Raw genomic sequence first — 57,671 nt, forward strand, 5'->3', positions numbered from 1 at the left:
AGAAACATATCCGCGCCCGTCATATCGGCGCGCACCGCTCGGTCTACAAGGGGCGGGGGATGGATTTCGCCGAATCACGCATATACCAGCCCGGCGACGACATCCGCACCATCGACTGGCGGGTGACGGCGCGCAGCGGGCGCGTCCACACCAAGGTGTTTGAGGAGGAGCGCGAAAAGCCGGTGCTGCTGTGGCTGGATTTACGCCCGTCAATGTTCTTCGCCACCCGTGGCCGCTTCAAATCGGTGGTGGCGGCAGAAATCGCCGCTTTGCTGCTGTGGAAAACCCTCAAGGACGGCGACCGGATCGGCGGTATCCTGCAAAATGGCGAGCATGTGGAGCTGAAACCTTCCCGCAGCCGTTCCGCCGCCTTGCATTTCCTGCGCCAGTTGAGCGATATGACCCGCGCCCAGCCACTGGGCAAAAACGGCGTGGCCCGTAAAAATGAGGATTTGCAGGCCAGTTGGACCCGCTTGCGCCGGGTCGCCCAACCGGGTAGCCAAGTGTTCGTGGTGAGCGATTTCCGTCAGGTCACGCCCGCCGCCCTGCGCCAGTTGGCGATGATTGCGCGTCACTCCCAACTGGCGTTGTTCTCCATCCATGACCCGTTTGAGGAAAAACTGCCACAGCAGGGCAATCTGCGCCTGACGGACGGCAAACGCAACCTGTTGCTCAATCTGGGGCAAAAACTCTGGCGGGACCGCTATACGCAACGGGTGACGCAGGCGGCCAAAGCCTTGCAGGACTTCACCCGCAGCCACCGTATCCCACTGGTGCAGATTTCCACCGCCGACAATGACAACGAGCGCTTGCTGAAACTGTCGCGGGGGTTGCGATGAACCCGGAAGACTTGCCGCTGCGCGACATCCATTTGCCCATGCCGGTCGATTGGTGGCCGCCTGCGCCGGGTTGGTGGCTGCTGGCTGTGCTGATGCTGGCTGTGGTCGGTTTTCTGGTTTGGCGCTGGCGGCGGCAACAGCATGCTGAACTGGCGTTGGATCTGGCCTTGCATGAACTGGAGCGTTTGCAGGGTCAGTATGGCGCGAACAGCAAGGATTTGTTGCGGGAGTTGTCCGTGCTGTTGCGCCGCGCCGCCATCAGCCAATACGGGCGGGAACAGGTTTCCGGCCTCACCGGCGCAGCCTGGGTGCGTTTTCTGGATGAAAAGGCAGGCCGGACGCTGTTTGGCGACAAGCTTGCGCACTTGCTGACGGAGTTGCCGTATCGCCCGGAGACCCAGGCGGAAACCGCCGCGTTGCTACAGGCGGTGCGTCTGTGGCTCAAATTGCAGCGGGGAACCAGCCATGTATGAGTTCCTTTGGTGGTGGGCGTTCCTGTTGCTGCCAGCGCCGCTGCTGGCACGTTGGTGGTTGCGTCCGGCTGGGCAGATGGCTTCAGGCGTCGCGTTGAAAGTGCCGTTTCTGGAGGATTTCCAGCAAGGCGGCAAGCTGTTGGGGCGCTCCTGGCAAGGTTTGTTGGCGTTGCTGCTGGGTATCGTGGCGTGGATGCTGTTGGTGGCGGCGGCGGCGCGTCCGGTCTGGATCGGCGATACCGTGGCGGTGCCGGTTTCCGGGCGTGACCTGATGTTGGCGGTTGACTTGTCCGGCAGTATGCAGGAGCAGGATTTCATCCTTAACGGCCAAGTGGTTGACCGGCTGGTGGCAGTCAAGGCGGTGGCGGGGGATTTCATCCGCAAACGTTCCGGCGACCGCATCGGGCTGGTGCTGTTTGGCGATCAGGCGTACTTGCAGGCTCCGTTGACCTTTGACCGCCAGACCGTGCTGCAATTGCTGAATGAATCGGCAATCGGGCTGGCAGGGGAGCGCACCGCCATTGGTGATGCCATTGGCCTTGCCCTCAAGCGTTTGCAGGGCAGCCCGGAAAAGAACCGGGTGTTGATTTTGATGACGGACGGGGCCAACACCGCTGGCAGTGTCAGCCCGCTGGAAGCTGCGGATATGGCGGCGGCGGCTGGCCTGAAAATCTATACTGTGGGTATTGGTTCGGAAAGCGACCAGATGCGCAGCATGTTTGGTTTTCAATTGATGAACCCGAGCGCCGATCTGGATGAACGCACCCTCAAGTCCATTGCGGACAAAACGAAAGGCGAATATTTCCGCGCCCGTGACACCGAGGAGTTCCAGAAGATTTACGCCGAGCTTGACCGGCTGGAACCTGTCGAAAAAGAGGCGGAACATTGGCGTCCGCAACAGGAGCTGTTCCGCTGGCCATTGCTGGCGGCTTTTGTGTTGACCTTGCTGACCGCTGTAGTGCGGCTTGAACAGGAGTAAGAAGTGGGCGACCTGCATTTCCTGCATCCTGGATGGTTATGGCTGCTGCTGGCGATCCCGGCGGTGTGGGGCATGCGTTGGCTAAGTTCCCGGCGGCGGGGGGATTGGGAGCGCATTGTCGACAAGCACCTGATGCCGTTCGTGCTCAGTGGCAAGGCGGACAAACTGGGGTGGCTGCCGCTGGCGGTGCTGTCCCTGGCTTTGCTGGCGGCGGTGCTGGCGATGGCGGGGCCTGCTTGGGAAAAGCGTGAAGTGCCGGTGTTCCGCAGCCAGCAGGCGCTGGTGGCGGCGATGGATCTTTCCGCCTCCATGTACGCCGAAGATGAAAAACCAAACCGCCTGACCCTGGCGCGTTTCAAGCTGCTGGATATCCTCAACGCCCGTCAGGATGCGCAAAACGCCCTGGTGGTGTTTGCTGGCGATGCTTTCGGCGTGACGCCGCTGACCGATGACGCCGACACCATTGCGGAACAGGTGAAAAACCTGACACCTGAAATCATGCCAGCCCCTGGCAGCCTGCTGGCTCCGGCGATCCAGCGGTCGGAGGAGCTGTTGCAGCAGGCAGGCGTGAAAAAAGGCGACATTTTGTTGATCACTGATGGCGCTTCCGACCCGGATGCGGCGGTGTCAGCGGCGGATGAGGCACGGGGAAGCGGTTACAGCGTGTCAGTGTTGGCGGTCGGCACGGCGGATGGTGCGCCAATTCCCCGCCCCAATGGCGGCTTTTTGCTCGACAGTTTTGGCAAAACGGTGACCGCCAAGGTCAATCTGGATGACCTGCAAAAAATCGCCAACGCGGGTGGTGGGGTGTTTGCGCACGCCGCACTGGGGGATGCCGACCTTGCCGCCCTGAATGCGCATTGGCAGGCTGCGGCGACGGGCAAGTTGAGCGACGCCCAAGGGCGGCAAACGGATGCCTGGGTCAATGAAGGCTACTGGTTGGTGTTGTTGCTGTTGCCGCTGGCGGCGCTGGCTTTCCGGCGGGGATGGCTGGGGATAGCGCTGGCGTGCGTGCTGCTGCCGCAACCCGACACCTCGTATGCGTTCGGCTGGGATGACCTGTGGCTGACGCCTGACCAGCAGGCACAACAGGCGCTGGATAACGGCCAGCCTGCCCGTGCGGCGCAACTGTTCCAGGAACCAGCCTGGAAAGGTGCCGCCGCCTACAAAAGCGGGGACTATGCGGCGGCGGCAAAGGAATACGCCAGCCAGCAAAGCCTCAACGGCCAGTACAATTACGGCAATGCGCAGGCCAGACAGGGCAAACTGGAGGAGGCCGTCGCCGCTTACAAGCGTGTGCTGGAAGCCGACCCGAATAATGAAGATGCCCGCCACAACCTGGAAGTGGTTGAAAACGCATTGAAGAAGCAACAACAAGGCCAGCAAAACCAGTCGTCCAAGCAGCAGCAGGACAACCAGCAGAACCAGTCCGGCCAACAGCAGCAGCCCCAGTCAGGCGACAACCAACAGCAGCAGCAAGGCCAGCAGGGAAAAGATCCGCAGCAGCAGGGCAACCCGCAAGGGCAACAGCAAAAAAACCAACAAACAGGCCAGGAGCAACAGCAGGACAGTCCACAATCCGGCCAGCAGCAGGACAAGGACAAGCAGGAACAACAGGCGCAACAGCAAGCGGAGCAACAAAAGCAGCAAGGCCAGCAAAACGCTCAGGACAAACAGTCCCGGAACCAGCAGGAAGACGGCGAAGATCCGCAACAGCGCGAACAGCAGCAGGCGACCGAGCAATGGTTGCGGCGCATCCCGGATGACCCGTCCGGTTTGTGGCGGCGCAAATTCCAGTACCAGTATCAGCAGCGGGGCGGACAGGCAAGAGGTGACGAATGGTAAGGTTGCTCTTGATTGCAATGTTGTGGTTGACGCCACTGTGGGCGCAGGCCGCCACGGTTGTTGCGCAGCTTGACCGCAACCCGGTGGCGCTGGGCGACCCGGTGGTGCTGACGTTTACGGCGGACGGCATTGTCTCGGGAGAACCTGATTTCACCCCCCTGCACCAGGATTTTGAGCTGAAAGGCCAATCGCAAAGCAACAGTTTCAATATGGTCAACGGCGTCAGCCGTGTCCGTACCGAGTGGGAACTGCATTTGTATCCGCTCAAGACCGGCACGGTGCATATTCCCCCCATCCAGTTTGGCGGCGACAAGAGCCAGGCGCTGGATTTGCAGGTGCTGGACCAGCCTACGCCAGCCGCTGGCAATGCGCCCGACATTTTCATTGAGCTGGCGGCGGAGCCGAAACAGCCTTACGTGCAGCAGGAAACCATCATTACCCAACGGATGTACCATATTGTCCAGTTGCAGCCGCAAGCCAGCCTGACGCACCCGTCAGTCGAGAGTGGTAAGGGCGACATCCAGCAAATTGGCAACACCGTCAACACCACGGCGATGCGCAATGGCCGCAACTATCAAGTGATTGAGCGCCGTTACGCCCTGATTCCACAGCAAAGCGGCCCGTTGACATTGGGGCGCACGGCGTTTGAAGGCATTCTGGCGGAGCCAGGGCCTGGCAGGTTTGACCCGTTCGGCCTTAGTGGCAAACCTATCCGCCGGTTTTCCCAGCCATTGGCCTTGCAGGTGCGGGAACAGCCCGCCAGTTACACCGGCAAGCAATGGCTGCCAGCCCGTAGTGTCACCCTGAACGCCCACTGGCAGACGCCGCCCGACAAACTCAAGGCTGGGGAGCCGGTCACCCTGACGTTGGCGATTGTGGCGGATGGGTTGGCGGCGGAGCAATTGCCGAAACTGGAAGTGCAAGTCCCTGCTGGCATCAAGGCGTATACCGACCAACCGGAATTGCGCAATGAAGGCGGAAGCTCCGGCGTCGTCGGCGTGCGGCAGGAAAAATGGGTGGTGGTCGCCCCTTACAATGGGACGTATGCATTGCCCGGCTTGGCGGTGACATGGTGGAACACCGCTACCAGCAAGCAGGAAACCGCCAAGGTTGACGCGGTGAAGATGGTGGTGACCGGCGGGCAAGCAGCACCAGTTGGCACGGCCACGCCACCGCCAGTAGCCCAACCGCAGGTGCCTGCCCAAACCAATCCGCAGGCCGCCGCTGCATCTGCTTCAGTTTCCGGCGGTTTTTCCTGGGCATGGTACGCTGCCGCCTTGTTGTTGGCTTGGGTGCTGTTGTCCATCGCTTGGTTGGTGTGGCGCTGGTGGCGCAAGTCCGGCGGTGACCTGAAGAAAAAGGCACAGGCGGCGGCGCTGGTTTCCAGCACCCGCAAACCGGATGCGAAAGCTGTCTGGCGCAACCTGGAGCAAGCTTGCCACCAAAACCAGCCACAGGCCGCGCAGGATGCGTTGGTGCAATGGATTGGCGTGGGTCTGAATATCCAGCCCGCATTGATTGCTTCCCTGCGGGCGCGGGCGGAGCCAGCCTTGCAGACGGAAATCGACGCCCTGAACTCAGCCCTATATGGGCGCGGTGGCGCAGGCTGGAAAGGCACCGGGCTGTGGGCGGCCATCCAACATTTCAAACCTGCTGGCCAGCCTCTGCGGAAGGGTTCCGGTCTGGCTGATTTGTATCCTGATTGAATGGGCGTTGTCCTTAGCGCCATCTTGCCGGTTTTTGCTTTGTTGTTGCTGGGCAATGTGGCGCGGCGCACTGGCTTTTTGCAGGAAGATTTCTGGCGGGAAGTGGAAAAGGGCACTTACTACATCCTGTTTCCCGCCTTGCTGGTCGAACAGTTGGCGACGGCGAAAATGGATTTCAGCACGGCGGGCGGGCTGCTGGCGCTGGCGGTGTTGATGCCGTTGCTGGCTTCGGTGCTGACCTTTCTGTTTGCGCCGCTGCTGCGCCTCAATGCGGCCGATTTCACCTCCTTTTACCAGGGCGGCGTCCGTTTCAACACATACATCGGGCTGGCGCTGGTGGCGGCGACCCTGCCTGCTTCCGCCCTGACGCTGGCGGCGTTGGTGGTGGGGGTGATGATCCCGCTGGTCAACGTATTGTGCATTGGCGTATTTGCCTACTTTACCCATGGGCGGATGCGTTTGTCGCCGTTGCTGCTTTCCATCCTGAAAAATCCGCTGATCATGGCTTGTTTGCTGGGGATGGCGCTGAACCTGCTACCGTTCGCCGTGCCGGATGTGGCGCTGAAAGTGCTGGAAAAGCTGGGGCAGATGGCCTTGCCTCTGGGCTTGCTGGCGGTGGGGGCCGGTTTGCGCCTGCAAGCGTTGAAGGCTTCCGGCGCGCCGCTGTTCTGGGCGTCCGGCGTCAAGTTGCTGCTGTTGCCTGCGCTCATGTATGGGCTGTGCGTCTGGATGCAGGTTGGGGAACTGGAACGGTCGGTGCTGGTGACATTTGCGGCGCTGCCAACCGCGTCTTCGGCCTATATCCTTGCCCGCCAGTTGGGGGGCAATGCCGCCATGATGGCGGTGCTGATCACCGGCGAAACCTTGTTCGGCATGTTGACACTGCCGTTGGTGCTGCTCGCCGTCATCTGAGCGCTGTTGAACGATCCGGAATTCCGGGGTCTAACCCAGTGCAAGTCTGCATCATTCAACGAGGTGAAAATAACATGCGCAGCATATCCTGGGGTGGCGTTATCCTGGCGGGTTTGAGCCTGTGGGCGCTGGAGGCGGCGGCGTTCACCACGCCGAAGGGTTACGCCAAACTGCCGTTTTCCTATTCGCCTGTTCCCGGCGTCAAAGTCCGTATTGAGCAACAGCACAATGACATCCTCGCCAAACTGCCGGGCGGCAAAGTGCAGGCATTGGGGGAAATGCCGGATGTGCCGGAAGGCAGCCAGGAAATTGATGGCCTGTTGTTGCAGGATGATTTCAATTTCGATGGGCAGGGCGATGTCGCCGTGCTGGATGGGGTGGGCTATGGCGGGGTGAACCTGTTCTACCGGCTCTACCAATGGGATAAGGCCGCCAAGCGTTTTCGGGCGTTCCAGGAAACCATCAGCAACCCCACCCTGACCCGTGAAACCAAAACCCTGAGCACTGGCCAGCGTTCCGGCCCGCGCTGGTACACGACGGATTACCGCTTCCGCAAAAACAAGCCCTATGTATGCCTGGACACGGCGATGGTCGGCTCGGAAGGCGACCTGTATTTCGCCCGGCTCTACAACCCGGAAGGGAAATTGCTGAAGAAGCTGGTGGCGAAAACCCAAGACCCTTCCAGCATTGATGAGAAAACCGCCCCGGCGCGGCGGAAGGTTGCGGTGGGCAAAGCGCCGCTGTATGACAAGCCGGACAGTGGTGCCAAAACCGGCATGTACTTGGTCAAGGGGGATCAGCCGACGCTGCTGGATTACAAGGAAAACGAGGACGGTTCGGAATGGTTCCTGATCCGTTTCAAAGGGAAAAAGCTGGTGGAAAAATGGCTGGAGGGAAGCGCCTTTGAAGCGGACGATGCGCCCGCCCCAAAGGCTCCCAGCGAATAAGGGTCAGCCAATTTTCGGCAGGTGCGCCAGCGATTCCCGGATCGCTTCTTCCGGATAGTCGAAATCCGTCAGCTCGCCTTTCAGGTAGCGGTCATAGGCGCTCATGTCGAAATGGCCGTGGCCGGAAAGGTTGAACAGCAAGGTCTTGCTTTCACCGCTTTGGGCGCATTCCTTGGCGGCGCGGATGACGGCGGCGATGGCATGGCAGGATTCCGGCGCGGGGATGATGCCCTCGCTCTTGGAGAACGCTATGCCTGCGGCAAAGGTTTCCAGTTGTGGCACAGCCAGCGCGTCAACCAAGCCATCCTTGTACAACTGGCTGACCAGGGTGGAGTCGCCGTGGTAACGCAAACCGCCTGCATGGATGCCCGGCGGCATGAAGTCGTGGCCGAGGGTGAACATTTTCATCAAGGGGGTATAGCCTGCTACGTCGCCATAGTCATAGGCGAACACGCCTTTGGTCAGGGTAGGGCAGGAAGTTGGCTCGACGGCGACCAGTTGCACGTCCTTGCCAGCGGCCTTGTCGGCGAAGAATGGGAAGGCGATGCCGCCGAAATTGGAGCCGCCGCCACACGGGGCGAAAATCATGTCGGGGTAGTCACCAACCATTTCCAGTTGCTTGCGTGCTTCCTGGCCGATGATGGTCTGGTGCAGCAGCACATGGTTGAGGACGGAACCCAGCGCGTAATTGGTGTCGGCGCGGCTGGCGGCTTCTTCCACCGCTTCGGAAATGGCGATGCCAAGCGAGCCTTCGGAATCGGGGTGCTCCGCGAGGATTCTGCGCCCGGATTCGGTCATGTCCGTCGGGCTGGCGAAGACTTCAGCGCCCCAGGCTTGCATCATGGAACGGCGGTAGGGTTTCTGCTGATAACTGACTTTCACCATGTAGACGCGCACATCCAGGCCGAACATTTGCCCCGCCAGCGCCAGTGAGCTGCCCCACTGGCCCGCGCCGGTTTCGGTGGCAAGGCGCTTGATGCCCGCTTGCTTGTTGTAATAGGCCTGCGCCACGGCGGTGTTGGGTTTGTGGGAGCCTGCCGGGCTGACGGCTTCATTCTTGTAATAAATTTTGGCCGGGGTGTTGAGCAGCTTTTCCAGCCGGTGGGCGCGGTAGAGCGGGGAAGGCCGCCACATGGTCAGGGCTTCACGCACCGGTTCAGGGATGGGGATCCAACGCTCGCTGCTGACTTCCTGCATGACCAGGGTTTCGGGGAAAATGGCGAGCATGGCTTCCGGCGGCACCGGCTTGCCGTCCGGCCCGAGGTACGGGGCTGGCTTGTTGGGCATGTCGGCGACGATGTTGTACCAGTGGGTAGGCATTTCCGCTTCAGGCAGGTATATTTTTGTGCTCATGAACTCCCTCCATTGCTATGTGAACCGAGCGCTTTATGTTCCCACTTGCCTAAAGTGGGCGCAATGCGCAAAACAACCGGATTGACCGCCATGTACCTTGATTTTACCCAGATGCTTCCCGCCGAAATTTATTTCGCCATGACCCAGACGCTAGTGCCGCGCCCGATTGCCTGGGTGCTGTCGGAAAATGCGGATGGTGGCCTGAACTTGGCACCGTTTTCCTATTTCAGCGCAGTCAACAGCGACCCGCCGTTGTTGAGCGTGTCAGTGGGCAGCAAACCGGATGGCTCCCTGAAAGATACCCGCGCCAATATTTTGCAGCGCCAGCATTTTGTCGTGCATATCGCCCATACCGACATGCTGGAAGCCTTGAATGCGAGCGCGCAGCCCTTGCCCGCCGGGGAATCCGAAGTCGAGATGCTGGGGCTGGAAACTGTGCCGTTCGAAGGTTTCAGCCTGCCGCGCCTGAAGGCTTGCCGGGTGGCCTTCGCCTGTGAATTGCATGCTGAAGTGCCGCTGGGCAATGCGGCCTATTCCCTGCTGCTGGGCAGGATCACGGCGTTGTATGCCGATGACAATATCGCCAGCCGCAATGCAAAAGGCAGGTTCCGGGTCGATGCGGCGGCGCTCCAGCCGTTGGGGCGGCTGGGGGCGGATGAATACGTGCGTTTTGGGGAAACGCTGACGCTGAAAAGGCCGGACTGAGCGCGTTACGCCCAGCGGTACCAGGTTTCGATGCCAAGGTTTCCGCCCCAGGCATCAATCAGCTCACGGTCTTTCGTCCCGTCGAAAACCTGGTGCAGGCAAGGTTCCAGCAGGATGGCCGCCGCCGCTTCCATGCCGACCGTGCGGTAAGGGTCAAAAATGCCCGGCATTTCAAACAGTGTGGCAGTCATCAGCGCTTGCGCCGCATTCATGACTTGGTTGGCGCGCACCAGCGTGCGGGGAAACATCTCCGGTGTCAGTTGCAGGCAGGCAACATGCTCCACCACCTGTTGGACTAAGGATTCCTGCTGCAAGGCGTGCAGTTCGGGGTAACTGCGGTGCAAGTGGATGTCGATCAGCATGCCGACCGGCGTTGAACGTAATTGCGTCAGGACGCCGCCGATCACATGGTCAGTGAAGTGTTCTCGTTGCGCGGCTGGGATGCCGGGATGCATCGCCAGCAGTTCACTTTTGACGCTGGCGAGGTAGGCCGCATTGGGTTGCAGGTTGGCGCGCTCGGTTTCCGGCGTCTTGTACTGGTGCAGGACGAAAGCCGCCTGCCAGGCGATCAGGTAGTTGTTTTCAATACCCGGCAGGCGCAGCACGATTTCATGGCGGTCACGGCCTTCCCTGCCCGCTATCCGCACACTGGAGGCCACCGGCAGGCTGGCATCGAAAACAATGTCAAAACCGTGGCCGCTGACCAGGGCGGCTTCATCAATCAGGCTTTGGGTGCTAGCGGGATATTGGGACATGGGGCGATCCTTACGGGTGGCGAAAGCGGGCATTATACGTGAAGGGATGGGGTGGCACAGGCTTACGGCACCCATAATGCGAAAGGCTGCATTAGCAGCCTTTCATTAGGTCAAGCAGTAGGGGCAGGATACTTATTTTTTATCCGCCGGTTTTTCGTCTGCTGGCGCGTCAGCCACATAGGCACCAACGCCGCAGAAGAAACCTTTGTCATTCTTGATGATGTAGCTTTTTTTCGCTTTCAGGTCTTCCGTGCCAGGGTAGGGCCATTTGTATTCAACCCAACCTTTGCCGTCGGTTTCAGCGAGCTTGATCATGTTGTCAAACAATTTGTCGCCGTATTTGTTGAAGTCGCGCAGGTTCTGGCCAACCAGTTCCGGTTTCTTGGGGTGGGACAGCATTTTGCCTTCCATATCCATACAGAACACGTACAGATCCTTTTTCTGGAAGTCACCTTTTGCGTCAGCGAAAGTTTCAAAGGCAGCTTCGCCTTTTTCATTGACCAGGGTGGCGGCGGATTCGCTCATGGTCTGCGCTTCCGCTTCGGTGCCCATTTCAGGGGCGTCTGCGGCGAACACATTCAGGCTAAACGCGATCAGGGCTACGCCCAGAACAGATGTCAGTTTTTTCATTGGAAATTTTCCTCCTAGGGTTTGGGGGTTCGTCTCCCTTCGCTCTCCTTCACGCTTGGGGCGTCGAACTTTTGTGCACCTCCTCAAGGCGAATTGGATTGTAGACAATATTGCGAAAAATAGGCAACGCCTTGCACTGAAATATTTTTTCTTAAATGGATTCGTGCAGGCAGGCAAACCCCATATTAGAGGCATGGGGCTTGCCAAAATGGAGGGTCACCAATGCTGGGCAGGAAGGGTCACTTAGTGGTGTAGCCGCCATTGACCAGAATGGTTTGGCCCGTCATCCACCAGCCATCCGACACCAGGAAACGGATCCAGGGCACAATATCGTGAATGTCGGTCAGGCCGGTTTTGGTGAACGGCGACAGGGCTGCGGCATTCTTATGGTACGCCTGCGCTTCGGCTTCTTCCGCCGGGTAGAAGAACGGCGTATCCATCGGGCCGGGGCCAATCGCTGTGACGGAAATCCCGCGTGCGCCCAATTCTTTGGAGGCCGCACGGGTGAAATGCTCCACTGGCGCTTTCATGCCTTCATAAGCCGCATAAAAAGGCGTGTAAGCCCCCAGCAATGAGGTCACCAAGGTACAGATTTTGCCGTTGTCATTCACCGCCTTGCCCGCTTCCTTGAGAAAGAAAAAGGCAGATTTGGCGTTGACTGCGCTCATCTGGTCAAACTCTGCCTCGGTAATGTCCGCCATGGGCTTTTTCAGCACCATGCCGACGGTATTGATGGCGATATCCGGGTGGCCGACGGCCGCAATGGTGTCGGCAAACAGTTTTTCCATCGCGGCTGCACGGGTCAAATCCGCCTGGAACGCCACCGCTTCTGCGCCTGCGGCTTTGATGGCGGCCACCGTTTCTGCCGCTGCCGCCTGGGTTGCGTCACTGTTGTAGTGGATGGCGACCGCTTTTGCGCCCTGTTCGGCGAAATCCCGCGCCAGCAGGCCACCAAGATTTTTGGCCCCGCCTGCAATCAGGACGGTTTTGCCTGTAATGCTGTTTCTGGACATGCTCCACTCCTTTTAATCCGTCTTATTCATGGCCACTACGCTTTGCAGTGGTGTTCCGGCTAGCATATGTTGTAGATGCAGGCTGGATAAATCGTGTATTTTTGAAATGACCTGTCGAAATTGGCGAACAATGGTGAAGGATGGACAGAATCCGGCAAATGCAGGTTTTCATCCAGGTGATGGAAAGCGGGAGTTTTAGCAAGGCGGCGGAAGCATTGAATTTGCCCCGCTCAACCATTTCCACGGTTATCCAAACGTTGGAAGACCGTTTGCATGCCCAATTGTTCCAACGCACGACCCGGCGTGTGATGCCGACGCATGATGGCCTGAATTATCTGGAAACCGCGCGTGAAATTGTGGATGCGTTTGAAGCGGCGGAGATGATGTTCCGGCAAGGCTCCGGGCAGGTCAGCGGACGTTTGCGCGTTGATATGCCCAGCCGGATTGGCAGGCGGTTCATTATTCCCGCCCTGCCTAGCCTGTTGCAGGCGCACCCGGAATTGGAGTTGGAAATCAGCACCCGTGACCGGATCGCCGACATGATCCCGGAAGGGATCGATTGCCTGATCCGGGTCGGCAGTCCGGGTGACCCGCTACTGGTCTGTAGCAAATTGGGGGAGTTGGAACTGGTCAATTGCGCCAGCCAACTTTACCTTGCCCATTATGGTGCGCCTAAGACGCTGGCGGATCTTGGCAGGCATGTGATGGTGGGGTATTCGCATGATGCAACCCCCTTGCAGGCCAGCGCAGGACTGGAGTATCTGGATCGGCGCGGCCTCCTCCAGTCTGCGCCGATGCAAAGCTTGGTCAGCGTGGACAATGCGGAAGCCTATATCGCCAGCGCATTGGCCGGGCTGGGGATCATCCAGGTCCCCCGGTTTGACGTGCAGCATCTGCTGGATACGGGCGAATTGGTGCAGGTTTTGCCGGAATTCCAGCCGCCCGCCATGCAGCTTTCGTTCCTTTACGCCAAACGCCGCAACCTGCCAGCGCGCATCCGTGTTTTTCAGGTGTGGGTGAGCCAGTTGCTCAGGCCGTTGATTGCACCCTGCCTACAAGAGCGGGGCCAGCAGCCGCATGCCGTTTTGTAGCAATCGCCGCTGGAAGGGGATCTGCCGCCATTCCGCCCGGTCGAGCCGCCGCGCCTGCTCCAGGTAGGACTGCTGCAAGTGCCGCAACTGTTGTGTAAAGGGCGCGTCGTACACCACCAGGGAAACTTCGTAGTTGATCCAGATGCTGCGCATGTCCAGATTGACCGTGCCGAACAGGGACAACTGGCCGTCCACGGTAATGGATTTGGTGTGCAGCAGCCCGCCCCGAAACAGGCGGATTTCCACCCCGGCCTGCAACAGTTCGGCGTAGTAGGATTCGGCGGCGTAGCGCACCAGCAGGGAATCGTTTTTTTCCGGCGCGAGCACGATGACCCGCACCCCGCGCAAGGCTGCGCTGCGTAAAGCCAGCACCAGCGCGTCATCCGGCACGAAATAGGGTGTGGTGACCACCAGTTCCCGGCGGGCGGAGTAGAGCAGCTCCAGCAACAGCAGCAGCAGTTCATCCCCGGACTGGCCGGGGCCTGAGGCCATGACTTGCAGGTGGCGTCCATTGCCGGGTTCCGCGTTGTATTTCTCTGTTGTGGCAAGAGGTGGGGCGTGTACGGGGTCGCGGCGGCTTTCCAACCGCCAGTCGCCGATAACGATGGCCAGCAACGACAAGACCGCCTTGCCTTCGATCCTCGCCATGGCATCCACCCATTCGCCTACGCCCTCATCCTGTTTGAAATGGCGCGGGTCGACCAGGTTCATGCTGCCAGTCCAGGCGATACGCTCATCCAGCACCACGATTTTCCGGTGCAGGCGCAGGTCAGTGCGCCCCACCAGCGCCCGGAACAGGCCGGTGGGCAGGGCGCGGCGCACGCTGGCTCCAGCCCTGCGCAAACGTTCGGGCTGGCCGCTTTTCCACCAATTGGCGCTGCCAATGTCATCCAGCAACAGATGGCATTGCACGCCGCGCCCGGCAGCCCGTTCCAGGGCGGCCAGCACCGCATCAGCGTCGCCGCCGGGATGCCAGATGTAAAACGCCATCCAGATGCTGGTTTGCGCCTGGTCGATTTCCGTCGCCAGTTGGCGCAGCACGTCATGTGTATTGGCGTGAAGCTGGATGTTGCTGGCAACAGTGGGCGGCCCGCAGGTGCCTGCCTGCAACAGCGAGATCAAGGCGTGTGGGTCGGGGGAGGCGGCAGGCAGTGGATGTCGCCGCCTGGACTGTGCTGGTTTCAAGGGGGCATGCTGCCGCGCCTGTTCCAACTTTTTGCGCCGCCGCAGGCTGATGCGGCGTTCCCCGACCAGCAGGTACAACGTAATGCCCGCGACGGGAAAGGTGATGATCAGGATGATCCAGGCGAATGCGATCCCCACCTTGGGCTTTTGCATCAGCACATGGGCGACGCCCGCCAGCACCGCCAGCACATGCAGGGTAGGCAGCAGCAACAGCCAGACACTGCTGTCGCTCCAGTCGATGAATGCAGCCGCTGCCATCCTGCGCGTTATCCCAGCAAGTCTTTCAGGTTGGAAATATAGGCTTGTGCGGTCGCCTGCCGCTCTTCATCCGACACCACTTTCTTGTTGTCCCACTCCAGGTGCTGGGCGGGCAGTTCGTCGAGGAAACGGCTGGGTTCGACGCTGGACGATTCCCCGTAGCGGGAGCGCACCTTGGCATAGCTGATGATGAGGTGTTTCTGTGCACGGGTAATGCCGACATAGGCCAGCCGCCGCTCTTCCTGGATGCCGTGCTCGTCGAGGCTGTTGGCGTGGGGCAGCAGTTCTTCCTCCATGCCGACCAGGAAGACGTTGGGGAATTCCAGCCCTTTGGCGGCGTGCAGGGTCATCAGCGCCACGGCGTCCTGTTCCTGTTCTTCGCTGTTGCGCTCCAGCATGTCGACCAGGCTCATGTGGGCGATGATGTCGGACAAGCTTTCCTTGCCTGCGCCGTCATCGTGCAGCTTGCGCACCCATTCGACGATTTCCCACACGTTTTTCATGCGGGCTTCGGCCTGTTTGGGGGTGTTGCAGGTGTTTTTCTGCCAGTCTTCGTAGCCGATGTCGGTAATCACCTGCCGCACGATTTTGGTGGGGTCAGCGCCTTCAGCAGAACGCACCATTTCATGCAGCCAGAAGCTGAAGGTTTCCACCCGCTGCTGGGCTTTGGCGGAAATGCGCTGGGCGAAACCAAGCTCCTGCGCGGCGGTGAACAGGCTGGAATGGCGTTCGTGGGCGTATTCGCCGAGCTTTTCCAGGGTAGAGGTGCCGATTTCGCGTTTGGGGGTGTTGATGATGCGCAGGAATGCGGCGTCATCGTCCGGGTTGGCGATCAGGCGCAGGTAGGCGAGGATGTCCTTGACTTCGGAACGCTCGAAAAACGACGTGCCGCCAGTGAGCTTGTAGGGGATGTTGTTTTCGCGCAGGGCCTTTTCAAACAAGCGGCTCTGGTGGTTGCTGCGGTAGAGGATGGCGAAATCCTTGTAGGCGGCGCGGTCACGGAAACGTTTCTTGAGGATTTCCCCGACGACTTTTTCCGCCTCATTGTCCGGGGTGCGGCAAGGCATGACGCGGATCGGGTCGCCTTCGCCGAGCGTGCTCCACAGGTTTTTGGCAAACAGGTGCGGATTGTTGCCGATCAGTTGGTTGGCGCTGTGGAGGATGCGGCTGGTGGAGCGGTAATTCTGTTCCAGCATCACGACTTTGAGCATCGGGTAGTCACGTTGCAACTGGATAATGTTTTCCGGGCGGGCGCCGCGCCAGGCGTAGATGGACTGGTCGTCATCACCCACTGCGGTGAGCGCGCCGCGCATGCCGGAGAGCAGGCGGATCAGGCGGTATTGGCAGGCGTTGGTGTCTTGGTATTCGTCAACCAGCAGGTAACGCAGCTTGTTTTGCCAGTGTTGCAGGGCGTCCGGGTATTGCTCGAACAGTTTCACCGGCAGCACGATCAGGTCGTCGAAATCGACTGCGTTGTACGCCTTGATCTGCCGCTGGTATTTTTCGTAGAGGATGGCGGCCAGCTTTTCATCCGGCGTATTGGCTTGCAGCGCGGCTTCTTCCGGGGAAATGAAGTCGTTTTTCCAGCGGGAAATGATCCAGCGCAGGCCGTCGGCTTCCTCGATTTCCTCTTTGTGGGCGAGTTCCTTGAGGATGGCACCGCTGTCCTGCGCATCCAGGATGCTGAAGTTGCTTTTGTAACCCAGCCGTTTGGCTTCGCGCTTGATGATGTTGAGGCCAAGGGTGTGGAAGGTGGAAACGGTCAGGCCACGGGCTTCTTCTTTGCTCAACAATTTGCTGGCGCGTTCGCGCATTTCGCGGGCGGCCTTGTTGGTGAAGGTGATCGCGGCGATCTGGTCGGCGGAATGTACGCCCTTGCGGATCATCCAGGCGATTTTCTGGGTGATGACACGGGTTTTGCCGCTGCCAGCGCCCGCCAGCACCAATAGCGGTGTGCCGAGGTGGGTGACGGCCTCTTGTTGTTGGGGGTTGAGTCCTTGCATGTTATTGGAAAACACGGGTTAGCCAGTGGGTGAGGGCTCGGATGTTGGGGTGGTTGGGATCAAACCAGCCATCCCGAAATGCACAGGCAGCGGTCAATCGACGGTAACATTCATGTTTTTTGTCGTTAGTCGATGGCTTTTTCTGCCAATTTAACCATGTTTCAAATCTGACTTTGGCTTGGTGGATAGGTGAAAACAGAATTTCCTGAGCGTTGAATTGCTCATCTTCCAACAGTTCTGTTATTGATTTGTCTACATGGGAGTCCAGAAGGCTTTTGCGCACTCCGTCAGCTATGCAGGAAAGCCAAAAGTCTTCAATCATGCCATCAGAAAAATGATCTGGCATTATCCAGATGCCTACAGGTGATAACCCATCAGTATGTTGGAGAATTTCCCCTTGCCATTGGGTCGACCCCGTCATGGAATCTAGCACATATTGCCTGTCAACAAGTTCCTTTAGCACCTTTTCGCGCCTTGCCTGATAGCCATGACTATTGTTTTCTTGCTCTCTTGGGTAGTCGGCATCAAGTACAATCCCTAATTTGGTTTCAGCATTGCTGCTGATGCTATCCAGCAGTTCGGGCAATATAGTCAGCAGGTTATCTATTCCATCACCTTTTGCACCTACAGATTTGGGTGGGCAAATGTCTACATGTGCATAACCCATGTTTTTCAGGAGAATACGGAAGAATGCTTGATCACCTATACCTTCGACAAGCAATTTGTGCGTATTCATCCACGCACCTCCATGCCCATCTCAATAAAGGTTTCCAATTTGTCTTCTCCGTAAGTGATGGAAAATATTTGTCCCTTGTTGGACGTTTTGGCGCTACGGGCCAAAGAAATTAACTTGCCATCAACTTCCTTGTCCGCAATAGCAACCTTACAGAATGCTTTAATCGCATCTTCACTATGAGTAGTTGCAAATACCTGAACATCAAGCTCTTTAGCTAATTTGAAAAGTTTTTCCCACACTTCTTCTTGGATTGAGTAGTGCAGGCCATTCTCGAATTCATCGAGTAACAAAAAACCTGATTTTGCTTGTAATGCGTATAAAAATATTTGAAGTAACCGGCTCATGCCATCGCCAAGGCGTTTTATAGGAATGGCTTTGGCTACCCCTTTTAATTTTACGACAGCAATTCGTTGTTTTTCAGGAGATTTGCTTTCTTTTTTGCCAACAGGAATAAAGCCCATATTTACGATGTCGCTTTCTATTATTTGCAATGCCTCTTTCAATGCAGAGTCATCAATGTTCAAAAACACTTGATCCCACATGTCTGCGAGTTTGTTTTCATTTTCAATATATGTGGGAGAGTAAAAAACAATATTTTCTTCTTGAATAAGCTTTCCCTGTCTTAGATTTGAAATTTTCAAACTCTTGGAAGGGGAGTGTTCTAAGAACATGCTATTGTCTGGTTCTCTTATGGGATTCAAGTCATCCAAGATGGGAATTCTTAGTCCGTCAATAAGGGCATCTATTTCTTTTCTAGATTCATCATCTGTAGCAGTGATGATTAAAGTATTCTTACGGCTGATTTCTCCAACTTCCAGCCTTTCTTTATAGGACTTTGGCTCACTATTGTCATGGAAGATTGTATTTAAGCCGGTATCCGCCACATCACTATCGCCACGCCTATCTACCAGTTCTTTTATTGCGTCAGGGCTTGCTGCCTTGGCGTACAAGTAGACTGTCTCTAACAACGTGCTCTTCCCGCTATTGTTCTTCCCCACAATCAGGTTTACCCGCCCCAATGAGGGGATGGTCAAATCTTCAAAGCAGCGGAAGTTCTTGATGTGCAGGCTATCGAGCATGGCGTCTGTCCTTGGTTCGTGGTTCCCTGACTATAGCAAGTTTCATTATGGGCCGGTACACGTTGTCGGCTTCCGCCAATGGGGGGGTGTATAATGCCCGCCATGACAAAAATCGCAAGTCTTGACGATCTCAATTTCCACCATGTATTGGCGGAAACGCGGGGGATTGCGCTGGTGTTTTTCACTGCGCCGCACTGTGGTGCCTGCCGCAGCCTCAAACGGGCGCTGGAAACGTTTCTCCGGGAGGGCGGGGCGGTGCCTGTGTTCGAGGTGGACGCCGTGCGCAATGGCGGGCTGGTCAATGCGCTGGACATTTTCCATCTGCCCGCCACCTTCATTTATCGGGATGGGCAATACCACCGTGAACTGAAATGTGAGCCATTGCCTGGTAAAATTGCCGAAGCTATCCGGCAAGGGCAGCATCTGCCAGCCGAGGAAGAGCCATGAAAATCGATGCCGCAACCGGCCTGCTGGACGTTGCCCGGCAGCAACCTTCGCCCAATTATGATGAACGCCCGGAAAATTGTGCACCGGAGTTGATCGTGCTGCACAACATCAGCCTGCCGCCGTATGAATTTGGCGGGCCATGGATTGACCAGTTGTTCACCAATCAGCTGGATCCGGAGGCACATCCTTTTTTCAGGGAAATCTGTCACTTGCGGGTGGCAAGCCATTTGCTGGTCCGGCGGGATGGCGAGCTGGTCCAATACGTGCCGTTCCACAAACGCGCTTTTCATGCGGGTGTGTCCAGTTACCGGGGGCGAAGCCGCTGCAACGATTTCTCAGTTGGCGTGGAAATTGAAGGTTCTGATTTTGCGCCCTTTACGGAAGCGCAATACCAACAATTGGAAGCCCTGTTGCCCGCGTTGACGGCGGCCTATCCCTCGTTGAGCCTGCGGCATGTGACTGGGCATGAGCATATTGCTCCCGGACGCAAGACAGACCCTGGCCCGTTTTTTGATTGGGGACGTTTAAGTAAGACTTTTAATGTGGAATTACCTGCTTTATGACCAGAATTGATTTTCTTCGCCACGGCGAGCCGGAGGGAGGCAACCGGTATCGCGGCTGTGGCACTGACCATCCGCTCAGTGCGCTGGGCTGGCGGCAAATGTGGGCGGCGGTGGAAGGCAAGCCCGGTTGGGATGCGGTGGTGACTTCGCCGATGATCCGCTGCCAGGCGTTCGCTGAAACGCTGGCGGGCAGCCGTGGGCTGCCGCTGGAAGTGATGCGCGACCTGCGGGAAGCCGGTTATGGCGCGTGGGAAGGGCGCGCCCCGGAGGAAATCAGCGCCACCGAGCCGGAAGCTTACCGGGCTTTGTACGCAGACCCCCTGAATTGCCGCCCGCCCGGTGCGGAGCCGCTGGCGGCCTTTACCAGCCGGGTGACGCAGGCATGGGGATGCGTGATGGAAAAATACCTAGGCCAGCATATTTTGCTGGTTTCCCATGCAGGCACCATGCGGGCGATCCTCAGCCATGTGCTGGGTGCCCCGATGGCTAGCCAGCAGCGGATCAGCTTGTCTTATGCGGCGTTTTTTTCCTTGCAACAAGATGCGATGAAGGGAATCCAGATTGTGTTGTAGCCATGTTGCATAAAACCAACAGGTGAGCCTAGAAAATATTCAAAATGGTGGAAAGCTATCATTATTTCTATACTGGGGATGTGAGATACACGCTACAAACGGCACGGGCCGATTGTGTAAATTGACCGCTGTGTTAACGCACCCCCACAACCACAGCCAACCATCGAGGGAACCCAATGAATATGAATCGTCTAAAATCTGGTTTATTTGTCCAGGCTTGCCGGACTTTGCTGCTGCCCGCTGCATTGTTAAGTTTTCAGGCATTTGCAGAAACCGCAGACCCCAGTGCGCCGCCTGCGGGTGGTGCCGATGCCGCGTCTTTGCCTTCTGGTGCCTGCCCCCTCAATAGCGGTGGGCCTTCCCTGCTGGGTTCCCGCTGGCGCTTGCTGTCAGTGTATGGGACTGAGGCTCCGGCGGAGCTTGAAATTACCATGGAAGTCGGGGAAAACGACCTGAAAGGCTTTGCTGGCTGCAACACCTATGACGCCAACTTCCAGCGGGTTGGCCATACAGGTTTCAAAATCAATAAGATCGACAAAGGTCGGGGAGGTTGCCCAATCAAGGCAACTGGGCCGGGGCGGCCCACCATCAACGTTGGCGATTGGGAGGGCAGCTATATCCGCACCCTGCAACGGGCGGGCAGTGTGCAGCAGGAAGGCAACACCCTGCATTTCTATAACCGCAGCGGCGAGCCGTCCGTCATCTTTGCGAAGAAATATGGCGATGGCCCGGCAGAGACCGAGGCGGTAACGCCGTCAACTGAAGGCAAGCCTGAATCCGGAGCGCCCGGCAAGTCCTAGTAAGGCTGGTGGGTTGGGGTGCGCCCATAGTCGCCGTCATCAGCTTTTTTACCAAATCGTGTTGTTGGCAAGGCCGTAATACACCATATGTTGAGGCTAAAAAGGGTGGTATGATACAACGCTTTTTTTAGCTTCAAACGCGCAGGAGAAATGCGGCATGTTTTCCAGCCAGATGAAAATTGCAGGTTATGACGACGAACTGTGGGGGGCCATCCAGTCCGAGGTGCGCCGTCAGGAAGAACACATTGAACTGATCGCCTCCGAAAACTACGCCAGCCCGCGTGTGATGGAGGCGCAAGGCTCCGTGCTGACCAACAAGTATGCGGAAGGCTATCCTGCCAAGCGTTACTACGGCGGCTGCGAATATGTTGACAAGGCCGAGCAGCTTGCCATTGACCGCGCCAAGGAACTGTTTGGTGCGGACTACGCCAATGTGCAGCCGCATTCCGGCTCCCAGGCCAATGCGGCTGTTTACATGGCACTGCTGAACCCTGGCGACACCGTGCTGGGCATGAGCCTCGCCCATGGCGGGCACCTGACCCACGGTGCCAAGGTCAACTTCTCTGGCAAGATTTATAATGCTGTCCAGTATGGGGTGACGGACGAAGGCTACATTGATTATGCGGAAGTCGAACGCTTGGCGGTTGAACACCAGCCGAAAATGATAGTGGCCGGTTTCTCCGCTTACTCACGGGTGATTGACTGGGGCAAATTCCGGGCGATCGCCGACAAGGTGGGCGCTTATCTGATGGTTGACATGGCGCATGTCGCCGGTCTGGTCGCGGCGGGCGTCTATCCCAGCCCGGTGCAGATCGCCGATGTGACCACCTCCACCACCCACAAGACCTTGCGTGGCCCGCGCGGCGGCCTCATCCTCGCCAAGGCCAATCCGGAGCTGGAAAAGAAATTCAACTCGTTGGTGTTCCCCGGCATCCAGGGCGGGCCGCTGATGCACGTCATCGCCGCCAAGGCGGTGGCCTTCAAGGAAGCGCTGGAGCCTGAATTCAAGACCTACCAGCAGCAAGTCGCCAGCAATGCGAAAGTCATGGCGGCGACCCTGATCGCCCGTGGCTATAACATTGTTTCCGGCGGCACCGACAACCATCTGATGCTGGTTGACCTGATCGACAAAGGCATTACCGGCAAGGCGGCGGATGCGGCGCTGGGCGCGGCCAATATCACGGTCAACAAAAATTCCGTGCCGAACGACCCGCAGTCGCCATTCGTGACCAGCGGCATCCGTGTCGGCACGCCCGCCATCACCACCCGTGGCTTCAAGGAGGCCGAGTGTGGGCAATTGGCCAACTGGATGGCGGATGTGCTCGACAATATCGAGGACGCCGCGACCATTGAGCGTGTGAAAGCGCAAGTGCTGAATATCTGCGCCAGTTTCCCGGTTTACGGTTCCACTTCCTTCGGCGACCATCCGGCCTGAGCGGATGCGTTGCCCTTTCTGCGGAGCCGATGATACGCGGGTCGTGGATTCACGGCTCGCCAATGAAGGCGACCAAGTGCGCCGCCGCCGCCGTTGTGTGGCTTGTGATGAACGTTTCACCACCTACGAAGCGGCGGAACTGACCATGCCTAGGGTCATCAAGTCCAACAATGCGCGTGAGCCGTTCAATGACGACAAGCTGCGCAGCGGCATTATGCGCGCCCTGGAAAAGCGCCCGGTTTCGATTGAAAAGATCGAAGCCGCGCTTGGCCATATCCGCAAGGAAATCCTCATCAGCGGTGAGCGCGAAGTCATGTCCGCCGTCATCGGCGAATTGGTGATGGATGAATTGCGCCAGTTGGATGAAGTGGCCTATGTGCGTTTCGCTTCCGTCTACCGCCGCTTCAATGACATCGAAGAGTTCCGCAACATGATCGAACGGCTGGAAAACGACCCCAGCCCTGAGCAGCGCAAGCGGCAGATTGACCTGTTGCCGCGCATTCCTGGCAAATCATGAGTTTTACCGCCGACGACCACCGTTATATGGCGCGGGCGCTGCAACTGGCGCGGCGCGGCTTGTACACCACCCAGCCCAATCCCCGTGTCGGCTGCGTCATCGTGCGTGATGGCCGGATTGTTGGCGAAGGCTGGCACGAGCGGGCAGGGGAACCACATGCCGAAGTCCACGCCTTGCGGATGGCGGGCGCGATGGCCAGCGGTGCCACGGTTTACGTCACGCTGGAGCCTTGCTCCCATTACGGGCGCACGCCACCTTGTGCCAACGCCCTGGCGCAGGCGGGGGTGAAACGGGTCGTGGCGGCGATGGTTGACCCCAATCCGTTAGTGGCGGGCAAGGGTTTGCAGTTGTTGCGGGAAGCCGGGGTCGAAACCGTTTCTGGCCTGCTGGAACAGGAAGCCCGGGCGCTCAACCCCGGCTTCATTTCCCTGATGGGGCGTCGTCGCCCCTTCATCCGCCTGAAGATGGCCATGAGTCTGGATGGACGCACCGCGATGGCGTCCGGCGAAAGCGTGTGGATTACAGGCGAGGCGGCGCGCCGCGATGTGCAGTTCCTGCGGGCGCAGGCGGGCGCTATCCTGACTGGAATTGATACCGTGCTGCATGATGACCCGTCCCTCAACGTGCGCCTGACGGCGGCGGAGCTTGGCATTGCGGGCGAGGTGCGCCAACCGTTGCGGGTTGTGCTTGACTCGAAACTGCGTTTCCCGCTGACCGCGAAACTGTTGGATCTTCCTGGCCAGACCTGCATTTGCACCTGCAACCATGATGCGGATAAGATCGCCCGTCTGGAACAGGCTGGCGCGGTTGTCCGCCGCTTCGAAGGCGGACGCTTGCAGTTGCCGGAAGTCATGGCCGCGCTGGCGGCGGATGGCGTGGCTGAAGTCCATGCCGAAACCGGCGCAACCCTGGCGGGCGCGCTGGTGGGGCAGGGGTTGGCGGATGAACTGGTGATCTACATGGCACCGCATCTGATGGGCTCCAATGCGCGCCCTCTGTTCAATCTTCCGCACATTACCCGGATGCAGGAACGGGTGCCCTTGACCATTCGGGATATTCGCGCAGTGGGGGGCGATTGGCGTATTATTGCCGACCTGACTTGAACCAGAGACAAACCCCGATGTTTACCGGAATCATTGAAGCGGTCGGCTCCATCCGCGACATGCAGCCCAAAGGCGGTGACCTGCGCCTGACCATCGCCGTTGGCAAGTTGGGGATGGGCGATGTGGCGCTGGGCGACAGCATTGCTGTCAATGGCGTATGCCTGACCGCCATCGCATTCGACAGCAGCAGTTTCAGCGCTGATGTTTCCCGCGAAACCCTTTCACTGACCAGCCTCGGCAACCTTGGCCGGGGTTCGAAAGTGAACCTGGAAAAGGCGCTTACCCTGCAAACCCGCCTCGGCGGGCATCTGGTCAGCGGCCATGTGGATGGTTTGGGTGAAGTCACCGGTCGGCATGATGATGCGCGTTCGGTGCGCTTCAGCATCCGCGCGCCGGATCACCTTGCCAAATACATCGCCGCCAAAGGCTCGATCACGGTGGATGGGGTCAGCCTGACCGTCAACAAGGTTGACGGCGCTGCGTTCGAACTCAATATCGTGCCCCATACCTTGCAGGAAACCATCATCGCCGCTTACCGCAGCGGCTCCAGGGTCAACCTGGAGGTGGATGTCGTCGCCCGTTACCTCGAACGCCTGCTGTTGGGTGAACAGGCGGCGCAGCCAACAGCAGGTGGCATTACTGAAGCATTCCTTGCCGCCAACGGCTTTATCAAGTGAGAAACCATGCAATTCAACACCACAGAAGAAATCCTTGAAGATCTTGCCAGCGGCAAGATGGTTGTCATCGTCGATGATGAAGACCGCGAAAACGAAGGCGACCTGCTGATGGTCGCTTCCCTGACCCGGCCAGAAGACATCAATTTCATGGTCAAGGAAGGGCGCGGGCTGGTATGCCTGACGCTGGCCCGTGAGCGTTGCAAGCAATTGAACCTGCCGCTGATGATTTCCGCAACTGACAAGACGCACCGCACCAATTTCACCATTTCCATTGAAGCGGCGGAAGGTGTCACCACCGGCATTTCTGCCTATGACCGTGCGCACACCATCCGCACCGCCGTGGCCCCGAACGCGCAGCCGACTGATATTGAGCAGCCGGGGCATATTTTTCCGCTGATGGCGCAGCCGGGCGGCGTGCTGACCCGCGCTGGCCATACCGAGGCGGGCTGCGACTTGGCGCGTCTGGCCGGGTTCGAACCCGCCGCCACCATTGTGGAAATCCTCAATGAGGATGGCACCATGGCGCGGCGCCCGGATTTGGAGGTGTTCGCTGAAAAACACGGCCTGAAAATTGGCACCATCGAGGATCTGATCCGTTACCGGGTGCAGAATGAGAAAACGGTCGAGCGCATTTTCGAGAAAGATGTGCAGACCGAACAAGGCCGTTTCCATCTGGTCGCTTACCAGGAACTGGCCAAGAACAGCATTCATCTGGCGCTGGTCAAGGGTGAGTTCACTGCTGACGAAGACGTTATGGTGCGCGTGCATCTGGAAAATGAACTGTGTGACCTGCTGGCTTTGCGGGAGCCGGGATGCGGCTGGCCCTTGCGCAGCGCAATGCGGCGCATCCATGAGGAAGGCAAGGGCGTCATTGTCATTCTGCGTGAACAAATCCAGCCGCAGAATGTGTTGGATCAGTTGAAAGGGTTTGAATCCCGTCTCGAAGTGCAGGACAATGCTTCCTCTTCACCGGCTGAATTGAAAACCTACGGCATTGGTGCGCAAATCCTTTCCGAGCTTGGCGTCCGCCGGATGCGGGTGATGAGTGCGCCGAAGCGTTTCCACGGGATTGCGGGTTTTGGGCTGGAAATTGTGGATTATATTCAGGGTTAAGTGAATAACCCCTTCACTTCTGTTTAAGCCATTCTTTAAAAACTGAATTGGGATTTGTAATGAGCTTCAATGTTATCGAAGGTGATTTCGCATCACAGGAAGCCAAATACGGCATTGTGGTGGCGCGGTTCAACAGTTTTATTGTGGAAAGCCTGTTGCAGGGTGCGGTTGACGCCCTTAAGCGCCACGGCGGTGTGCAAGGGCAGGACATCGATGTGGTGCGCGTGCCGGGTGCCTACGAGCTGCCGCTGGTGGCACAGGCGATGGCCGCCAACGGTGATTATGACGCCATTATCGCGCTGGGGGCGGTTATCCGTGGCAGCACCCCGCATTTTGATTATGTGGCAGGCGAAGCCTCCAAAGGGCTGGCGCAAGTCGGGTTGAGCCATGAATTGCCGGTCATTTTCGGCGTCCTGACGACAGACACCATTGAGCAGGCCATTGAACGCGCCGGTACGAAAGCGGGCAACAAAGGCGCAGAAGCGGCCCTTTCCGCCATCGAAATGGTTTCTTTACTGCGAAAGATCAGGAAGTAAGCGCAATATGGCGGGACACAGACCTCTCACGGATTCGCAGCAACTGATCGCCCGTCGCCGTGTCGCGCGGCGGCTGGCTATGCAGGGCGTTTATCAATGGCTGATCACCGGCAACGAATTCCAGGAAGTTTACCTGTATTTTCAGGAAGAGCCTGAATTGGCGGAGGAATTCCGCAAATCCGATGCAGCGTTTTTCCACAAGCTGTTGCGCTGCGCAATGGAAGGTGGCGAAGGCCTGGAAAGCCATATCGCGCCGCATCTTGACCGTAAGTTGTCTCAAGTCGACCCAATTGAGCATGCAATTTTGCGGGTGGCGACTTGCGAATTGCTGAATCACCTGGAAACCCCTTATAAAGTGGTGGTTAACGAATACGTCAACCTGGCGAAAAAGTTCGGGGCGGATCAGGCGCATAAATTTGTCAATGGCGTTCTCGACAAAGTTGCCGCCAACACCCGCGCGCCTGAAGTCGCCAGAAATCGCAAATAGCGCTTTGTGGCGGGGTTACGCCCCCGCTGCGCATAAAACCTTCCATCGGCTCTACACACATTCTGCACATCTGCACGGTATGCTTTTCATGGGCATCTAATAGTTAAATAAACAGGAGTGTGATTGATATGAATCCGATAATTGAAGCGATCAAGTATGATGACAAATTTCCTTCGCTGTTCCGGCAGGGGGTCAGGGTTCATCGCCCTTTGAAACGTGCGCCGCAAATGACCCATGAAGAGCGCATGTGGCGCTGGCGCCATCGCCTGGAGCAATTGTTTGCGCGGCAGGAATATTGATAGGGGCTTTTCCCCAAGGCAATGAGGCTTGCTGAAGCAACATTCCCCCTCCCGGAAGGCAGAACCGGGGAGGGGCATTGATCCTGCGCCTTCACTGACAAACACCAACAGTGCCTTTCCCGCCAACAGGAAGGGCGTTTTTCCAGCCTTCCACGCAGATATGCCTGAGCACGGCCATCAGGTATGTGTAATCTTTTTCGGGCAAGTTGAATGCGGGTTTCCTTGCTACCAATCCCGCAACAGTGGGCTATAATGCCACTCACACAAGAAACAAGCATCTAGGCGCAGCGGTTAGAACGACACATTTCCCAACAGGCTGGAGAATAATACGCATGAGCAACCAACAGGGTATCGATGAATCTTTTCTCGATGGCGAACACGCAATTTTCCTTGAGCAACTGTACAGCCAGTACCAACAGGATCCGGACGGCATGGATCCACAATGGCTGACATATTTCCAGCGCTTGGACGCCAGCCCGATCAGCAATGTTTCCAATGGCAAGGTGATGGAGCAACGCAGCGAACAGTTGCATGTTTCCCGCCTGATCAACGCCTACCGTTATCTGGGGCATCTGGAGGCGGACACCAATCCGCTCGGCGACTATGCCTACAAGGTCAAAGTGCCGCAATTGACGCTGGAGCATCACGAACTGCACAAAGTGCCGCTGGATACGGTGTTTGACCCTGGTTCCTTCAATATCGCGGCGAAGCCGACGCTGGGCAACATCCTGCACGCCTTGCGGGAAACCTACATCCGCACCATCGGCTTTGAGTATATGCATATCCTCGACATCCAGGAAAAGCGCTGGATACAGGCGCGCATTGAGCTGGATATGGGCAAGACCAAACTCAGCCATCCCCAGCGCCGCAAATTGCTGGAGAACCTGACGTCTGCGGAAGGTTTCGAACAATACCTGCATCGCCGTTATGTCGGCCAGAAGCGTTTTGGCCTGGAGGGCGGCGAAAGCCTGATCCCATTGTTGCAATCCATTATCCACGAAGGCGGCGAGCAAGGTTTGCAGGAAGTCGTCATCGGCATGGCGCACCGGGGCCGCCTGAACGTGCTGACCAATGTGCTGTGCAAGCCTGCTGGCGAACTGTTCAGCGATTTCGAAGGCAAGATGGAGGAAGGCTACACCGGCGACGTCAAATACCACAAAGGTTATTCGTCCGACATCAGCACGCCGGGAGGCCCGATGCATCTGGTGCTGGCGTTCAACCCTTCGCATCTGGAAATTGTCAGCCCGGTCATGGAAGGTTCGGTGCGCGCCCGTCAGGATCGCCGTCATGACATGGATGGCGACCAGGTGCTGGGCATTTCCATCCACGGTGATGCGGCGTTCGCCGGACAGGGCGTGGTGATGGAAACCTTCAATATGGCGGAAACGCGTGGTTACCGCACACGGGGCACCATTCACATCGTGGTCAACAACCAGGTTGGTTTCACCACCAGCACGGTTTCCGACAGCCGTTCGACCTACTATCCGACCGATGTGGCGAAAATGATCAATGCGCCCATTTTCCACGTCAATGGCGACGACCCGGAAGCTGTGGTTTACGTGGCGCAGGTGGCGTTGGAATATCGCCAGACCTTCCAGAAAGATGTGGTGATTGATCTGGTCTGCTACCGCCGCCTGGGGCATAACGAAGCCGATGAGCCGACCATGACCCAGCCGGTCATGTACGACATCATCCGCAGTTTGCCGACCACCCGCGCCAAATACGCCATGAAGCTGGCCGAGGAAGGCGTGGTCAGCGCCAGCGGGGCCAAAGGTTTGGTGGACGCCTACCGCACCAAGCTGGCGAATGGCGGCGTGACTTGCTGCAACAGCAAGACCCGCTCCAGCTTGCCGCCTGAATTGCAGACCAACTGGAAAGCGTATCTCGACCAACCGTGGCGCCAGCCTATTGAGACGGCTTGCAGCGCTGAACGTATCCATGCCTTGACAGCGCGCTGGGTCAGCCAGATCCCGGCGGATTTTGTGGTGCATCCGCGGGTGCTCAAGGTGTTGGAGGCACGGGTGGCGATGGGGCAGGGCAAGCAGCCTGCCGACTGGGGGTTTGGCGAGACGCTGGCTTACGCTTCCTTGGTGGAGGAAGGCTTTGATGTGCGCCTGTCCGGGCAGGATTGCGGGCGTGGCACGTTCTCGCACCGCCATTCGGTGCTGCATCACCAGAAGCGCCGCGAACAGTGGGTTCCGCTCCAGCATGTGGCGGATTTCCAGGCTAGGTTTACGGTGATTGACTCGGTGCTGTCGGAAGAGGCGGTGTTGGCGTTTGAATACGGTTATTCCACCGCCGAGCCGGAAACGCTGGTGATCTGGGAAGCCCAGTTTGGCGACTTCGTGAACGGCGCACAGGTGGTGATTGACCAGTTCATCAGCTCCGGCGAACAGAAATGGCAACGTTTGTGCGGCTTGGTCATGTTCCTGCCGCACGGCCTGGAAGGGCAGGGGCCGGAACATTCCTCCGCGCGTCTGGAGCGCTTCGTGCAACTGGCGGCGCAGGAAAACATGCAGATTTGCATCCCTTCCACCCCGGCGCAGGTGTTCCACATGCTGCGGCGGCAGATGATCCGCAAGTACCGCAAGCCGCTGGTGGTGTTCACGCCGAAAAGCCTGTTGCGCCATCCGCTGGCGGTCAGCCAGTTGGAGGAGTTCACCAATGGCAAGTTTGAAGTGGTGCTGGACGATGTGGACCTTGCTGTCATGGGCGGCAAGGAAAAGGTCAAGCGGGTCATTATGTGCAGCGGCAAGGTCTACTACGACCTGTTGGAAGAGCGCCGCAAAAATGGGCTGGCTGACATTGCCATTGTCCGCCTGGAGCAGCTCTATCCATTCCCGGCGCAGGAACTGGTTGATGTGATGGAACACTACCCGAGCGTTGAAAGCGTCATCTGGTGCCAGGAAGAGCCGGTCAATCAGGGCGCTTGGAATGGCATCAAGCACCGTTTCGAAGCCTACGATTATACAGAAGTGGTGTGCGTCAGCCGTCCGGCGATGGCGGCACCAGCGGTCGGCTCATTGTATATGCACCAGCGGCAGCAACAGGCGCTGGTGCGGGAAGCGCTGGGGCTGGAAGAGGGTTAACCTTTTTCTGTGTCCGTTATGGCGGTGGCGGCGTAGCTTAAACGCTCGCCACGCGCCAGCAGCATCTGGAAATAGGCGTCCACCATGCGGGCTTGTGCGGTGGTGTTTTCTTGGGCGTACATGTGTTGCCGGAAAGCATTGCCGTCGTGCAAGCCGTGCGTATACCAGGCGATATGCTTGCGTGCGATGCGGCAGCCGGAATATTCACCGTAAAACCGATAAAGTTCTTCCAGGTGCCCCAGCAACACTGTGCGGATTTCTTCCACCAGCGGCGGGGGCAGGAGTTCCCCGGTTTGCAGGTAATGCTTGGTTTCCCGAAATATCCACGGTCGGCCTTGCGCGGCCCGGCCAATCATGATGGCGTCTGCGCCGGTCAGTGTGAGCACCTGTTGGGCTTTTTGCGGGCTATTGATGTCGCCATTGGCGATGATCGGAATCCTGGCCTTGCGCTTCACTTCCCGTATCAGCTCGTAACGCGCCTGCCCGGTGTACAGTTGTTCACGGGTGCGCCCGTGGATCGCCAGCGCGGCGATGCCTGCCTGTTCCGCCATTTCCGCCACGCGCAGAATGTTTTCCTCACCGTTCGCATAGCCCAGCCTGGTTTTCAATGTGACCGGCGCATCCACGGCGGAAACCACCGTGTCCAGAATGCGTTTGACCAGATCTTCGTCTTTCAGCAGTGCGGAGCCAGCCAGCTTGCGGCAGACTTTTTTTGCAGGGCAACCCATATTGATGTCGACGATTTGCGCGCCATTGGCGACCTGGTAACGGGCGGCCTCTGCCAATGCTTGTGGCTCGGAACCGGCGATTTGTGCAGAAATGGGGGCAAGCTCGCCTTCAAAGTTGGCGCGGTGGAGGGATTTTTGCCGGGCGTACAGGGTGGCTTCAACCGTCATCATTTCACTGACCGCATGGCCTGCGCCGAAATGCTTGCACAGCATGCGGAATGGCCGGTCAGTCACCCCCGCCATCGGGGCGACAATGAGCGGGTTGTCAAGCGTGTAAGGGCCGATTTTCATGGGCGCGCAGTTTACCACAGCAAAATAGCAGCGTTATGCTAAAGTATTCCGCCATCAAGGCAACCACCTGCACGGAGAATCATTGTGCGTTTGAACGTAGAACAATACCGCAATTGGGATCACAAACGGATTACTTTGCTGGGCATGTCCGGCGTGGGCAAAACCTACATTTCCAGCATGTTGCGCAGTCACGGTTGGTTCCATTATTCCGGCGATTACCGCATTGGCACGCGCTACCTGGATGAGGACATTATGGATCTCATCAAAGAACAGGCGATGAAAGTCCCCTTCCTGCGTGACCTGCTGAAGAATGACTGGATTTATATCCGCAACAACATCCGCGTCAATGACCTTGGGCCGGTGCTGTCATTTGTCGGCAAGCTGGGCAACCCAGAACAGGGCGGTGTGCCGCTGGATGATTTCATGAAACGCCAGGCGCAATACCGTGACGCGGAAATTGCGGCGATGCACGATGTGCCGGAATTTATCCGCAAGGCGCAGCTCATTTACGGCTATTCCCATTTCGTCAATGACGCTGGCGGCAGCCTGTGCGAACTGGAAGAACCTTCCGTTTTTGAGACGTTGGCGGAGCATACCCTGATCCTTTATATCAAGGTGACGACCAAGGATGAGGAGCAAAAGCTGATTGAGCGCGCCCGCAGCGATCCGAAGCCATTGTATTATCGCCCTACGTTCCTGCGTGAAAACATGGCGGTGTATTTGCAGGAACAGGCATTGCAGTTCGCGGCTGAAATGGAGCCGGATGAATTTACCCGTTGGGTTTTCCCGCGCCTGTTCCATTCGCGCATTCCCCGTTATGAGGCGATTGCCCGCGATTACGGTTATACGGTGACGTCGGAGGAGGTCGCCCAAGTGCGTAATGAACGTGATTTCAATGCGTTGGTCGAGCTTGCCATCAGCCGCCACCAGCCATGACGAAGAGGTGAAGGGAAACAAATGCCATTAGTCGCACACACCAAACTGCCGACGTTCGAGCGGCTTAGGCAGGAAGGGCAGACCGTCCTGAGTGAAGATTACGCTTTCAATCAGGACATCCGCGAACTGCATATCGGTTTCCTCAACATGATGCCGGATGCGGCGCTGGAGGCGACCGAACGGCAATTCTTCCGGCTGGTGGGTGAGTCCAACCTGATTGCGCAGTTCCATATCCACCCCTTCACGCTGGAAGGCTTGCCGCGTGGCGACAAGGCGCAGGCGCACATCAGCCAGTATTACGACACCTTCGGGAACCTTCAGGATCAGGGGCTGGATGCGCTGATCATCACCGGCGCGAACCCGGTGGCGCAGCACCTGGAAGATGAGCCATTCTGGGATGGTTTGTGCGAAGTGGTGGCGTGGGCGCAGCAAAATGTCACCTCCACGTTGTGTTCCTGCCTTGCCAGCCATGCACTGGTGCAGCACTTGTGGGATGTCCGCCGCCGCCCGCTCGGTTTCAAGCGCTGGGGCGTGTACAGCCATGCCGTCACCATGCCGGAACACCCGCTGGTGAATGACCTCAACACCCGTTTCGATGTGCCGCATTCCCGCTTCAACCAGATTGACCGCGAACCGTTGGAGGCCATCGGCGTGCAGGTGTTGGTGGAAAGCGATGAGGCCGGCGTGCACATGGCGGTCAGCTCCGACCTGTTCCGCATGGTGTTTTTGCAGGGGCATCCGGAATACGATGCGATCAGCCTGTTGAAGGAGTACCGGCGCGAAGTCACCCGCTGGTTTGATGGTGTGCGCGCAGATTATCCGCCATTCCCGCAGAATTATTTGCGCCCCAAGGCCAAGGCGATCCTCAATGAATACCGGATGGCACAGGAAAGCGCCAAACGGCTGGGCAAACCGTTGCCGGATTTTCCGGAGAAGCTTCTCCTGTCGATGTTGCACAACACTTGGCGTGATACGGCCAAAGTGTTTTACAGCAATTGGATTGGCAAGGTTTACCAATTGACCAATAACGACCGCCGCAAGCCATTCATGGATGGGATTGACCCGGATGATCCGTTGGGGCTGCGTCACCCAAAAAATATAAGCCGGACCCGGTAATGAGATTCTGGAATGTTGGCTTGCTGGTCATTTCCATTTTGCTTTTGTTAGGCAGCGCCAAGGCCTTGCTGGATTATTGGCAATACGATGAAGTGGCGGCGGATGTGGCGCAGATGATGCTGCATCAGGTCAGTGCCGATGAAATACGCCAGCAGGTGCAGGATGCTATCAGTGATGACAATCCTGCGGACGCGCGCATGTATCTGCGGCTGGCGAAAACCTTCGGCTATGCGGTTGACCCTGCTGTCTATGAGCCTGAGTTGCAACGTCTGGAATCTCCATTGAACAGCGCCCGCCGCACGGTCAATGACTTTGCCGCCGGATTCTTGGACGGGCAGGGGGAATCCGCCGCCAGCGTTGCCGGGGCTGTGACTTCTGATTTCACGGTGGTGGGGGATGCGCGGGATTTGTGGGAGCAATACCAGCTTTACAGCAAGGGTGAGCCGGTCAATGAGCTGATTGTCACTTTGGCGGGCGTTGGCGTTGGCCTGACGGCGGCAAGTGTGATGAGCGCGGGTGCGGCGACACCCGCTAAGGGTGGGGTTTCCACCACCAAGTTGGCCGCACGGGCGGGCAGGCTGACACCGAAATTCCAGAAGTTTCTGTTGCGTGAGGGTAAAGAGGTTTTTGATTATAAAATGTTCATGCAAACGGCCCGTGCAGAAAAAAATCTGGATGGCATTGGTGCCGCAGCGCTGAAAGCCTACAACCCGCAAGCCGCCCGCGCGATCAAGCAAACGGTGGAACAGGTCAACAGCATTCGCAGGGCAAGTTCTACTGCTGATGCTTTACACATGTTGAAATATGTTGATAATGGTGAAGAACTGGCTCGTTTGGAAAAGCTTAGTTTCAAGTATGGCTCTGAAACCAAAGGCATCTTGAAAGTTCTCGGTAAAAGCGCAATAGGTACTGTGCGGATATTGCGCAAATCCACTGAACTTTTGGTAAGCATTTCGGCCACGGTGTTATCGTTTATCGCTTTTTTGGTATCGCTTGGCGGTATTCAATCGAAAAACTTATTACGATAATCCACCAATTCGATGGAATTTTGACCTAAATTCGCACACTAATTACGTTATTATTAATATTATTTTTAGCGCAGTAAGGTCATGGGAGTACTTGCTTTTAGGGATGCGGCTCATCTCGTATCGCGCACAGGGCTGGGCGCGGAGTGGGACAGCATCAAACAATTGGAGGGGCGAGAACGGCAGAATGCTGTGGAGCGTGTTTTACTGACGCCTGCTGCCCCTTTGAAGCCCGCCCCGGCGATGACGCCTTGGTTCAAGCTTGAGCCGATGCGCCTAAATGATATGAAAAGCCGCAATTCCGCGTGGTCGATCGCGCAAAATGAAGGCAAGCGCTTGCAGGCATGGTGGGTTGAACAGATGCTCACAACCAATACGCCTTTTGTGGAACGTATGACGTTGTTTTGGCACAACCATTTTACCTCCTCCATCCAGAAGACCTTACAGCCCAGCCTGCTTTACCAGCAAAACCTGTTGTTGCGCAAACATGCCCTAGGAAGATTTGGCGATTTATTGCACGCTATTGCGCGGGATCCGGCGATGTTGGTGTATCTGGATTGTTACCAGAACACCAAAGACCAGCCGAATGAAAATTTTGCGCGCGAATTGCTGGAATTGTTCACGGTCGGGCGTGGCCAGTACCGCCAATCTGACGTCCAGGCCGCTGCGAAAGCGTTTACGGGTTGGGGGGTGGATAACAATACCGGCAAGTTTGTGATGCGCACCGCCCATCATGATGGCGGCGGTTCGGCCTTTTTGGGCAAAACCGGTAATTTTTCCGGTGATGACGTTATCAATATTTTGCTGGCTCACCCGCGCACCGCCGAGCGCATCACTGAAAAATTCTGGCTGGCATTTGTCAGCAACCAACCGAAACCTGCTGTTGTCAGCGCCTGGGCGCAGCAATTCCGCCAGTCGGGTTATGACATCAAAACCTTGATGCGCACGTTGTTGAACAGTGAGGATTTCTGGGCGGAACAGAACCGTGGCACCTTGGTCAAGTCGCCGGTGGAATTGGTCATTGGCACTGTGCGCATGATCCCGTATCCGCGCGAATCCACCCCGGAAATGCTGAATCTCTGCCGCTTGCTGGGGCAGGAGCTGTTTGACCCTCCCAATGTCAAAGGCTGGACTGGCGGCGATAACTGGATCAACACCCAGACCTTGCTGGTGCGCAACGCTTATCTGGCAAAATTGTCGCGTGGCAATCTGAATGAAAATGTTGCAACAAATCTTAAACTGCCTGCCGCGCCCGATGAACAATTAGTCGAGTGGATGTTGCCGGTCAAGCCGCTCAAGCCATTGCCGACAATACCGGGAGCGCGGCGCTTGGTGCGTTCGTTGCTGCTTGACCCGGCTTTCCAGGTGTCCTGAAACATGATGCGGATATGTTCTGAATGAATCGTCGAGAATTTTTGGGCATGGCAGCCTTGCTGCCATTGTTGGGTTCTTTGCCTATCCAGGCATTGGCGGCTCCAGGGGAAGCCAAGGGCAACCAACGCATCTTGGTGCTGGTCAAGTTGGCGGGTGGTAACGACGGGCTCAATACCCTGGTGCCTTACACTGACCCATTGTATTACCAGTACCGCCCAACCATTGGCATCCCCAAGCATCAGGTGCTGGACATTGGGCAAAATTACGGCTTGAACCCTTACCTCAAGGCGCTCCAGCCATGGTGGGGCAAAGGCAATTTGGCTTGGGTGCAAGGGATAGGCTACCCGCATCCGGATCTTTCCCATTTCCGCTCCATCGACATTTGGGAAACCGCCGTCGACTCTGGCAGTTATGCCGATAGTGGTTGGCTGGGAACGTTATTGCCTGGCTGTAAACCTGGCCTGCATGGGATAGTCATTGGCGACAACAGCGGGCCGTTGCTGGGGAAGAATTGCCATACCATTGCAATGGAAAGCCCGCAGACGTTCTTGAGCCAAATCAGGTTATTGGAGGATATGCCGCCCGCTGGCAACAACCCCGTGCTTGCGCATTTGACCAATGTCCAACACCAGCTGTATGCGGCGGGTGAACAGTTGAGTACAAAATTGCAGCGTCCGGTCGCGTTGGGGATGAATTTTTCCACCAGTGAGATTGGCCGCGACCTGGAGGCGGTGGCCAAAATGATCCTCAGCGGCGTGGACGCCACGGTGTATATGGTGACGCTGGATGGTTTTGACACCCACACCAGCCAAGCCAATGTCCAAAGCAACCTGCTGAACCATCTGGCTGGCGCGCTGGATTCCTTTGCCCAGGCGATGCAACGTGGCGGCCGCTGGAATGATGTCCTGTTGATGACTTATTCGGAGTTCGGGCGGCGTGTGCAGGAAAACCATGGCAAGGGCACTGACCATGGCGCTGCGTCGGTGCAACTGGTCATGGGCGGCAAAGTGCAGGGGGGGATCTATGGCGACCGGCCTGACCTGAAACAGCTGGATGGCGATGGCAACCTGCAATATACCGTCGATTTCCGCAAAGTGTATGGCACGGTGGCGAAAAACTGGCTGGGGCAGCGGCATCCGTGGGAACAGTTTGGCGTGCTGCCGTTTGTTTAAGTTTGGGGGCTGTTCCGGCATAATCGCCTTCCTGCAAAGTAACAGAAAGGCGCTCCCATGTGGTTTAAAAACCTCTACCTGCTTCAATTGAACCATGATTTCACCCTGACCCCGGAAGAATTGCACACCGCCCTTGAGGGCAAGCCTTTTCTCGGTTGCGGCAAGGAGCTGCGTGAAGCCAGCGGCTGGGTTTCCCCGTTAGGCCGCAACAGTGAACAGCTGGTGCACGTTGCCAATGGTTATATGCTGATCACGCTGGCACACCAGGAAAAAATGTTGCCTGCATCCGTCATCCGTGAGGAACTGGAAGCGACCGTGGCGGAAATTGAAGAAAAGGAAGGCCGCAAAGTCGGTAAGCGCGAAAAGCAGGACTTGCGGGATGAAATCGAGTTTGAACTGTTGCCGCAAGCGTTTACCCGCACCAAAAAACTGGATGCGTGGATCGACCCGCAGCATGGTTGGATGGTGCTGAACACGTCCTCTTCCACTCAGGGTGAACGCCTGACGCATCTGTTGCGCAGTAGTTTGGGCAGTTTGCCAGCAACACCGCCGAAAACCGACCTGAGTCCTGCAATCCTGATGACCCAATGGCTGGCGGAGGAGGGCAGTTTGCCTGCCCCATTTATGCTGGGTGAAGACTGCGAACTGCGTAGCCAAGGCGATGAACAGCGGGTGGCGGTGTTCAAGCGCCATGAGTTGACGACTGAGGAAGTGCAGACAAACCTCGCCAATGGCAAGGTTGTATCCAAACTGGGGCTGGTGTGGGATGAAAAGATCAGCTTCATGCTCAGTGACGATCTGGCCATCCGCCGGGTGCGCTTCTTGGATGTGCTGGAGGACAGCCTCAAGGATGCTGACCCGCAAACACATGCCGAAAAGCTGGACATTGAATTCAGCCTGATGACGGGTGAGGTCACCCGGCTGTTGGCTGATCTGATGCGCTGCTTCAGGGCAGAAGAGCCTGCCTGATCTTTTCGATCCGCGCTGTCTGGCCTGCCAACGTGATGGCAGGCATGCCGCCTAGCGCATACCACTGTTTCAATAGGGGTAGTGCGCGGGCTGAAGGGTTACTGGTTTCCTTACGGCTGAGCATAGCTTCCGACAGTTGGGAAACCTGATATTTCATCCGCGCCTGTTGAAACTCCACAGGCGTTTCCAAGCCCAGCAAAACTTCCAGTTGCAGGCACAGCAATTCCCCTGTGGAGCGGTTGGCGATCTGTTGGTCGGCACTGGTTTCCACCTGCTTGTGATGGGAGGATGCCTCGGCCAGCGCATCCAATTCCGCCAATTGCTGTTGTTGGCGTTCGAGTTCCCGCTGGCGTTGTTCAGCCGCTTGCTTGGCGTTTTCCTCAAGCTGGGTCTTGTGTTCCTGTTGCTGCTGTTGGCGTTCTTCACGGGCGCGGGCGAACAGCATGTCCATCGGCTCGCGGAACTGTTTCCACAAGCGTTGTTCGTCAGATGAGCGGGAGGCCAAGGTGATATGCCAAGCGGTTTGCAGCCGTTTGGCCTGTTCAATGGCTTGGGCAGTGTCCGCTGTGTCCAGTAATGCCTTGGCTTGCGCAACAAGTTGTTCGCGTTCCTGCCAGTTGCGGGCGCGTTCGGCCTTGAAATGTATTTCCAGCGCATCCATGGCGGCGTTGAAACGCCCATTGATTGCCTTCCAGTCCCGATGGCTGACTGCGCCGATGTCTTTCCATTGTTTGCGCAGTTGGTTGAGCTGGGTTTGCAGGCTGCGCCAGTCGACGTTGACCCAGTCTGTTGCGTTGTCCATCGCTTCTAGCTGGATGCAGATGGCTTGACGCTGTTCAAGATTGGAGTCCCGTTGTTGGGCTTGTTTGGCGAAGTATTGCTTGCTGGGTTCATAAGCGGCGGTGACGGTGGAATCAAATTCCTTCCATAAAGCGCGTTGTTGGCTGGGCTCCATGTGCGCAAGTTTGCGCCACTCTTCGCGCAGCGTCTGGATTTTCTGGGCGCGCTCCTGTGGGTCAATATCGTCCTCTTCGCGCAAATGTTCCGCGCTTTCGATCAATTGCTTGCGCACTTGATCCGTGCCCCAGCGCCGCCAGTCCTGAATCTCCCGCAGGAAAGGCGCAAGCATCTGGAGGCGGCGGTGAACGAAGGCGGTATCTTTGCTGGGTAACGCGGTTTCCTTCAAATCAACAGTCAGTGCCTTGTGGATTTCAATGGCTTCCCCGTATTGTTCGTTTTCCAGATGGCTTTCCAGTTTTGCCAAGGATTCGCGCAGCGCTTGTAGGGTGTTTTCCTGCTGTTGTTTTTGTTTTTCCAGCCGGTTGTTCAGGGCGGCTATGGAACGGTGGAAGTGCTGTTCCAGTTCTGACAACCTGTTGCGCATGGCGCGGGGACGTTTGCTGCTAGTCCATTCAGTTTGCAGGCTGAGTATGTCCTTGCTGTGAATGGGGCGCTTCTGTTCTTTCAGCCCATTGGCTTTTTCATCCAGTTTGGCGAGCGTTTCCAGCGCCTGTAAGTCATCGGCTATGGCGTTGCGTAGCCCTATCATTTGCTGGCGTTGCTGACGCCATGCCGTTTCCAGTTTTGCCTGTTCTTCGATAGGCAGCTTTTCTTGCTGCTCCCAGCCTTGCGCCAGGGAGGCAAGATTAGCATCAAGCGTGCTGAGATTCAGTAGTTCGGGGTGTGCCTGTAGTTGGTGTAGCAGTTCTGTGGCGGCAGATAGCAGTTGTTGGCGATTTTCGCGGATGGGGCGCAGGTTTGTTTCCTGCATTTCATGCGCGCCCAAGCGTTGCATGAAGGTTTCTTCCGCAGTGAGGAAGCGTTGCTGCTGCGTTGCAGTAGCCTTGCAGGCCAGTTTGCGCCAGCCTTGCTGCAAGACTTTCAATCGGGTCTTGTCTTGTTCCCAGGAGCCATTGCCACCTAAATTTTCAGCTTCTGTGCATAGATCCTCAATTTCCGCCAGTTGCTGCTGATGTTGCTGCTCGTCTTCAATCCGTTCCTTGATCAGTTGGCGCAGGCGCTTATTATTTTTTGCATGGGTTTTTTCCAGGGTTTTCAGTTTCTCAAAATCCTGGAGGTGCTTTGCAGCTATATATTGGATTTCGCGGGAAGGGTCATTGCTGGCGATAGTGAACAGCAACTCTTGGTCATCGATGATGCTGATAGCCTGATGCCGCAGTTTTACGCCACGGCCAGGGTCGTTGGCAATGCTTTTCAGCAAGTCAGGGGTTTGCAGCCACTGGAATATGTCCGCCAGTAAATTGTCATGGTGGCGATCCGTGGCGGCCAGCCCAACAATACGCTGCTTGGCGCGTTCCCCGATGGAGCCTGGCGCATGACCGAGCTGCACCAGTGTTGGCAGATGGGTCAGCCTCTCGATGGCTTTCATGCGGACAGCGCTATGCGGATCTGTCTGCGCCAGCCGGATCAGTTCAATACTGTCGCCAGCCAGCGAATCCAGTGCTTGGATACGCACTTTCTCATCGGCATGCTGCCATTTTGGTTTGAAAAAATTCCCTAACATTGCACTACGCTTATTATCGCTTTATCGGGCTGGTGAAGTTTACTTGACGCGCATTCCAGGCACCGCGCCACTGTCCGGCTCCAGGATGAACAAGTCTTTGCCACCCGGCCCCGCCGCCAGCACCATACCTTCCGACACGCCGAAACGCATCTTGCGCGGGGCAAGGTTGGCAACCATGACGGTCAGGCGGCCTTCCAGATCCGCTGGATCATACGCTGATTTGATGCCCGCAAATACATTGCGCATTTCCCCGCCAATATCAAGGCTCAGTTGCACCAATTTGTCGGCCCCTTTGACAGGTTCGGCTTTAACAATTTTGGCCACGCGCAAGTCAATTTTGGCGAAGTCATCATATTCAATGCCGGGGCTAATCGGGTCATCAGTCAGAGGGGAAGCAGGCTTGGCAGTTTCTGGCGCGGTAGGGGGTGCGGCTTGCTTATTGTCTTCGAGCATGGCTTCCACCATCGCTGTTTCCACACGGGTCATGAGTGCGGTAAATTTGTTGATTTCATGATGGGTCAATGGTGTCGTGACGGTTGCCCAAGTCAATTCACCAGCGTTCAGGAAGCTTTCCACATCTGCCGCCAGTTGTGGCAACACCGGCTTGAGGTAAGTGACAATGGCGTGGAACATATTGATGCCCTGAGTGCAGACATCCTGTACTTGCGCCAGTTTGTGTTCATCTTTTGCCAATACCCATGGTTTTTGTTCGTCAACATATTGGTTGGCTTTGTCAGCCAACGCCATGATTTCCCGCATGGCCTGATTGTAACGGCGGCTTTCGTAGAGTTCGGCGATATGTCCGGACGCATCGATAAACTCTTGATACAAGGCGGTGTCCGGTAGCGCATCTGACAGTTTGTTGCCAAAACGCTTGTTGATGAATCCGGCGCAACGCGAAGCGATATTAACCACCTTGCCAACGAGGTCACTGTTCACCCGTGCGATGAAGTCTTCAAGGTTGAGGTCAATGTCATCCACGCCATTGCTGAGTTTGCTGGCGAAGTAGTAACGCAGCCATTCTGGGTTGAGGTGCTTGAGGTAGCTTTCTGCCTGGATGAAAGTGCCACGCGATTTGGACATTTTTGCGCCATTGACAGTCAGGAAGCCATGGCAGTTGACCGCAGTCGGTGTGCGGAACCCGGCTCCATGCAGCAGTGCAGGCCAGAATAGCGTGTGGAAATAGGCGATATCTTTGCCGATGAAGTGATATACCTCTGCATCGGAATCTTTTTGCCAGAACGAATCGAAGTCAACGCCTGTACGCCCGCACAGGTTTTTGAAGCTGGCGAGGTACCCGATTGGGGCGTCCAGCCAGACATAGAAGTATTTGTCTTCGGTGTCAGGAATCTTAAAGCCCCAGTATGGCGCGTCGCGGGACACATCCCAGTCGCTCAGGCCGTTGTCGGACTCGAACCATTCCATCTGCTTGTTGGCGATTTCCTTTTGCACCGCGCCACTGGACAAGAAATCGCGCAGGAAAGCTTCGAAATGCCCCAATTTGAAGAAATAGTGTTCGGTTTCTTTTTCCACTGGCTTGGAGCCGGAGATTACGGAAACCGCATTTTTCAAGTCGGTTGGGGAGTAAGTGGCACCACACACTTCGCAATTGTCGCCGTACTGGTCAGCAGCGCCGCAACGGGGGCATTCGCCTTTGATGAACCTGTCCGGTAAAAACATTCCTGCCTGTTCATCATAAGCTTGGCGGATGATGCGCCGTTCAATATGGCCGTCATCACGCGCTGCTTTATAGATGTATTCGGAAAAATAGCGGTTTTCTTCGGAATGCGTACTGTAATAGTTGTCGAAACCAATCCTAAACCCAGCAAAGTCGCGCTTGTGTTCTTCACCGATGCGGGCAATCAATTGTTCTGGCGTGATCCCTTCCAGTTGGGCGCGCAACATGATCGGTGTTCCATGGGTGTCATCAGCACAGACATAATGGCACTCATTGCCCTGTAATCGTTGGAATCTGGCCCAAATGTCAGTCTGGATGTATTCAACCATATGGCCGAGGTGGATTGGGCCGTTGGCGTAGGGCAGGGCGCTGGTGATGAGAATTCTTCTTGGCTTCATTGCTTGGGTCTGATTATCCTTATGGAGCATGATAAGGTATCAGGTTGTGTGGGTTGGCGCCACTGCTGGAGAGGTGCCGTATGCCAGCCCAAAATTACCATTAATATTACAAATGCTTTGATAAAATCAGTATGACTATAGAATGCCCCTTAATCCAATACATGTAATGAATCCAGCATTAACTAGATAATTATTTTTATCGATTTTTGTTTTTATTCTATACTTGGTGATCATTCTATAACCCCAACTGTTCATCTCATCAAGGACAACATAATGAACATGAACCCAATCAGCGTTAACAGCTTCGACAAATTTCAGGGCTTGAAGTGCGGGAGCTGGCTGGTGGCCAGTCTTTTGGCTTCATCACTACTGGCTGCCTGTGGCGGCGGTAGTTCATCTGCTGATGCTTCCCAATCATCAACGGCGGCAGCTCAAGCGGCGGCGCAGGCAGCGGCAGCCCAAGCAGCAGCGGCTGCTGCGGCTCAAGCGGCAGCCCAGGCGGCGGCTGAACAGGCGGCGGCAATGGCAGCAGCCCAGGCTGCGGCTGAAAAAGCGGCGGCTTTGGAAGCAGCACGGGAGGACGCAAATACGGCAGCCACTCAAGCGGCGGCTGATGCAAAAGCGGCGCAAACTGCCAGTGATACGGCTGCATCAGCGGCACAGCAGGCAGTGAAGCAAGGTGCGGCGTACCAGGAAGCCAGCCAGTCATTAAGCCAAGTGCAAACATATGCGTCACAAGCTAGCGATGCCGCGCAACAGGCGGTGAACCAGCAAAAAATTGCTTCCCAAGCAGAGCAGGATGCAAAGAACGCACAAGATGTGGATGTGGCGACGCAAGCAGTTAAAAAAGCCCAGGCAGCAGCAAAGGCTGCCCAGGATGCGCGCAAAACTGCCGAGCAAGCCCTGACAAACACCCAAACAGCAGCAAAACAGGTGGCGGCGGCTGTCCAGGCAGCGTTGGCATCCCACTATGTCAAATTGGATGCAGGCGGTAATGAATTGTCATCGTCAGCCACTTCCTGGTCGTGTGTGAAAGACAAGAACACCGGTTTGGTATGGGAAGAAAAAACCAATGACAACGGTCTGCGGGATAAGGACTGGCGTTATCGGCACATGCATAACTACGGTGGCTATGGCAACTACAAAGACACCAACGGCAAGGTGTTGTGTGAGGGTCTGAATGGCGTTTGTGACGCCTACACTTATGTAAATGCCGTCAATGGCACAGGATTGTGTGGCAGAAATACTTGGCGTTTGCCGCTGCCGAAAGAGTTCGGCACCATTGCCCAAATTAATTCGGGTTCGGTGCCGCCGCATATTGACCTGAATTACTTCCCGGAAACAATCAACATCCCAACCAAAGGCGCATACTGTAGCGAGAACGTTGATGGCGCGGAACATAATTATCAAGGCGTTGATTTCGGTTTGCCCATCCTTTATGACAAATATCCGAACGAAGCCCCTGCCAATGTCCTGGGTGTCAGCATTCTGGTGCCTCTCAGGTTCTATGGGGAAATTCAGGACGGTTTGGTAAACAATCCTGGTCAGGCTTCCAACTGGATTTGCTATTCCCGTTTGGTCAGCAGCCGCTAACGGAAAAGGAACATAACCCCATGGAAATTAACAGCTCCAACAAACTTCAGGGCTTGAAAAATAGTGGCTGGCTGGTGGCTGGCGTCCTGACATCATCAATATTGACTGCTTGTGGAGGCGGTGGCGGCCCTTCTGCTGAAGAACTGGCTGCACAAGCCGCCGCTGCCCAGGCCGCCGCCGCTCAAGCTGCTGCTGCCCAAGCCGCTGCTGCCCAAGCCGCCGCCGAGCAGGCTGCCGCTGCCCAAGCTGCCGCCGCTCAAGCAGCAGCAGACAAGGCGGCAGCGATTACCGCAGCACGTCAGGTAATCAGCGATGCGGTGATTGCCGCTGGCAAAGAAGCCCAGTCAGCCCAAACGGCCAGTTCCACCGCCCAAAGTGTGGCGAAACAGGCGGAACAGCAAGCTTCTTCATACCCTGAAGCCGCTACATCGCTGGCAGCGACAAAGGAGTCTGCGTTGCAAGCATCCCAAGCTGCCAATAGTGCGGCAGAGCAGAAAACAATCGCTGAATCGGCCGAGACGGATGCGCAAAATTCCCAAGATCTTGCGGTGATCCAAGCAGCGGCCCAAAAAGCCAAAAGTGCAGCGGATAGTGCGAAGACAGCGCGTTTGGCTGCGGAAAAGGCATTGCAATCCACCCAAACCGCTGCCCAAAAAGTTGCTGCCGACGTGGCCGCTGCCCAGGCAACCAGGCGCTATACCAAATTGGACGCCAACGGAAATGCGTTGCCAATGACAGCTTCTTCCTGGTCTTGTGTAAAAGACAACAACACTGGCTTGGTGTGGGAAGAAAAGACCAATGATGGTGGTCTCAGGGACAAGAATTGGCGTTACCGGCATTTGCATAACTCCGGCGGTTACGCTGGCACGGTGGATTATAACGGTAAGGTTATGTGCAAGGGTTTAGGGTTTTGTGACCCTTACACCTACATCAGTGCGGTTCAGGGGCAGGCATTGTGCGGACGCACCTCGTGGCGTTTGCCGGTAAAAAGCGAATTTGGCACCATCGCCAAGATCAATAGTGGTGGTGTTCCTCCACATATTGACCAATCGGTATTTCCAGACGTGATCAATAAGCCCTACGAGGCTGCCTACTGTACCGAAAACATGATTAGGGATCCGGCAGAATGCGGATATGCGGCGGGCACGGAGGTGCATTATAATTCTGATGGCCGCATAGAATGCAACTACCAAGGTGTGGATTTTGGCCTTCCACTTCAGAATGGAATCCAAACCCAAAGTAATCTGGAAATGAGCATTTTGGTGCCTCTACGTTTCTATGGAGAGGTGCAAGATGGCAAACCATTGTGGCCAAGCGCCAACTGGATTTGTTACACCCGTTTAGTCAGCAGCCGGTAAACAGCTGAATCTGACATCCCGGTAGTTCCTGGTGGGGCGGCCTATGTTTTATAGGCCGCCCCATTTTTTTATGCCTTATTGGGATAAGCCTCCCCGCACAATGTAGTTGGCGGCAAAGTTGGGGTTGAGGGGATGCAGGATGATATTGCCCATCAACAGGCTGGTGTCATTGCCTGGCCCCGTAAACAGGGTTTTGCCATCCAAATTCAGGTCTGTCAGCAGGTAGCCTTTCATGATGTGGTTGGTATTGCCTTGCAGGTTATCCATCGCAGTAATAACGCCGCTCAGTAAAGAGGTCACATCATTGCCTGGCCCATTGGCGGTCAGGGTGTTGCTGCCATTGACATCGCCAGCCCACAGCATGGCGGTTTTGCCAGAAATCAGACGGGCTTCATCACCCCTAACAGCAGTGGAGCTGGAGGCAAAGTTGACCATCCTGACACTGTGATCCAGGCTGAGTGGGCTGGCTGTGATCGCACCCAAATGGTTGCGGTGACGCACGCTGACGTAGTAATTGCCTGCTTTCACATTGGCGAAGTGCAGGTCGGGCGAGCCGGTCTGGGCGTCCACCACTTGGCCATCACGCCGCAACATCAGGGCGCGGGTGGCGGCAATACTGGTGGGGCTGGTGCGCAGATCCACCAACACCCAGTCCACAATGGCGCTATTGCCAGTGGTTTCCTGCACTAGACTGCTGAGGGTTTCGGTTCCTGAGTAGTTGAACGGCGCGGCTGTGTAAGGCTGTTTGGACGGGAGTAGCCCCAGCGCGTTCAGATCGCCAGACATCAGGCCGCTGCTGCTGTCATATGCCCCTTGCAGCAGGGTCTTGACGTTGAGTAACGCGCCATCATCCGCAGGGTTGTTCACCACAGTGATCCGGAACAGTTTGCTTTCGCTCAAGCCGCCGCTGTCCGTCACGGTGACCTGTACCTCGTAGACATTGTCGCGGTTGGTGTCGGTCGGCGCATCATAATCCGGTGGAGCGCGGAACTTGAGGACGCCGCTGGCAGGCTCAACCGACAGCAATCTGGCATCGGCACCGCCGGTAATGCTGTAGGCCAGGCCATTGCCCTCCACCGTACCGGCATCCGGATCTTGTGAGGCAATGTCCAACACTGCCGCTGAAGAATCCTCATTGAAGGAAACCGCAGTTGCGGAGGTGATGGCAGGTGCCTCATTGACATTCGACACCTGCACGCTGAAATCGCGGGTATAGCGCTGGCCGTCGGCGTAGGTCGCCGTGATCTGGAACTGGTAAACATTGTTTTTGTCACTGTCCAACGGCAACTCATAGTCGCCTGGATTGGGCTGATCGTCCGGCTGCACAATAGCGCGGGTTTCTGCCTCCAGTGGGGCGTTTCTGGTGATGATGATGTTGTATTCAATGAATTTGACTGTCGCGCAATCCAGCGTGGCACCGGTGACAGGAGCGGTGATGGTGAACATGGCTTTGTCCGCACCGCCGCTGACAACATAGTTGATGGGGTTGCCGTTGCTGTCTTTCGCCTTCAGAAAGGTAATTGTGGGGTAATTTTCATCAACAACCATGTCGGCTCCTGAGCCGCTGGTGAGTTCCGTGCAGACGGCGGTTGCGGCGCTGTTGCGGACGCCAGAAAATTCAGAAGTGGGGCCAAAGCCGCCTGGGTCGTTGCCCTTGCGGGTCAAGGTGGCGGCAATGAACGCTCCTGAAGCCACTGGTTGGTTGGCGTTGAATACGCCTTTGAAGTTTTGGGCACCGGTTCCGGGATGGGTAATGTCCTTGTAGCCGAGGAAGGTCTGGCCCTCGCCATTGCCAGACGGATCTTTGGCGGCGCTGGTGAAGACTTCCAGCCGATAGCTGCCTGCCGGAACGTCCAGGGTAAGGTCATAGGTGATGACGCGGGTTCCGTTGGTGCCGAAAGCATTGATCGGGGTTTCCGGATAGTTGAGCAGGCTGTTCGGCCCGCTGTCCGCATCGCCGCTGTCATTGGCGGTGACCCCGTCATTGGCGAGGTCGATGCCCAGGCCACCATTGGCGTAGATAGAGTTGCCCAGGATTGTGTTGTCCAGGGCAGCGTTGCCAGTAACTGCCACGCCGCTGCCGCCACTGCCAGTGATGACGTTGCCATCGCCGTTGTTTGGCCCGCCAATCATATTGCCTGCCGTGTCATTGAGCAAAACGCCAGTCCCGCCAAATTGCTGGATGGTGAGTGCCTTGACCAAGCTATGGTCGCTACCGGTGGTCAGGGTCAGTCCATTGACTGATCCAGCGGCGGAGCCGTTCAGGCGCAGAACCGGCGTGCCAACGAAACCGCTTTGGGTAGAGCCATCCAGCGTCAGCTTGCTGGTAATGACGGGCAATTGGCTCTTCAGGGCGATATTCCAATAGTTCCCCGTACCATTGTAGTTCGGGTCGCTGGTGGACAGCAGCAAGATGGCGTTTTCAACGCCCGCCGGACGCCCACTCTGTGCTAGGGTGGTGTCCCCTCCCAACAGGTTGGCGTTCAACAGGAATTGGCGTAGCGAACCCTGGCCGGAATCATTGGCGTTAACGACCGTATCAAAGTTAAAGCCGAAGTCCACATTTTTGACACTAGAGCCGGTCAGGGAGATTTTTTGCAGCACTTGGGCCGGTTTGCCAGCCAGTGCGCCGCCGCTGAACACCAAGGTTGAGGTGTTCAGTGTGGAGGAACCCGAGTTGGCAGCGCCGTCAGCGCTGGCAGGTTTACGTCCGCCGATTTCATTCAGCACAGCAGTTGTGCCATTGCTGCGGTAGGTCATAACCCCCAGTTCGGATCCATTGGCATTGGCGCGGCTGGAGTTGACCGTATCACTCACCACGCGCACGAAATAATCGGCGTCTGGCAGATTCGGCAGTTTGTACGAGCCATCCGCGCTCGTGGTGGTGTTGGCCACATAGGCACCAGTGCTGTCATATACTTCGACGGTTGCACCCGCAATGCCAGCAGTTCCTGTTGCACCAAACGCCCTGCCGTTGCCGCCGCCATAGTTCACGTCATCGAACACGACCCCGGAGATAGTGCTGCTGCAAATGGCGGTGCCTTCCACCAACTCATCAATTTGCGCTGCGGTCAGCTTGAAGCCAGCTGTGACTGAAATAAAGCGGCGCGGCGTCGCTTGTGAACCTTCAGGATCTTTCGGGTTGGCCTCGATTTTGCCGGTATAAGCTCCGCCTGCCGATGCAATGGCGGCGGAAGCGGCGATGTCCGTTGGATTAGGGTTGAAGCTGACCACGGAGAAAGAAACGCCCTCCGCTTTCAGCTGATTGTAGATGGTGAAGCTGGACCCGTCGTTCGGTTCAGCGCCGGAGCCGACTGGGTCGATCAGCATGGAAATGTCGGATGGGGTTCCGTCACCATAGCGGACAGCGTCCGTCATCAGGACAATCTGCAAGGGTGTGGACGTATTGTGGGACATTTCTTTGAGCGGGCTGACAATATAGTTGGAGGCGGTGGAGGCCTTGCCATCCAAGGCGTAACGTATCTGCTGCAAGGCTCCAGCCAGATGATCCGCGCTCCATGCGCTGTTATAAGCCCCGCCGACACCGAAGCGGCGTACAGGCGTGCTCATGGCCGCATTCGAAAAATCGCGCTCGATATAAACATATTGTCCGCCGCTGACCAGTGAGTATGGTGGGCCGCCAAAGTGTGCAGTGGCGATGCGGTTGGCTGGGTTGTCCGCCAGCAATTGTGAACCGACGGTTTTGATGGTTGCTGAAAAGTCCGCATACTCGGAGGTTGTGATAGACCCGGAGTTGTCCACAATGAACAGGATGTCGGAACCGCCGGTTGCCGCACAACTGCCTGAGCCAACAGGTGGAGGCCCACCGATGATGGCCGTTGTTGGGCCGAACTCGGATGTGCCTGCCGCCGCCAATGTTGCTGTCGCTGTGAGGTAGTCGCCTTCGGCAAGGTTGGCAGGGACAGGGACGGAGAACTGGAATGCCTGCATGCCGGTATGGTTGTTGCCGTCAACGCCTGGAATAGAACAACTGCCAGCATCGGAATCAGCCGCACTGCCTTCGACCAGGCTGCCCACATAGGTCTGGCCTTCACCATAGTCGGTGGAAAGGCCAAAGCGATTGGCTCCAGGTGTGGCTGCGCCGCCAAGGCTGACATCAGCCTTGAAGAATTCGACGACAGCACCAGCAGGCGCGCAGCCACGGGCAACGATATTGCCATTTGACAAGGTGATTTGTTGCAATACTGGGAAATTGAGCAATGTGTTGGCACCGCTGTCAGCATCATTCGCGTCGTTGACCGTCACGCCATTGTTGCCCAGATCAATCCCTAAGCCGCCATTGGCGTAAATGCTGTTGGCGCTGATAACGACGTTGGTGACGCTGTTGTTCGCCAAGCTGACGCCAGCAGCCGTGTTGTAGGCGATGATATTGCCTGCCCCGGCACCTGCGCCACCAATGGCATGTCCACCCGATACGCCATAATCCATGATGCCAGCGCCGTTGCCGATGGCTTCCCCGTTGACGCCAACGCCGATCCGGTTGCCCTGGATGATGGCGTTAGCCAGCCCAGGCCCACCGCTTGTGAAGCCTAATTCAATGCCATTGTTTTGGTTCCCGGCAATGATGTTGTCCAGAATTTTGGTTCCATAACCACCTTCGGTATCGATGCCGGTAGTTCCGTTGCCCATCGCAACAGTTCCGGTCGGGTCGGTGCCGATGTAGTTGTTCTGGATAAGGCTGCCGGATGCGCCGGTATTGAAGAAGACTCCCAGCGCTTTATTGGCGGAAATGATGTTGCGTTTGGCGGCGCTGCTCCCGCCAATGACCGCAGTCTGCGTCCATTGCAGTTCAATGCCATTGCCGTTGCCGTCTGCTGTTCCCGTTGGGGTGACGCCGATGTAATTCGATTCCACCAAGGTGCGCTCACTGTTGATGGTCAGGCCGCGATTGGTGTTTTTAGTCTGGAAGCCTGTGATGGCGAAACCACGGAAGGTGCTGTCAGGCGCATCGTAATCGATGACAAAGCCGGTGGCGTCCAGGCCCGTCACAGGGGCAATCTGGATGAGTGGCGCGCCAGGCGTCCCCGCCACATACCCTGGCTGGGTGGTGGCGTCGATGATGGCAGGTTGTTTGGCTACCGCTGGCAACTGGCTGCTGACCGTGATTTTGCAGATGGAGCCGCCGCAGATGTTGGCGCGCCCCAAAGGATCCCCGGAGGCGGGGATATTAAACAGCAGCACTTCCTTGATGACGCTGACGTCAAGCCCGTAGGTGTTGTCCTGACCAGCCTGGGCCAGTCCGGTGTTCGCCAGCAGGTTGATGTTGAGGATGCCTTGGCGCAGCGATCCTTGCCCGCTGTCATTGGCGTTGACGACCGTGCTGAAGTTGAAGCCGAAATTGACTCCGCTGATGTCACTGCTCGCCATCGTGATGGGCTGGACGGATTGTGCCTGTCCGCCGCCAGAGAGCAGGAATGTGGTCGTATCCAAGGTCTGGCCGGTAGTGTTGGCTGCCGTATCCACGCTGTTTGGTTTGCGTCCGCCCACTTCCTTGACGACAGCAGTGGAGCCATCAGTCCGATACGTTTGGATGCCACGCTCCGTACCGTCAGAGCCGGAGCGGGTGGATCTGACGGTATCGTTGACCACGCGCACGTAATATTTGCCAGCCGCCAACGTTTTGAACGTATAGGAACCGTCATTCGCGGTGGTCGTGTTGCCAATATAAGCACCGCTGGAGCCATACAATTCGACCTTGGCACCGGTGACTCCGGCTGTTCCCGCCGTGCCCCATGCCCGGCCTGTGCCGCCGCCATAGTTCACGTCATCGAACACCTTGCCGGATAGATTCTTGCCAACGGGTGGGTCAAATCCAAAGTCTTTTTTGCTGGTCGTGCCGCCCGCTGTGACCGTAACCCCTGTCAACGGATTGGCTGTGCCGATAGTCGCTCCGGCTGGCAGGTCGGTGTCTGTTGTGTTCACAGACAAACGGTAAATCAGGCTGGGATTCAGCCCGCTGAATTCATAGGAGCCATCCGCCCGGGTATTGCCAGTGGCGATGGTTGACCCGTCAACATCACTCAGCAGGTTGACAGTGATGGAGCCGATGCCGGGTTCTGTCGCAGAGTCATAGCTGTTATTGCCATTGTTGTCGAGGTAGACCGAGCCATTGATGGTGCCGGTTCCGCAACCTTTTACTTTGAGCACAAAGTCATCATAGATGACGTAGTTTTGGCCTAAGGCGGAGTAATACCGGGTACGGGTCACGTTGTAAGGGTAAACACGCACATAATAGGTTGTGTTGGGAGCCAACACTTCTGCTTGGTCGGCCTGATAATGGTTGAAGTAGTACCAGCCGATGGATAGCAGTGTCGAACTGGTGGGCGTGTCGGCGTCCAGGCTATGCTGGGTGTCGTCAATGCTGATGGAATTGATCAGCGTGGTTGGCGAACCAAACGCAGGGTCAGTGTCAATCTGCACTTTCAACTTGTACGCGCCCGACAGTTGGTCGTAGTGCCCCAAGCCAACGCCGTACAGGGTCGCAGCGCCAGTAAACGCCGGGGTAGTGAAACTGTACGCAATGTATTTGCTGGTATTGACAGTGGATGGAACACTGCTGGGGGTGACGTAGCCCACGGTGTCTTTGACCATAACACTCAGGTTGTTGAACGTCTCATTACCAGCTGAAGCGGCATACGTCGGTTGGCGTATATACGGTTTCACCGTATCGGCGGAGGCTCCTGGTGGTGTATCGGCGTTATGCATCCATTCCACCAGTTCATCGCTCCATGCATTGCTGGCGGTAGGAGCCAGGCAGGCATTGGGCGCTACGGTCAGAGAGTGGTCTTCAACCTCCCCATAGGAGCCCCAGCCGGTGGGGCCAGCCCCCGTGTTGATCGACCAGCGGAAGCGGGCGTAGGTCTGGCTGGTTGTCGCCGTCGCCGGGACGCTGACCGGTATCTGGATGGTGCCATCTGCATCGGAATCCTGCAGGTCGGTGGCAATTTTTTCCCCGGCGTCGGCAAAGTCGCCGTCGCCGTTCCAGTCAACCCAGGCGCTCAGGTAGGCGGAGCCAGCCACGGTGACGTTGATGGTCGCGGATTGCCCGGCGGTCAGGGCGGGGATGGTGACACCGTCCTCGTCATCCAGCTTGTCGCTGTCGTCGCCGCTGGCGTTGGTGGCGGTGGGGGTGGCGGTTTCTGCATCGCCCCGCTGCGCACCGATCCGGCGGCTCCAGCTTTGGGAATGGAAGGCGTCACCATAGGAGGCGGGCGCGTCGCCATAATCGCAACCGTGCGCCACGAAGCGGTATACCTGCATGCCCAGGCTGGCAAGGTTGGTGGAGGCGCTGCCCATGGCCGCCGTCTGGTTGCCGGACACGCCCTTGATCGCCTGCACCAGCAGCGTGTGGCCGTCGTTTTCCGAGAAGGGCCCGCTGGCGCGGCCACTGGCGGTCGCAAACGTGCCGTTCGGGTTGGTGACAGGAATTTCGGCCAGCTTGCTCCAGCCAGCGCCGATGGTCAGGGTTTCCGGCTTGCTGGAGGCGCCAAACGCCAGCAGCATGTTGTCGGCGGCGCTGGTGCCGGGCGGCTGGTCTGCTGCCGTGGGCGCTGCGGGTGAGGCTGGCAGCGAGATGCTGAACGGTGCTGTCCGGACAGTCTGGCTGTATTCGTTGACGACGCTGGAGATCGGGTTGACGCTAGCGACGTTGGCGAAGGTGGCGACGGCCAGGATGGCGTCATCCCCGGCGTTGGCGGGCGCATTGATGCCGCTGACCTGCAGGCTGTTGGCACCGCTGGGGATGCTGAGGTCGGTCAGCCCGTACAGGTAATAGCTGCGGGATGTTTCCGCGTCGGCAAAGTTGTTGGATGTGCCGGACGCGTCCACCGAGTGGGCCAGTTTCGGCAGGGTGACGCCGCCATAGGTGACGGTTGGGAAGGTGACGCCCGGGTTGGTCTCAAAGTTGTCGCCGCGGCCATTGCTGACCGGCGTGTGGTCACGCTCCACACTGAGCAGGACTACCATGAAGCGGTTGGAGCCTGCTGGCGCGGTGTAGGTCAGGCTGGGAGTGCCAGCCGCGCCGCTGCCGGTCGCCGTTGCGTACTGGAAGGCGTCCAACTGTTCAACGCTGGTGGACTTGCACACGCTGTAAGAGGGCGGGGTGTAGATGGTGGCGCTCGGCGTCGGGGTCGACGATGGCTGATAGCCAAAATCTAGCCCATAATTATTCTGGCCTGAGTTACCGGCGGTGAAATTGATGATGGCATGGCTGCCACTGGTGACTGCATCTGAATCACGTATGTCGCTGCCAGCATTATTGTCTGTTTGCCCGTCAGCGTTTTGTGTGCTCAAGAAGTAACTGCTGACGCTTGCCTGGTTGCCATCAACACTCAGGAAGCAGCTTTTGCCTGGGTTCATGAATACCGCATTGCCGCCGACTGCATTGGAGAAATAGAACTCGCCGTCCGGATTGGTGGTCGTGGTTGCGGAATCACTGCCGCAGGTCAGTTTGACGCTGACATTGCTGATGCCGGTTTCGTTTGCGTCCTGGATGCCGTCACTGTCGGAGTCCAGCCAGACACGATCGCCGACTTCAATCGGAGTAGGCTCAAGTACAATTTCCACATCGCCCAGACCGGCTGCCTTACCCAAGAATTGAGCCGATTGGTTATATAGCATGTAACCACGTTCCTGCTCGCCGGTGGTGTTGTTTAGCCAGCCGATACCTGCGGTTCTGACCGTGTCTTCAGGATTGATTCTGCTGTACAGCAGTTGATTGAAGCCTTTGTGTGAAGCCAAGCCGCCCATGCTGGTTTCAGCATGGCCATCACCAAAATTATCCTGGTAGTAGAACTCGCCTCCAAGAGGCCCTTGCATATTGCCAGCGCCTGCGCTGATCAGCCCGGCCACCGATGCATTTTTTTCCAGATGATAGCTGCCGCCTGACCAGTCAGCGCGTAGGACGTCTCCTGAAGCAGAGCCAGTCATGGTCGTGGTTCCACTCAGTCTGTAATTATCCTGCCCGACCTGGTCACCAAAGCGGTCACGGAAGCCCAACAGCATGGAACGGTCTGCTGCAAATTCGATGTCGCTCAGTATCGGTTGCGGGTAGACGGCAATATTGCCACTGTAGTCACAGTTGGAAGGGTAGCTATTGGCTGGCAGCCAGCCAAACCAACCGTGCTGACCATCACAGGTGGAATATCCAACCCCCCGGTTATAATCCAGTGATGTACTGAGAGCCTGTTGGAAAGTGCCGGTATTGTTATTCAGTTGGTAGACAGTGGCTCGCAAGTACATCGGGTTTTGCGAAGTGGCTGCATCACAGACACCACCTACAAAGACAGACTCACCTTCGACGCCGATGGCAAATGGCCGCCAGTTGCCAGCTGCTACCTTGGTATGGCCAATGATTTCCATGCCGGAAATCAGCACACTTTGCTTGTTGGCGGTGAAATCAATATTCAGCATGCCGTCATTGACAGTGACGTCGTAGCTTTTGACAACAGCCTTGCCGTTGCCGCCAGCAGCATTATAGATATTGAATGCCGGGTCTACGAGTTGCCCATTTTCGAAATTGATATCGAAATTACGCCCGGTAGGGCTACCCCAGAAATCAGCGTAGTGCAGTTTGATGGTATAGGTGCCATTTGGCAGGGGGACTTCGATTTTGGAGACATAATCCATGAAGGTCTGGTAAATACTTTCTTCTGCAGCTCCAGCGGCGGAAACATCAACCGCATTGCTGACAGAACCATATTGCCCGTCGAGGTGGAAAGAGGAGCGCATCCAGATTTCGGCATCTGCCGCTTCGTAGCGCTCTCCTCCCATATTGATACGCATATTTGTATAGGTCGTCGGTATATTGCATAAGGCTGGTACCGGAATCGGGTAAGCGGTCACATCTGCGGGTGTTGGACGTGTTGCCGGATTATTGTCAGCATCAATCTTGATGGCATACAGGGTTTTGTCGAACAGGTTGGTGACATACAGTGTTTCACCATCTTCGGAAATATCGACATCCCCAATACCAATGGTACCGGCAAGGTTGAATGCATCCACGTCATGGCTGGGCGCATTTTTGTTGCCAAGGCCACGGCTGGCATTGCTACTGATACTGCCGACGTTAATCCCCAGGTCATCTTGCAATTCGACGAAAACTGATGTTGAGTTGGTGCCACGCTGGGTCACATAAATGGCATCCAGCCCGGCAGGCCCCAAACCGGCATGGCGCTTTAAATACGCTCCGGAGAAGATTCGATCAGTCTGTGGCTGGTAAGCGATACCGTAAATACTTCCGGTGTCAGTATCCATTGCCTGGGCACTGACATCCCCTTGCCACGGGGCGCTGGCATTGTATGGAATGCTGACCAATGTTCTTTCTGTACCGGTGGATTGATCACCATTGGTCATGATGCTAGTCAATATTTCGGAATTGTTGCTGTCGTCAGCAGTAGTGCTTCGATAATAAGAATTGGCAGAAATGATGCCAAAATTGACATTGGAGGCTGGGCTGACATGGAACTGAATGTTGCTGGAAGGTGCCCGGCTTGGGTAGTCACCTGGTCGCAGGCCGCTGAACTCAATCCGGTAAGTAGTGCCATCAGTCAAGCCGGCAAGTGAATAGTTACCGCTGGCGTCGGTTGTGGCAGTTGCACTGGGTGCATTGGCAGGGTCATCCGTATCGAATGCTTTGACAGTAATGTCGGCTACACCCACTTCATTGAAAACGGCACCATTATCCAATACGCCATTGGCGTTGAAATCACGGAAGGCCACACCCGTGATATTGCCGTTGCTGGCAATTGCAGGGCAGTCCGCAGATGCTTCGGCTGTTTTGTCTGCTGTGTTTACTTTCAGTAAGGCGGTGTAGCTGCCGTTGCTGGTGCGAGGTGTCTTGAATGTTACCGTACCGCTGGCGTCAGCTGTTTTTATCCAACTTTGTGTCCCGGCAGCACCTTGTGTGAGGTTGATTAGTGCCTTGTCGCTAGAGGATAAGTGGCTTATATCAATAGAAATTTCGCTTTCATCGCAGGTGGCGGTGGCAGCCAGGGCACTGGATATTGGCTGATAGCCAAAATCTAGCCCGTGGTTATTCTGGCCAACGCCGCCAACCGTAAAGCTGATTTCCGCTGTGCCAGCGTTGTTCACTGCATCCGAGTCGCGGATGTCGGTAAAGCGGTTGTTGTCCGTTTTGCCATCAGCATTTTGGGTGGTCAGCACATGGTTGCTCAGGCTGGCTTGACTGCTGTTGACCTTCAAGGTGCAACTTGCGCCCGCTTTCATAAAGCTGGCGTTACCGCCGGTTTTATTGGAGAAGTAATATTCCCCCGCAGCATTGGTGGTGGTGGTCGCGGAAGACGCACCGCAGGCGAGTGTCACGGTTACATTGTTGATGCCGGATTCATTTGCATCCTGAACGCCGTCCTTATCGCTGTCCAGCCAGACGCGGTTGCCCACTTCGATGGGGGCAGTATCGCAAAGTGCCTCAATATCGCCCAGGCCGACAGCCTTGCCGAAGTAGCGATTGTCCTGGGCATACAGTTGTGCACCACGCGTGCGGGTGCCGGTATTGTTGTCCAGCCAAAGGGTTCCGCCTGATTCAACATTGAACGGATTCATGGCGTTTAAGGCCAGTTCCTGTCTGCCAGGAATGACGGCAAGCGCACCAAAGGAGTTTTCGGTATGCCCCAGGAATCTGTCACCGCCGTAAAACTCGCCGCCGCCAATGCCGCCATATGGCCAGGCGGGATCTGCGCCAGTTTTTGCCCCTTCACCGGCAATGCCGTTGGCGACGCCAGCGTTTTCCAGGGTATAGGTGCCAGTGGAGGCATTGTAGGGGGCTTTCAACAATTCGCCGTTGGAGAACACGCCATAGAAAGCAGTGGAGTTGACATCCGGGCTGTAGTTGACTTGTCCGAATTGCAGGCCAGTACGGTCAATGAAGCCCAGCAGCATGTCGCCATTGGCGTCAAATTCGATGCCGCTCAACAACAGTTGGGAGTCATCCGCCCACAGGACGGTGCCGTGATCACCAAACTTGAGGGTGGAGAAGTTGCTGACCCATGGAATGTTGTTGCGCAGGTATTCTGACGCCCGCATATGGTCAGCGTGCCAGTTTGAATAGTTGAGCGGGATTTGCAGCTTTTCTGCCCAGCTGGAGCCATCATAGGCTTCCACATAGGCTTTCAAGTCAGAACTGGAGCCGCCATTTTCCCCGGTGCAGGTGATGCCTGCATACAGTTTGCCCCGGTAATATTTCAGGCCGAATGGGCGCGCCACGCCATTGTTGCAGGAAACACTGGGTAAACTGATCTCGGTGGCTGTGCTCGGGACAGTCCCGTTGCTGTTATAGATGGTCAGGTCAATCTTGATGATTTTGCGGGAATACAAATTGACGG

The 57,671-nt window shown here is 56.8% G+C and carries 42 protein-coding genes (2 of these 42 running past the window's edge); 30 read left to right on the forward strand and 12 right to left on the reverse strand.

Annotated features, from left to right (window positions below; translation table 11 throughout):
* From VSS37_RS18005 to VSS37_RS18035, 7 genes are all read left to right on the forward strand, one after another.
* On the forward strand, window positions 1-839 hold the 3' portion of the coding sequence (locus tag VSS37_RS18005; protein WP_324697425.1) for a DUF58 domain-containing protein. The gene continues 133 nt to the left of window position 1, outside the view; the window shows 839 of its 972 coding nt (coding positions 134-972); the start codon falls outside the window, past its left edge; the stop codon is at window positions 837-839.
* A complete protein-coding gene (locus VSS37_RS18010; RefSeq protein ID WP_324697427.1) occupies window positions 836-1,312 on the forward strand; it encodes a DUF4381 domain-containing protein in 477 nt (158 codons plus the stop codon). Before VSS37_RS18005 ends, VSS37_RS18010 begins: the two co-directional genes overlap by 4 nt.
* Window positions 1,305-2,291, forward strand: a complete 987-nt coding sequence (locus tag VSS37_RS18015) for a vWA domain-containing protein (protein WP_324697429.1) — start codon at window positions 1,305-1,307, stop codon at window positions 2,289-2,291. Before VSS37_RS18010 ends, VSS37_RS18015 begins: the two co-directional genes overlap by 8 nt.
* Before the next feature lie 3 nt (window positions 2,292-2,294).
* Entirely contained in the window at window positions 2,295-4,136 is a 1,842-nt protein-coding gene (locus VSS37_RS18020; RefSeq protein WP_324697431.1) for a VWA domain-containing protein, read from the forward strand.
* Window positions 4,130-5,842, forward strand: coding sequence for a BatD family protein (locus VSS37_RS18025; protein WP_324697432.1), 1,713 nt, complete (start codon window positions 4,130-4,132; stop codon window positions 5,840-5,842). The genes VSS37_RS18020 and VSS37_RS18025 overlap by 7 nt, the downstream gene beginning before the upstream one ends.
* Window positions 5,843-6,754 (forward strand): AEC family transporter, encoded by a 912-nt coding sequence (locus tag VSS37_RS18030; RefSeq protein ID WP_324697434.1) that lies wholly within the window; start codon window positions 5,843-5,845, stop codon window positions 6,752-6,754.
* A gap of 74 nt (window positions 6,755-6,828) precedes the next feature.
* A complete protein-coding gene (locus VSS37_RS18035; RefSeq protein WP_324697435.1) occupies window positions 6,829-7,701 on the forward strand; it encodes an XAC2610-related protein in 873 nt (290 codons plus the stop codon).
* A 3-nt stretch (window positions 7,702-7,704) separates the two neighbouring features.
* Here the strand turns inward: VSS37_RS18035 and VSS37_RS18040 are convergent, their stop codons facing one another.
* Window positions 7,705-9,054: a TrpB-like pyridoxal phosphate-dependent enzyme gene (locus VSS37_RS18040; RefSeq protein WP_324697436.1), complete on the reverse strand. Its 1,350-nt coding sequence runs from the start codon at window positions 9,052-9,054 to the stop codon at window positions 7,705-7,707.
* Window positions 9,055-9,117: 63 nt separating this feature from the next.
* Between VSS37_RS18040 and VSS37_RS18045 the strand changes: the two genes are divergently transcribed.
* Window positions 9,118-9,759 carry a flavin reductase family protein gene (locus VSS37_RS18045; RefSeq protein ID WP_324697437.1) on the forward strand — a complete coding sequence of 214 codons (642 nt, stop codon included), beginning with the start codon at window positions 9,118-9,120 and terminating at the stop codon, window positions 9,757-9,759.
* 5 nt (window positions 9,760-9,764) lie between these two features.
* Here the strand turns inward: VSS37_RS18045 and VSS37_RS18050 are convergent, their stop codons facing one another.
* The 3 genes from VSS37_RS18050 to VSS37_RS18060 form a co-directional block, all read right to left on the reverse strand.
* Window positions 9,765-10,514, reverse strand: coding sequence for a hypothetical protein (locus VSS37_RS18050; RefSeq protein WP_324697438.1), 750 nt, complete (start codon window positions 10,512-10,514; stop codon window positions 9,765-9,767).
* Between the two features lie 132 nt (window positions 10,515-10,646).
* The gene (locus VSS37_RS18055) at window positions 10,647-11,144 is read right to left on the reverse strand and encodes a cache domain-containing protein (RefSeq protein WP_324697439.1); all 498 of its coding nucleotides are present in this window, start codon (window positions 11,142-11,144) and stop codon (window positions 10,647-10,649) included.
* 239 nt (window positions 11,145-11,383) lie between these two features.
* Complete coding sequence (locus VSS37_RS18060) at window positions 11,384-12,157, reverse strand: SDR family oxidoreductase (RefSeq protein WP_324697441.1); 774 nt, start codon at window positions 12,155-12,157, stop codon at window positions 11,384-11,386.
* A gap of 158 nt (window positions 12,158-12,315) precedes the next feature.
* Between VSS37_RS18060 and VSS37_RS18065 the strand changes: the two genes are divergently transcribed.
* Entirely contained in the window at window positions 12,316-13,248 is a 933-nt protein-coding gene (locus tag VSS37_RS18065) for a LysR family transcriptional regulator (RefSeq protein ID WP_324697443.1), read from the forward strand.
* Here the strand turns inward: VSS37_RS18065 and cls are convergent.
* Genes cls through VSS37_RS18085 form a run of 4 tightly spaced genes read right to left on the reverse strand, consistent with a single transcriptional unit; the run spans window position 13,210 to window position 18,509 of the window.
* Window positions 13,210-14,691, reverse strand: a complete 1,482-nt coding sequence (gene cls / locus VSS37_RS18070; protein ID WP_324697445.1) for a cardiolipin synthase — start codon at window positions 14,689-14,691, stop codon at window positions 13,210-13,212. The two genes, VSS37_RS18065 and cls, sit on opposite strands and share 39 nt — an antisense overlap.
* An 8-nt stretch (window positions 14,692-14,699) precedes the next feature.
* The gene (gene rep, locus VSS37_RS18075; protein ID WP_324697446.1) at window positions 14,700-16,694 is read right to left on the reverse strand and encodes a DNA helicase Rep; all 1,995 of its coding nucleotides are present in this window, start codon (window positions 16,692-16,694) and stop codon (window positions 14,700-14,702) included.
* Window position 16,695: 1 nt separating this feature from the next.
* Window positions 16,696-17,430 (reverse strand): DUF3226 domain-containing protein, encoded by a 735-nt coding sequence (locus VSS37_RS18080; protein ID WP_324697448.1) that lies wholly within the window; start codon window positions 17,428-17,430, stop codon window positions 16,696-16,698.
* Window positions 17,427-18,509 carry an AAA family ATPase gene (locus tag VSS37_RS18085; protein WP_324697449.1) on the reverse strand — a complete coding sequence of 361 codons (1,083 nt, stop codon included), beginning with the start codon at window positions 18,507-18,509 and terminating at the stop codon, window positions 17,427-17,429. The genes VSS37_RS18080 and VSS37_RS18085 overlap by 4 nt, the downstream gene beginning before the upstream one ends.
* 102 nt (window positions 18,510-18,611) lie before the next feature.
* Between VSS37_RS18085 and VSS37_RS18090 the strand changes: the two genes are divergently transcribed.
* From VSS37_RS18090 to VSS37_RS18150, 13 genes are all read left to right on the forward strand, one after another.
* Complete coding sequence (locus tag VSS37_RS18090) at window positions 18,612-18,956, forward strand: thioredoxin family protein (RefSeq protein ID WP_324697451.1); 345 nt, start codon at window positions 18,612-18,614, stop codon at window positions 18,954-18,956.
* Window positions 18,953-19,519 (forward strand): 1,6-anhydro-N-acetylmuramyl-L-alanine amidase AmpD, encoded by a 567-nt coding sequence (gene ampD / locus VSS37_RS18095; RefSeq protein WP_324697452.1) that lies wholly within the window; start codon window positions 18,953-18,955, stop codon window positions 19,517-19,519. Before VSS37_RS18090 ends, ampD begins: the two co-directional genes overlap by 4 nt.
* The gene (locus VSS37_RS18100; protein ID WP_324697453.1) at window positions 19,516-20,091 is read left to right on the forward strand and encodes a histidine phosphatase family protein; all 576 of its coding nucleotides are present in this window, start codon (window positions 19,516-19,518) and stop codon (window positions 20,089-20,091) included. Before ampD ends, VSS37_RS18100 begins: the two co-directional genes overlap by 4 nt.
* A 176-nt stretch (window positions 20,092-20,267) precedes the next feature.
* The gene (locus VSS37_RS18105) at window positions 20,268-20,891 is read left to right on the forward strand and encodes an META domain-containing protein (protein WP_324697455.1); all 624 of its coding nucleotides are present in this window, start codon (window positions 20,268-20,270) and stop codon (window positions 20,889-20,891) included.
* 157 nt (window positions 20,892-21,048) lie between these two features.
* A complete protein-coding gene (gene glyA / locus VSS37_RS18110; RefSeq protein WP_324697457.1) occupies window positions 21,049-22,326 on the forward strand; it encodes a serine hydroxymethyltransferase in 1,278 nt (425 codons plus the stop codon).
* 4 nt (window positions 22,327-22,330) lie between these two features.
* Entirely contained in the window at window positions 22,331-22,843 is a 513-nt protein-coding gene (gene nrdR, locus VSS37_RS18115) for a transcriptional regulator NrdR (protein WP_324697458.1), read from the forward strand.
* Window positions 22,840-23,946 (forward strand): bifunctional diaminohydroxyphosphoribosylaminopyrimidine deaminase/5-amino-6-(5-phosphoribosylamino)uracil reductase RibD, encoded by a 1,107-nt coding sequence (gene ribD / locus VSS37_RS18120; protein ID WP_324697460.1) that lies wholly within the window; start codon window positions 22,840-22,842, stop codon window positions 23,944-23,946. Before nrdR ends, ribD begins: the two co-directional genes overlap by 4 nt.
* A gap of 17 nt (window positions 23,947-23,963) precedes the next feature.
* Window positions 23,964-24,623 carry a riboflavin synthase gene (locus tag VSS37_RS18125; RefSeq protein WP_324697461.1) on the forward strand — a complete coding sequence of 220 codons (660 nt, stop codon included), beginning with the start codon at window positions 23,964-23,966 and terminating at the stop codon, window positions 24,621-24,623.
* Between the two features lie 6 nt (window positions 24,624-24,629).
* Window positions 24,630-25,736 carry a bifunctional 3,4-dihydroxy-2-butanone-4-phosphate synthase/GTP cyclohydrolase II gene (ribBA, locus tag VSS37_RS18130; RefSeq protein ID WP_324697464.1) on the forward strand — a complete coding sequence of 369 codons (1,107 nt, stop codon included), beginning with the start codon at window positions 24,630-24,632 and terminating at the stop codon, window positions 25,734-25,736.
* 59 nt (window positions 25,737-25,795) lie between these two features.
* Window positions 25,796-26,272, forward strand: a complete 477-nt coding sequence (gene ribH, locus VSS37_RS18135; protein WP_324697465.1) for a 6,7-dimethyl-8-ribityllumazine synthase — start codon at window positions 25,796-25,798, stop codon at window positions 26,270-26,272.
* Window positions 26,273-26,279: 7 nt separating this feature from the next.
* On the forward strand, window positions 26,280-26,759 hold the full coding sequence (gene nusB, locus VSS37_RS18140; protein ID WP_324697466.1) for a transcription antitermination factor NusB: 480 nt from the start codon (window positions 26,280-26,282) through the stop codon (window positions 26,757-26,759).
* 128 nt (window positions 26,760-26,887) lie between these two features.
* On the forward strand, window positions 26,888-27,058 hold the full coding sequence (locus VSS37_RS18145; RefSeq protein WP_324697467.1) for a hypothetical protein: 171 nt from the start codon (window positions 26,888-26,890) through the stop codon (window positions 27,056-27,058).
* Between the two features lie 332 nt (window positions 27,059-27,390).
* Window positions 27,391-30,147 (forward strand): 2-oxoglutarate dehydrogenase E1 component, encoded by a 2,757-nt coding sequence (locus VSS37_RS18150; protein ID WP_375339152.1) that lies wholly within the window; start codon window positions 27,391-27,393, stop codon window positions 30,145-30,147.
* Here the strand turns inward: VSS37_RS18150 and dusB are convergent.
* Window positions 30,144-31,166 (reverse strand): tRNA dihydrouridine synthase DusB, encoded by a 1,023-nt coding sequence (gene dusB, locus VSS37_RS18155; RefSeq protein ID WP_324697469.1) that lies wholly within the window; start codon window positions 31,164-31,166, stop codon window positions 30,144-30,146. The two genes, VSS37_RS18150 and dusB, sit on opposite strands and share 4 nt — an antisense overlap.
* Window positions 31,167-31,250: 84 nt before the next feature.
* Here dusB and VSS37_RS18160 point away from each other — a divergent pair, with 84 nt between their 5' ends.
* From VSS37_RS18160 to VSS37_RS18185, 6 genes are all read left to right on the forward strand, one after another.
* Complete coding sequence (locus tag VSS37_RS18160; RefSeq protein WP_324697471.1) at window positions 31,251-32,102, forward strand: ATPase; 852 nt, start codon at window positions 31,251-31,253, stop codon at window positions 32,100-32,102.
* Between the two features lie 21 nt (window positions 32,103-32,123).
* Window positions 32,124-33,218 carry a homoserine O-succinyltransferase MetA gene (gene metA, locus VSS37_RS18165; protein WP_324697472.1) on the forward strand — a complete coding sequence of 365 codons (1,095 nt, stop codon included), beginning with the start codon at window positions 32,124-32,126 and terminating at the stop codon, window positions 33,216-33,218.
* Window positions 33,218-34,246, forward strand: coding sequence for a hypothetical protein (locus tag VSS37_RS18170; protein WP_324697474.1), 1,029 nt, complete (start codon window positions 33,218-33,220; stop codon window positions 34,244-34,246). Before metA ends, VSS37_RS18170 begins: the two co-directional genes overlap by 1 nt.
* 81 nt (window positions 34,247-34,327) lie before the next feature.
* Complete coding sequence (locus VSS37_RS18175; RefSeq protein WP_324697476.1) at window positions 34,328-35,617, forward strand: DUF1800 domain-containing protein; 1,290 nt, start codon at window positions 34,328-34,330, stop codon at window positions 35,615-35,617.
* 23 nt (window positions 35,618-35,640) lie between these two features.
* Window positions 35,641-36,789 (forward strand): DUF1501 domain-containing protein, encoded by a 1,149-nt coding sequence (locus tag VSS37_RS18180; protein WP_324697478.1) that lies wholly within the window; start codon window positions 35,641-35,643, stop codon window positions 36,787-36,789.
* A 57-nt stretch (window positions 36,790-36,846) separates the two neighbouring features.
* Window positions 36,847-37,758, forward strand: coding sequence for a recombination-associated protein RdgC (locus VSS37_RS18185; RefSeq protein ID WP_324697480.1), 912 nt, complete (start codon window positions 36,847-36,849; stop codon window positions 37,756-37,758).
* Here VSS37_RS18185 and VSS37_RS18190 read toward each other — a convergent pair.
* Window positions 37,736-40,282, reverse strand: coding sequence for a DUF349 domain-containing protein (locus VSS37_RS18190; protein ID WP_324697482.1), 2,547 nt, complete (start codon window positions 40,280-40,282; stop codon window positions 37,736-37,738). The genes VSS37_RS18185 and VSS37_RS18190 overlap by 23 nt on opposite strands.
* Before the next feature lie 39 nt (window positions 40,283-40,321).
* The gene (metG, locus tag VSS37_RS18195; protein ID WP_324697484.1) at window positions 40,322-42,358 is read right to left on the reverse strand and encodes a methionine--tRNA ligase; all 2,037 of its coding nucleotides are present in this window, start codon (window positions 42,356-42,358) and stop codon (window positions 40,322-40,324) included.
* A gap of 273 nt (window positions 42,359-42,631) precedes the next feature.
* Between metG and VSS37_RS18200 the strand changes: the two genes are divergently transcribed.
* Both VSS37_RS18200 and VSS37_RS18205 read left to right on the forward strand, forming a co-directional pair.
* A complete protein-coding gene (locus VSS37_RS18200) occupies window positions 42,632-43,951 on the forward strand; it encodes an Lcl C-terminal domain-containing protein (RefSeq protein ID WP_324697486.1) in 1,320 nt (439 codons plus the stop codon).
* Window positions 43,952-43,971: 20 nt separating this feature from the next.
* A complete protein-coding gene (locus VSS37_RS18205) occupies window positions 43,972-45,309 on the forward strand; it encodes an Lcl domain-containing protein (protein ID WP_324697487.1) in 1,338 nt (445 codons plus the stop codon).
* A gap of 75 nt (window positions 45,310-45,384) precedes the next feature.
* Here the strand turns inward: VSS37_RS18205 and VSS37_RS18210 are convergent, their stop codons facing one another.
* A protein-coding gene (locus tag VSS37_RS18210) for an SdrD B-like domain-containing protein (protein ID WP_324697489.1) crosses the window boundary here: on the reverse strand, window positions 45,385-57,671 show its 3' portion. Its footprint extends 8,017 nt past the window's final position; only the last 12,287 of its 20,304 coding nucleotides appear in the window; its start codon lies beyond the right edge, outside the window; it ends in the stop codon at window positions 45,385-45,387.

Source organism: Candidatus Thiothrix phosphatis (assembly GCF_035668035.1).
Classification (GTDB): Bacteria; Pseudomonadota; Gammaproteobacteria; order Thiotrichales; family Thiotrichaceae; genus Thiothrix; species Thiothrix phosphatis.

Excerpts from the sequence above, each read along its gene's own strand:
- VSS37_RS18125 (WP_324697461.1), top strand. The coding sequence starts at position 23,964 with ATGTTTACCGGAATCATTGAAGCGGTCGGCTCCATCCGCGACATGCAG.
- VSS37_RS18035 (WP_324697435.1), top strand. The coding sequence starts at position 6,829 with ATGCGCAGCATATCCTGGGGTGGCGTTATCCTGGCGGGTTTGAGCCTG.
- VSS37_RS18180 (WP_324697478.1), top strand. The coding sequence starts at position 35,641 with ATGAATCGTCGAGAATTTTTGGGCATGGCAGCCTTGCTGCCATTGTTG.
- VSS37_RS18050 (WP_324697438.1), bottom strand. The coding sequence starts at position 10,514 with ATGTCCCAATATCCCGCTAGCACCCAAAGCCTGATTGATGAAGCCGCC.
- VSS37_RS18100 (WP_324697453.1), top strand. The coding sequence starts at position 19,516 with ATGACCAGAATTGATTTTCTTCGCCACGGCGAGCCGGAGGGAGGCAAC.
- VSS37_RS18055 (WP_324697439.1), bottom strand. The coding sequence starts at position 11,144 with ATGAAAAAACTGACATCTGTTCTGGGCGTAGCCCTGATCGCGTTTAGC.
- rep (WP_324697446.1), bottom strand. The coding sequence starts at position 16,694 with ATGCAAGGACTCAACCCCCAACAACAAGAGGCCGTCACCCACCTCGGC.
- VSS37_RS18040 (WP_324697436.1), bottom strand. The coding sequence starts at position 9,054 with ATGAGCACAAAAATATACCTGCCTGAAGCGGAAATGCCTACCCACTGG.
- metG (WP_324697484.1), bottom strand. The coding sequence starts at position 42,358 with ATGAAGCCAAGAAGAATTCTCATCACCAGCGCCCTGCCCTACGCCAAC.
- glyA (WP_324697457.1), top strand. The coding sequence starts at position 21,049 with ATGTTTTCCAGCCAGATGAAAATTGCAGGTTATGACGACGAACTGTGG.
- VSS37_RS18060 (WP_324697441.1), bottom strand. The coding sequence starts at position 12,157 with ATGTCCAGAAACAGCATTACAGGCAAAACCGTCCTGATTGCAGGCGGG.
- VSS37_RS18030 (WP_324697434.1), top strand. The coding sequence starts at position 5,843 with ATGGGCGTTGTCCTTAGCGCCATCTTGCCGGTTTTTGCTTTGTTGTTG.
- VSS37_RS18085 (WP_324697449.1), bottom strand. The coding sequence starts at position 18,509 with ATGCTCGATAGCCTGCACATCAAGAACTTCCGCTGCTTTGAAGATTTG.
- dusB (WP_324697469.1), bottom strand. The coding sequence starts at position 31,166 with ATGAAAATCGGCCCTTACACGCTTGACAACCCGCTCATTGTCGCCCCG.
- VSS37_RS18200 (WP_324697486.1), top strand. The coding sequence starts at position 42,632 with ATGAACATGAACCCAATCAGCGTTAACAGCTTCGACAAATTTCAGGGC.
- VSS37_RS18080 (WP_324697448.1), bottom strand. The coding sequence starts at position 17,430 with ATGAATACGCACAAATTGCTTGTCGAAGGTATAGGTGATCAAGCATTC.
- VSS37_RS18105 (WP_324697455.1), top strand. The coding sequence starts at position 20,268 with ATGAATATGAATCGTCTAAAATCTGGTTTATTTGTCCAGGCTTGCCGG.
- VSS37_RS18170 (WP_324697474.1), top strand. The coding sequence starts at position 33,218 with ATGAGATTCTGGAATGTTGGCTTGCTGGTCATTTCCATTTTGCTTTTG.
- VSS37_RS18145 (WP_324697467.1), top strand. The coding sequence starts at position 26,888 with ATGAATCCGATAATTGAAGCGATCAAGTATGATGACAAATTTCCTTCG.
- VSS37_RS18205 (WP_324697487.1), top strand. The coding sequence starts at position 43,972 with ATGGAAATTAACAGCTCCAACAAACTTCAGGGCTTGAAAAATAGTGGC.
- metA (WP_324697472.1), top strand. The coding sequence starts at position 32,124 with ATGCCATTAGTCGCACACACCAAACTGCCGACGTTCGAGCGGCTTAGG.
- cls (WP_324697445.1), bottom strand. The coding sequence starts at position 14,691 with ATGGCAGCGGCTGCATTCATCGACTGGAGCGACAGCAGTGTCTGGCTG.
- VSS37_RS18185 (WP_324697480.1), top strand. The coding sequence starts at position 36,847 with ATGTGGTTTAAAAACCTCTACCTGCTTCAATTGAACCATGATTTCACC.
- ribD (WP_324697460.1), top strand. The coding sequence starts at position 22,840 with ATGAGTTTTACCGCCGACGACCACCGTTATATGGCGCGGGCGCTGCAA.
- VSS37_RS18090 (WP_324697451.1), top strand. The coding sequence starts at position 18,612 with ATGACAAAAATCGCAAGTCTTGACGATCTCAATTTCCACCATGTATTG.
- VSS37_RS18045 (WP_324697437.1), top strand. The coding sequence starts at position 9,118 with ATGCGCAAAACAACCGGATTGACCGCCATGTACCTTGATTTTACCCAG.
- VSS37_RS18015 (WP_324697429.1), top strand. The coding sequence starts at position 1,305 with ATGTATGAGTTCCTTTGGTGGTGGGCGTTCCTGTTGCTGCCAGCGCCG.
- ribH (WP_324697465.1), top strand. The coding sequence starts at position 25,796 with ATGAGCTTCAATGTTATCGAAGGTGATTTCGCATCACAGGAAGCCAAA.
- VSS37_RS18190 (WP_324697482.1), bottom strand. The coding sequence starts at position 40,282 with ATGTTAGGGAATTTTTTCAAACCAAAATGGCAGCATGCCGATGAGAAA.
- VSS37_RS18010 (WP_324697427.1), top strand. The coding sequence starts at position 836 with ATGAACCCGGAAGACTTGCCGCTGCGCGACATCCATTTGCCCATGCCG.
- VSS37_RS18150 (WP_375339152.1), top strand. The coding sequence starts at position 27,391 with ATGAGCAACCAACAGGGTATCGATGAATCTTTTCTCGATGGCGAACAC.
- nrdR (WP_324697458.1), top strand. The coding sequence starts at position 22,331 with ATGCGTTGCCCTTTCTGCGGAGCCGATGATACGCGGGTCGTGGATTCA.
- VSS37_RS18025 (WP_324697432.1), top strand. The coding sequence starts at position 4,130 with ATGGTAAGGTTGCTCTTGATTGCAATGTTGTGGTTGACGCCACTGTGG.
- VSS37_RS18065 (WP_324697443.1), top strand. The coding sequence starts at position 12,316 with ATGCAGGTTTTCATCCAGGTGATGGAAAGCGGGAGTTTTAGCAAGGCG.
- nusB (WP_324697466.1), top strand. The coding sequence starts at position 26,280 with ATGGCGGGACACAGACCTCTCACGGATTCGCAGCAACTGATCGCCCGT.
- VSS37_RS18175 (WP_324697476.1), top strand. The coding sequence starts at position 34,328 with ATGGGAGTACTTGCTTTTAGGGATGCGGCTCATCTCGTATCGCGCACA.
- ampD (WP_324697452.1), top strand. The coding sequence starts at position 18,953 with ATGAAAATCGATGCCGCAACCGGCCTGCTGGACGTTGCCCGGCAGCAA.
- ribBA (WP_324697464.1), top strand. The coding sequence starts at position 24,630 with ATGCAATTCAACACCACAGAAGAAATCCTTGAAGATCTTGCCAGCGGC.